At 40.9% G+C, this 57,671-nt stretch carries 29 protein-coding genes and 1 pseudogene (1 of these 30 running past the window's edge); 9 read left to right on the top strand and 21 right to left on the bottom strand.

Features of this window, described 5'->3' with window-relative positions:
* The 5 genes from H5180_RS01920 to H5180_RS01900 form a co-directional block, all read right to left on the bottom strand.
* Positions 1-230: the beginning of a serine hydrolase gene (locus H5180_RS01920; protein ID WP_182757581.1), read on the bottom strand. The gene continues 1,138 nt to the left of window position 1, outside the view; 230 of the gene's 1,368 nt are visible here — the first part of the coding sequence; it begins with the start codon at positions 228-230; its stop codon lies beyond the left edge, outside the window.
* A gap of 96 nt (positions 231-326) precedes the next feature.
* Entirely contained in the window at positions 327-1,280 is a 954-nt protein-coding gene (locus H5180_RS01915) for a TauD/TfdA family dioxygenase (protein ID WP_182757580.1), read from the bottom strand.
* A 57-nt stretch (positions 1,281-1,337) separates the two neighbouring features.
* Positions 1,338-13,499, bottom strand: coding sequence for a non-ribosomal peptide synthetase (locus H5180_RS01910; protein WP_182757579.1), 12,162 nt, complete (start codon positions 13,497-13,499; stop codon positions 1,338-1,340).
* Complete coding sequence (locus tag H5180_RS01905; RefSeq protein WP_182757578.1) at positions 13,499-23,476, bottom strand: non-ribosomal peptide synthetase; 9,978 nt, start codon at positions 23,474-23,476, stop codon at positions 13,499-13,501. The genes H5180_RS01910 and H5180_RS01905 overlap by 1 nt, the downstream gene beginning before the upstream one ends.
* 1 nt (position 23,477) lies before the next feature.
* The gene (locus H5180_RS01900; RefSeq protein ID WP_182757577.1) at positions 23,478-33,536 is read right to left on the bottom strand and encodes a non-ribosomal peptide synthetase/type I polyketide synthase; all 10,059 of its coding nucleotides are present in this window, start codon (positions 33,534-33,536) and stop codon (positions 23,478-23,480) included.
* Between the two features lie 1,038 nt (positions 33,537-34,574).
* Between H5180_RS01900 and H5180_RS23420 the strand changes: the two genes are divergently transcribed.
* Positions 34,575-35,369 carry a hypothetical protein gene (locus tag H5180_RS23420; RefSeq protein WP_220493019.1) on the top strand — a complete coding sequence of 265 codons (795 nt, stop codon included), beginning with the start codon at positions 34,575-34,577 and terminating at the stop codon, positions 35,367-35,369.
* A gap of 12 nt (positions 35,370-35,381) precedes the next feature.
* Positions 35,382-35,804 (top strand): GGDEF domain-containing protein, encoded by a 423-nt coding sequence (locus tag H5180_RS23415; RefSeq protein WP_261375504.1) that lies wholly within the window; start codon positions 35,382-35,384, stop codon positions 35,802-35,804.
* 82 nt (positions 35,805-35,886) lie between these two features.
* On the opposite strand, the gene H5180_RS01890 is transcribed toward H5180_RS23415, so the two are convergent.
* Together H5180_RS01890 and H5180_RS01885 are read right to left on the bottom strand one after the other, a co-directional pair.
* Positions 35,887-36,714, bottom strand: a complete 828-nt coding sequence (locus tag H5180_RS01890; RefSeq protein WP_182757576.1) for a phytanoyl-CoA dioxygenase family protein — start codon at positions 36,712-36,714, stop codon at positions 35,887-35,889.
* Positions 36,715-36,829: 115 nt separating this feature from the next.
* The gene (locus H5180_RS01885) at positions 36,830-37,723 is read right to left on the bottom strand and encodes a LysR family transcriptional regulator (RefSeq protein WP_145233038.1); all 894 of its coding nucleotides are present in this window, start codon (positions 37,721-37,723) and stop codon (positions 36,830-36,832) included.
* Between the two features lie 91 nt (positions 37,724-37,814).
* Here H5180_RS01885 and H5180_RS01880 point away from each other — a divergent pair, with 91 nt between their 5' ends.
* The 3 genes from H5180_RS01880 (at position 37,815) to H5180_RS01870 (ending at position 40,236) form a co-directional block, all read left to right on the top strand.
* Positions 37,815-38,738 carry a DMT family transporter gene (locus tag H5180_RS01880; RefSeq protein ID WP_145233037.1) on the top strand — a complete coding sequence of 308 codons (924 nt, stop codon included), beginning with the start codon at positions 37,815-37,817 and terminating at the stop codon, positions 38,736-38,738.
* Positions 38,739-38,906: 168 nt separating this feature from the next.
* Positions 38,907-39,152, top strand: coding sequence for a hypothetical protein (locus tag H5180_RS01875; protein WP_145233036.1), 246 nt, complete (start codon positions 38,907-38,909; stop codon positions 39,150-39,152).
* A gap of 538 nt (positions 39,153-39,690) precedes the next feature.
* Positions 39,691-40,236 carry a PPC domain-containing protein gene (locus H5180_RS01870; protein ID WP_182757575.1) on the top strand — a complete coding sequence of 182 codons (546 nt, stop codon included), beginning with the start codon at positions 39,691-39,693 and terminating at the stop codon, positions 40,234-40,236.
* 251 nt (positions 40,237-40,487) lie between these two features.
* Here H5180_RS01870 and H5180_RS01865 read toward each other — a convergent pair whose 3' ends face one another.
* Positions 40,488-40,895 (bottom strand): hypothetical protein, encoded by a 408-nt coding sequence (locus H5180_RS01865; protein WP_145233033.1) that lies wholly within the window; start codon positions 40,893-40,895, stop codon positions 40,488-40,490.
* Between the two features lie 846 nt (positions 40,896-41,741).
* Between H5180_RS01865 and sbcB the strand changes: the two genes are divergently transcribed.
* A complete protein-coding gene (gene sbcB / locus H5180_RS01860) occupies positions 41,742-43,187 on the top strand; it encodes an exodeoxyribonuclease I (protein WP_182757574.1) in 1,446 nt (481 codons plus the stop codon).
* A gap of 47 nt (positions 43,188-43,234) precedes the next feature.
* Here sbcB and H5180_RS01855 read toward each other — a convergent pair whose 3' ends face one another.
* The 11 genes from H5180_RS01855 to H5180_RS01805 all read right to left on the bottom strand — a co-directional run bounded on the left by H5180_RS01855 (position 43,235) and on the right by H5180_RS01805 (position 52,329).
* Complete coding sequence (locus H5180_RS01855; RefSeq protein ID WP_246175522.1) at positions 43,235-43,897, bottom strand: hypothetical protein; 663 nt, start codon at positions 43,895-43,897, stop codon at positions 43,235-43,237.
* A gap of 38 nt (positions 43,898-43,935) precedes the next feature.
* The gene (locus tag H5180_RS01850; protein ID WP_182757573.1) at positions 43,936-44,676 is read right to left on the bottom strand and encodes an iron transporter; all 741 of its coding nucleotides are present in this window, start codon (positions 44,674-44,676) and stop codon (positions 43,936-43,938) included.
* Complete coding sequence (locus H5180_RS01845) at positions 44,663-44,989, bottom strand: cupredoxin domain-containing protein (protein ID WP_246175520.1); 327 nt, start codon at positions 44,987-44,989, stop codon at positions 44,663-44,665. Before H5180_RS01845 ends, H5180_RS01850 begins: the two co-directional genes overlap by 14 nt.
* A gap of 13 nt (positions 44,990-45,002) precedes the next feature.
* Positions 45,003-46,307, bottom strand: coding sequence for an ATP-binding protein (locus H5180_RS01840; RefSeq protein WP_182757572.1), 1,305 nt, complete (start codon positions 46,305-46,307; stop codon positions 45,003-45,005).
* Complete coding sequence (locus H5180_RS01835) at positions 46,307-46,966, bottom strand: response regulator transcription factor (protein ID WP_182719149.1); 660 nt, start codon at positions 46,964-46,966, stop codon at positions 46,307-46,309. Before H5180_RS01835 ends, H5180_RS01840 begins: the two co-directional genes overlap by 1 nt.
* Position 46,967: 1 nt before the next feature.
* The gene (locus H5180_RS01830; protein WP_404936324.1) at positions 46,968-47,621 is read right to left on the bottom strand and encodes a hypothetical protein; all 654 of its coding nucleotides are present in this window, start codon (positions 47,619-47,621) and stop codon (positions 46,968-46,970) included.
* A complete protein-coding gene (locus tag H5180_RS01825) occupies positions 47,618-48,412 on the bottom strand; it encodes an SDR family oxidoreductase (RefSeq protein ID WP_182757570.1) in 795 nt (264 codons plus the stop codon). Before H5180_RS01825 ends, H5180_RS01830 begins: the two co-directional genes overlap by 4 nt.
* Positions 48,409-49,098, bottom strand: a complete 690-nt coding sequence (locus H5180_RS01820) for a TenA family transcriptional regulator (RefSeq protein WP_145233019.1) — start codon at positions 49,096-49,098, stop codon at positions 48,409-48,411. Before H5180_RS01820 ends, H5180_RS01825 begins: the two co-directional genes overlap by 4 nt.
* Positions 49,095-50,567, bottom strand: coding sequence for an AMP-binding protein (locus H5180_RS01815; protein ID WP_182757569.1), 1,473 nt, complete (start codon positions 50,565-50,567; stop codon positions 49,095-49,097). Before H5180_RS01815 ends, H5180_RS01820 begins: the two co-directional genes overlap by 4 nt.
* Positions 50,567-51,205: a thermostable hemolysin gene (locus H5180_RS01810; RefSeq protein ID WP_149980952.1), complete on the bottom strand. Its 639-nt coding sequence runs from the start codon at positions 51,203-51,205 to the stop codon at positions 50,567-50,569. Before H5180_RS01810 ends, H5180_RS01815 begins: the two co-directional genes overlap by 1 nt.
* A 242-nt stretch (positions 51,206-51,447) precedes the next feature.
* Complete coding sequence (locus H5180_RS01805; RefSeq protein WP_182731253.1) at positions 51,448-52,329, bottom strand: NAD(P)-dependent oxidoreductase; 882 nt, start codon at positions 52,327-52,329, stop codon at positions 51,448-51,450.
* Positions 52,330-52,451: 122 nt separating this feature from the next.
* Here H5180_RS01805 and H5180_RS01800 point away from each other — a divergent pair, with 122 nt between their 5' ends.
* Complete coding sequence (locus H5180_RS01800) at positions 52,452-52,973, top strand: glutathione peroxidase (protein WP_145233015.1); 522 nt, start codon at positions 52,452-52,454, stop codon at positions 52,971-52,973.
* On the top strand, positions 52,933-53,919 hold the full coding sequence (locus H5180_RS01795) for a 2-hydroxyacid dehydrogenase (protein ID WP_182757640.1): 987 nt from the start codon (positions 52,933-52,935) through the stop codon (positions 53,917-53,919). Before H5180_RS01800 ends, H5180_RS01795 begins: the two co-directional genes overlap by 41 nt.
* A gap of 40 nt (positions 53,920-53,959) precedes the next feature.
* On the opposite strand, the pseudogene H5180_RS01790 reads toward H5180_RS01795, so the two are convergent.
* Positions 53,960-54,685, bottom strand: a pseudogene (locus tag H5180_RS01790) (transposase); the annotation flags it as partial.
* 285 nt (positions 54,686-54,970) lie between these two features.
* The gene (locus H5180_RS01785; protein ID WP_182757567.1) at positions 54,971-55,945 is read right to left on the bottom strand and encodes a transposase; all 975 of its coding nucleotides are present in this window, start codon (positions 55,943-55,945) and stop codon (positions 54,971-54,973) included.
* A gap of 585 nt (positions 55,946-56,530) precedes the next feature.
* Here H5180_RS01785 and H5180_RS01780 point away from each other — a divergent pair.
* The gene (locus tag H5180_RS01780) at positions 56,531-57,367 is read left to right on the top strand and encodes a DUF2971 domain-containing protein (RefSeq protein ID WP_182757566.1); all 837 of its coding nucleotides are present in this window, start codon (positions 56,531-56,533) and stop codon (positions 57,365-57,367) included.
* Positions 57,368-57,671: the final 304 nt, after the last annotated feature.

The raw sequence follows: 57,671 nt of genomic DNA, 5'->3' as shown, positions 1-57,671 counted from the left end.
GGTCCACAATTAGCCTCGTATACAACCGCATCAGCAGAAGTAATATACACAGTGCCAAAAAAGACTAAAGTGTCACAATATTCTTGCACTGTTGCAGCAATCATTTCTATCTGAGCCGCTGTGATAGTGACATTTTTTGCTACACTCTTTTTTTGCAAACAAGACGCTAAAATCAAACTTAATAAGCAGACAATCATGATTTTAAACTTTACATGCATAAGCCATTTCATTATTCTTCTCCTGTAAATAGCCACATCTCTTTGCCAAAATCATCACTGCTAACAAAGTGAAAATAGTCTTAGTAAACTTATTGTAATAACAACCAGTTAAGCCATGCCAACCAGTACTTTTCGAGGACCGCTATATGCTTCTCGTCCATGGGTGTACAGCATGTTATCAAGCAACAAAATATCATTACGCTGCCATTGATAAGAGAATGTAAGCCCACGATACACATCATTGATTGCTGCTATGTCTTGTGGGTCAATGTCCGTGCCGTCACCGTAGTACGCATTACGGGGCAAATTTGCTTCACCGATACTACTTCGCATTGATTGCACCACGGCACTGTCCATACTTGAACAATGAAAAAGATGGGCTTGATTAAACCAGACTTTTTCACCACTTGAAGGGTGAGTTACAACAGCAGGGCGGCATTGGCGTGTTTGCAATTTATCGCCATCGACCCATTCGAACTGTATGTCGTTTGCATGGCAATAATGTTCAACATCACTTTTACTCTGTGTTTGAAACACTTCTTGCCAAGGTAAATCAATATCGCCGTAGTTTCGCACGTACATGACTCCTAACCGCTCAAACTTTTCTCTGATCCGCATGGGTATGTGGTTATACACCGCACGACTATCGGCCAAGGGAGTATTGCCCCCAGTCGTCGCTGGCACCACACAGAAAAACCCCATTCTCTTAGGCCAACTATTCGAATACGCATTTTCGTTGTGTTGTAAAATCACCTGATCAGCATGGTATTCTGTGGTGGTATAAATATTGTTCTTCAACGCAGTGCGTGGCGATGAACGATAAACATACTGCTTTAGAGGCTCACCAAAAATAGTTTCTAAAATAGTACTAAATTGGTGAGTACTCACAATATTTAGCCCTCTCAGTAGCGCTAAACCATCTTGATTTACCCAATCATTTATTAAGTCAGTATTGGCTTTAACCCATGCCAAACCACTTTGCTTTTGAGCGCTCATATCATGCACACGGCAATCGCTATTGTCAGTGCAAAAATCCATATCTATTGCTAATAACTGATCCATTTCATTCCCGTCCTTTTATAGGTAGAGGTTTACTGTAGAACATTTTTCACCCACTTGTTAATAAAGTGTATATTTACTTGCAATTTGTTCAACGATTGCAGCAACAAACTGATGCTGTAAGATTGACAGATGATTACCTGTGATCTCTATTGCCGAAAGTTCAGGGTTAACTACTCGCCAGCCCATATCATCAGCAAGCAATTGGCCTGCAAACTCTTTGGTATCGTGTGCTTTTATAACCATAAGCGGCACCTCAAGTAACTCTCTATTTATTTCTACCTTTGCTTGTAACTGCGCTTTATATACGCATTGCAGTGTTAGCAATTGACGAGCACTGAACTGGTAGCCCGCAGCAGCTAAATGCTTACTTAACCACTTTGTTTGTTGTTCATCAGCAAGCGTGCAATATAACTGCTGCTCATCGTCAGTTAAGTTCAATTGAAAAAATTCACTCAGGTTCGCTATTAGTAACGCTGCTATTTGCCTGTCTTGCAGTTCTAGCATAGCTGAATTAGGCATAGGCGTATCAATTACTAGCATTGAGGCTGGAGCTTTATTGCGCAGTACTAATTGCTGCGCCATTTGATGAATAACAAAGCTTCCAAATGAATGACCAACCAAGTGAATATTAGCGTCTATCCCCTGCTCAATTAATGCGTTGCAGTAATGGTGTGCGGTCAGTGACAATGAATTAATAATATCTGGCTCTAAAGCGATCAGATCTGGCTGCAAACCATAAACAGGAATACGTTGATCTAGTTGATTAACCAATGCTTGATAGATCATCAGTAACCCTCCCGCACCGGCGACTAAAATCACCGGCTGAAACCCTTGTTCACCGGCCTGTAAACAGACTAAAGTTGTAGGCTGAAAATCAGCAGCGTGGCTTTTTTGTAATTGCTCTATTGCCTCAGCTAAAGCGTTTACAGTACGGTGGCGAAATAACATATCAATAGATACCGTTAACTGCATCTGATAGCTCAATTGTGATACCAAGCGCATTGCCAGTAATGAATGACCACCCAGCATAAAGAAATCATCGTTGATTCCCACTTGCTCTATGTTTAACAACTGACTAAATTGTTCAACCAATAATTTATGCAATGGCGTGATCGGCGCACTATATGAAAAGTCATTATGACTACTCAATTGTTGCGCTGTTTTACTAAGCTGTTTTCGATCAATTTTGCCATTATTTGTACAGGGTAAGCTGTCAACAAATTGAACATTTTGTGGCACCATATACTCGGGCAACACACCAACTAAAGCACGAATTAGTTGCTCACTGGCTCGCTCTAGCTCACCCACATCAACAAATGCAACTAGCTGCTCATTGCCACTTTTATCTTTACGAACCACTACAGCACAGGCGTTTATTTGTGGCAACGCAAGTAAATGACGTTCTATTTCGGGTAACTCAACACGATAGCCGCGAATTTTAACTTGTTCATCTAAACGCCCTAAGAACATTACTTCTTGGGTATTTGTACAACGCACTTTATCACCCGTTTTATATAACCTAACGCCGCTTTTTGGTTCAATAATAAATGCAGCAGCCGTTTTCTCTACATCGTTAAGGTAACCCCTTGCTAACCCTTTTCCACTGAGGTACAGCTGCCCACTAACATAATATGGAACCGCTCTTAAATATTTATCTAGAATGTGTAATTGTAGCCCTGCCACTGGTTGGCCAATCGGTACTTCAGAACCTGTATAATCAGTTACCTCAATTAATGTTGCAGAAATAGTTGCTTCTGTTGGTCCATAAGCATTGATCAAAATAATATTATCACTGTAATAAGCTTGCCATTGCTGCAACATTGCGGCTTGCATTTGCTCTCCACCAATTGTGATAATGCGTAACTGATCGGCAAGTGTTACTGGTGCTGCAGCTAATTGATGCCAATAGGCTGTAGGTAAACTCATTAAGGTCAATTGACTATATTGCGATAGTTTAGCTAAATACTGGGTATCGAGTAATTTTTGTTGATCGGCCATCACTAAAGTTGCACCGCTTAGCAAAGTACAAAAAACCTCCTCTGCAAATACATCAAAGCTGCAACTTGCAAACTGTAAGTAATTATCTTGCGAAGTGATCGCATAATTTTTTTGTAAGCACTGCACATAGTTAATAACACTGTGTTGCTCAACCATAACTCCTTTTGGCACCCCTGTTGTACCTGAGGTATAGATCACATAGCATAAATCATGCGGTGTGTAAGTTACTGTTGGGCTGTAATTAGGTTGTAAAGCAAGTGCCGCAGCACAAGTATGAAGATCGATGTTAAGTGTTGGCGGTAATGCGCCCTGCCAGTCTTGTTCGCACGTTAGCAATACTGCAAGCTCTGCATCAGCGGCCATAAACTGCCGCCTTTTTAATGGTAAACTAGGTGCAATCGGTACATAAGCCGCACCGATCTTTAAACTCGCTAAAATAGCGACAATCAAATCACAACCTGGGCTCAAACAGATCCCTATGGTCAAAGCTCTGTCAGAGCCTAGCGTATGTGTGAGTAAGTAATTAGCCAGTCTGTTAGCGGCTGCATCCAACTCATTATAACTCATTGTTTTAACTGGTAGGTTATTGTCATCATTATAATATTTCAACGCTGTTGACTCACCATAACTTGCTACAATTTGTGTAAATCGTTGTTGTAATGTTGTTGCTATATCCCAGCTTACATCTGCCACTTGATTAGCTGATAAACTAAACTCAGCTACCTTATCTATACCTGTTGTAAATCGATGATCTACTAAATCAATTGCTAAGCTAGACAATGGTTGCTCAGGTGCCATTACAAACGCTTGTAATAACTGCTGCAACATAGCCAAACAATGACTGGCAAGCGGATCATTAAATAGTGCGCTTTGATAACTCAAGGTCAATGAGAGTTGCTCAGCTTGGCCAACAACTAAAGTCATTGGATAATGAGTGAGATCTTTACTGTCATTCGCTAACACCTTAAATGGCATATTTGCAATTTCAGCCAATGGATCTGTCGGGAAATTTTCAAATACATACAAAGCATCAAACAATGGACTGCCATTAGCAATATTACTGTAGTTATGTACTTGGGTTAATGGAGTATGTGCATAATCAGATACAGCTAATAAGCTTTGCTTAACTGACTTTAAATACGCTAACACCGACTGCTCACCCGATGTGGTTAACAACATAGCTTGGGTATTAATGTATAAACCAACCCGTTGCTCAACGTTAGTAAGTTGGCTAGGTCGCCCAGATACTGTTTGCCCAAATAAGGCGTAATCTGAATTGCAACAAACACTCAGCCAGTAACCCCAGGCACCTTGCAGTAAATGATTAACTGTTAAACCCTGTTGACGAGCAAACTCAACCAATTGTGAACCCAATTCAGGCTCAAGCACTAAGGTTTGCTCAGACACCGTGTTGATATCATCGCCTTGCTTGCGCTGCGCAATATGTTCAACCAATAATGTTGCCTGATCTATATTGGCTAGATAACCTTGCCAAAATTGTTGCTCGGTTGTTTTATCTTGTTGCTGTAGATACTTAATATAGTCGCTATAGTTATCTTTTTTTAGAGATAAACCATGCCCTGCAAGGCGAGCCTGATAATGCTGTAATAACTCTGAAAACAAAACAGGTAATGACCAGCCATCCATGATCAAATGATGGTATGTCCAAATAAATGCCATTTTTGTATCACTCAGAGCAAGCAAACGTAATCGCATACAAGGCGCCGCAGCTAGATCAATACCTTGTTGATATTCCTGATCTGCAATAGCAGTAATATAGGCTTGCTCATCAAGTATTGATTGTTGTTGCTGCTGCATAATTGCTTCAGTTACCAAGTCAACCTGCAATGGTACATGGTATTTATCAACCACGATTTGCACTGGTCCCACTGGGCTTGCTACGAACGCAGTACGTAATATGCTATGTGTATCAAGTAGCTGGTGCCATGCATACTCGAAAGCTTCGATGTCAAATGCCCCCTCAAGTAACAGTGTCGTTTGTTCATAATAAGCACTATGTTGTGATACTTCACCAGTTCGTTGACTGTGAAACCACATACCTTCTTGCAGTGCACTTAGCGGGTAAATATCAACAATGGCTGATTGCTTAAAAGGGGCTAATAAATGCTGTAACTGATGATTTGCCATCGTTGGCAAGAGTGGAAAATCACTTACCGTATGGCGCTTAATGTCGTCTTGTATGCAATGTTCAAGCACCGTCATAATACTTGCTTGATAATGCGTCATAAATGAAGCGACATCGGCTTCAGCTATACGGGCACCATCATACTCCACATGCATCGACAATTGCTCATTGACTATTGCTGCTGTTAATTGCAGACCATAGTAGGCGTGATTATGTTGGCTATGCAAACTGCCCGCGGATTCTGGCGCATCATCTAATAAACCATTATGTTGCAGCGCACTATCTAGCTGGCCTAAATAATTAAAAAATAGATGATTCTCCGTCGTAATAGTCAACGATTGGCGGGTCTTCTCATCTGGATGATAATAACGTAAGGCTCCATATCGACTAGCTTTAGTCGATAAATTGGCTAATTGCTCTTTCATATCACAGATCAAATCGGCAATATTTTGCGTATTGCTAAATAATCGAAATGGATACATAGCAGTAAGCCAGCCAAGCGTTCGAGTACTATCAAGTTGATTATTAAGTAACTCTCGGCCATGTCCTTCAAGGACAATAAGATGATCGTCCAAGTCATAATGCCTAACTGCAGACCATTGTAACGCGGCCAACAGTAGCGTTTGGATACTGGTATTATAAGGTCTATTTGCTGTCGTCAAGAGCTGCTGCGTAGCTGCACATGGGAGTGTTAATGTATGTTGTTGCAGTTGTTTTTTGATTGGCTCTTGCTGCCTTACAAAACGAAAAAAGCTGGGCTTAGTCGCCACAGCAACCAATGCTTGCCAGTGTTTTAAATCATATTCATCTTTACCTTGCGCAATTAAAAATTGACTAATGTCATATAAATTAGCAGTACGAGAAGCAAAACAAATATTCTGCTGTAATTTTGCAGCTGACAACGCTTGGTTAATATCTTCAAGCAAAATGCGCCAAGATACACCATCAATTAATAAGTGATGGGCGATGATCAGCAAGCGGTTATCACTTTGCTGAGCTGGGGTTTTTATATGGCAGATTTGCAACAATGCAGTGCCATCAAAGCGAAAAGCTCCTTGTTGCACTTCACACACTTTCTCTAATGCTTGAGACCAATCATCATTGTGCTCAGCTAGATCAATAAAATGGCAAACGTGATCTGCACTAAGATGCTGTTTTATAAAAAATTGCTTTTGTAGGCCTTTATCATCAACGACTAACCGCAAACTATCATGGTGCGCTAATAAAGCGCATGTTAACTCTTTAATATGTTGCACAGTCACTGTTTTATCAACACTGAGTAAGAGTGACTGGTTCCAATGATCAGCTGCTACAAATTGTTGTTCAAAAAACCAATGTTGAATGGGAAGTAATGGCAATGCGCCTGAAAAGCTTTGCTGTGGCTCAACCTGTTTCCGTTGTGGCTGTTTGTGTACCAATTGCTCAGCTAGCACTGCAACGGTACTAAAGTTAAAAATATCAGCTACTGACAAACTAATATTTTGCACTCTTGCCCGACTGGCAATTTGAATACTGAGAATTGAGTCCCCTCCCGCCGCAAAAAAATCATCATCAACTTGCAGCATCGGCTGATTTAATACTTGTCGATACAAAGTGAGTAGTAAGCTGCTTAATCCGCTTGCTTGTTGTGCTGCAGGTCCTTGATTTAATTGCTGTGTAACAATTTGTTCGCTTGGTGTGCGTAGGTGTTTATGTAATTGCAGATGATCTATTTTGCCATGTGCCGTCAGGGGAATTTCATCTACGTGAATAAGCTCACTCGGTATCATGTGATCCGGTAACTTAACTTTAAGACTTGCTATACTTTGGCGCTTAAATTGCGCTTGGAGCGAATCACTTATCTGTGGCGTGACAATAAAAGCCAACAGCTGCTTATGGCCTTCAGCCAATTCACTCACGCTAACAACACAATCCGTTACGCCAGCAATAGCACGTAAGTGATACTCAATTTCAGACAGTTCAATACGGTAACCGCGTAATTTAACTTGTGCATCATTGCGGCCAATGTAGGCAATACGACCGTTATTTAATTGCCTAACTAAATCACCAGTTTTATAGGCTCGCAGTTGTTGCTCTGCAACTGTCGTTAAGTAAATAAAACGCTGTGCTGTAAGCTCTGGACGGTTCAAATAGCCTCGCGCTAATCCTGCACCAGCTATATATAATTCACCAATCATGCCAGACACAACCGGCTGCCCCTGCTGATCAACAATTAATAACTCTACATTATCAATCGCATAGCCTATATCTGGAGCCATGCCCAGCTCTTCCGTTGTTTTATCAACCTCAGCCGAGGTGGCAACAACTGAGGTCTCTGTAGGGCCATAATTATTAATAATACAATACGGTTTTGCAGCTGAGGGGCATGTTTTTAACTTGTCGCCGCCAACCAGTAAATAACGCAAAGTAACAGGCGTAAAAGCGTGATCTGCCAACATTATTTCAGCGATTGGGGTGGCTAAAAAGCAATGACTCACATGATGTTCATCAAGTAGTTGCGCTAATTTTTGCGGGTTATCTAAACTTTCTCGCGGCACAATTACCAGCTTTGCTCCGGCGCTTAAATAAGGCCAGATCTCCCAGCTTGCAGCGTCAAACGCGATATTTGCTGTTTGACTGGCAATACTTGATTTATCAACAGCAAATGCGCGTTGATGCCAACGGCATAAATTGCTCAGCCCTTGGTGGGGGATCATTACCCCTTTAGGGTTACCCGTTGTGCCTGATGTATAAATGACATACGCTAATTGCGCCGCCTCTATTTTGGGTAATTGCACTTGACTTAGTGTATTATATGCAAGGTTTAAAGTGTACTTAAATTGCTCATTATCAAGGTAAATAAGCTGGCTGTTCGCACCACAATTATCTTCTAACAGCGCTGCAAATGCAGTGTGAGTGATAAGCCACTGCGCACCACAATCATTAATAATATAAGCAATTCTAGATGCTGGATAATTCGGATCAACAGGAACATAACAGCCACCCGCTCTCATAATCGCTAGCAATGAAACTATTAAGTCAATGCCGCTTTGCATGCTTACAACAACAGGCTGTTCAGCTTGTAAGCCTTGCTGTATCAAGTATTTTGCCAATAATTCACTACGCTGATGAATTTGCTGATAACTCGCAAATTGCCCTGAGGCTGCCTCAATAATGCCAGTGTCAGTTTTAGCATGCTGTTCGGCTACAGCAGTAAATGCATCTATGACGGTTGCAACTGGCTTATTTAGCCGTTGCTCACCTTTGAGCACGCAGTTATGCAGCTGTTTATCTGTCAACATTGTAGCTGACTGTATAGCAACCTGCGGATCGGCTGTGAATGACCTAATTAAAGTGCATAATGCCGTAGCCATGGTTTGAATTGTTTGTGGGGTAAATAACGCCGTGTTATAAGCCCAGCTAAAGCGTAACTCATCGTCATCTTCACTGCATGCCAGCTCAATATCAAATTTTACTTGCGGTGGCTGCTCATCAATCGCTGTAACCTGTATATTAGGTAATTTAAACTGTGTATTTAACCTTGGGTTTAACGAAAATGTAAGCTGAAAAACACTCTGTTGACTCATGCCACGCGGTAACTGCAAAGCATCAACAATTTTTTCAAATGGCATGGCTTGATGCTGACCAACGGCAACAATTAATTGTTTTTGCTGTGCGAGTAGCCCTTCAAAACACATATCTTCGCGCAATTGACAACGGATCGGCAGTGTATTAATAAAGAATCCAATTAAGGGAGTTAGTTGCGTTTGTGAACGCCCTGAAAATGGCGCACCAATCACAACATCATCACACTGACTATACCTAGCTACAAATGCGGCATAAGCACTATGCAGCCACATAAATAAGCTCACATCAAACTGCTGGCATTGCCTGTGGATCGCCGAAACCGTGGTTTTATCTAGCTGTATTTGATAGCTCGCACCAGCGGACGTAAGCTGTTTAGGACGTATTTTATCCAGCGGTATTTGATGTATCGGTGGGGCATCTTGTAACTGTTGTAACCAAAATGCTTGGTGTTTATCTAACTGCTGCTGGTGTAACTGACTACGCTGCCAATGAGCATAATCCCCGTATTGAATTGATAAAGGTTGCGCAAGCTGTTCAGGCAACCGAGTATCACTCGTAAAGCTTTGATAAAACGCTTCAAATTCACTCGCTAATATTGCTAAAGAATGTGCATCAGAGGCAATATGATGAATATTTACCCGTAACTTCCAATGCTTTGCATGCAGCTTAACTAAAATAATACGCAGCGGTAACTGGCACCTTAAATCAAAGGCTGCTTGGCTGTCATCGCGCAGCGTTTTTAACCACAGTCGTTGCTGTTGCTCATCGTTAAGTTCACTGGTATCTATGATCTTTAACACCGATGGAAATGTGTCTTGGACCACTTGCTGAGGTAAGTTTGCTTTACCGACTGTGATAAACGTACGCAACACTTCATGACGCTGCACGATAGCGTCACACACGCGTTGAAATGTATCAACATCAAGCAAACCATGCAGTTCAAAATTAGCTGGCATATGATATTGCACGTTTCCCGGCTGCAATTGATCTATGGTCCATAATCGTTGTTGAGCAAAAGATACCGGTAATTGCGTTACTGATTGCACTTTCGGTATAACTGCTGATGCTACAGTGTAATTGGCAGCTTTATTGCGCGCAGCCGCTAACGCGAGTGTGTGGACCTGCGGCGCGTAAAACAGATCAGCTAAAGTAATCGACAACTGAGCGTGTTGCGCTAAGTGACTGACTAATTGGCTAGCTAATAATGAATGCCCACCCAATTCAAAAAAGTGCCCTTGCCTACCCACGTTTGAAACCTTTAATATCGCCTCAAATGCCGCAGCGATTGCTTGTTCGTCATCCGATCCTGGAGGCTCATCTGCAGTTGCTTTAAGCTGTAATTGATCCAGCGCTAAGAGTGCTTTTTTATCAATTTTACCGTTCACCGTTAATGGCATCTGCAGCACGGCAATAACATTCGTTGGCAGCATAAATTCGGGTAATGTGGTGCGTAAAAACTGTTGTACTTCGCTTGTGAGTGCAGCAAATACGGCATCACTTTTGACGATAACAAATGCTGTGATCCGTGGATTAGTCGGCTGTTGAGTATTCAGTAACACTGTTGCGCTACTCAGCTTAGGGTGGCCACGTAACTGGTTTTCTATTTCACCCAGTTCAATACGGTAACCGCGTACTTTAACTTGGTCGTCAATACGGCCCATATAACTCAATTCGCCAGTTGCTAACTGACGTACTAAATCACCCGTTTTATATAGTTTTTTAGCTGCGTTAGCTGAAGAAAATGTATCTGCCACAAAGCGCTCAACGTTGAGCTCATCACGGCGCCAATACCCCCTGCAAACCCCATCCCCACCTACATATAACTCACCAACTGCGCCAACAGGTAGTAACTGACGAAACTTATCCAAAACGTAGCAACTGGTCGTTGGTATTGGCCGACCAATATTGTTTGCACCAGATACCAGATCTGCGTCATGTAAACGCTTGAAAGTCACATGAACCGTTGTTTCAGTAATGCCATACATATTGATCAGTTGGCAGTCGCTAAAGCGTTTTGCCCAAGGTGTCAACTTAACGGGCTGTAATGCTTCGCCACCAAAAATGACGTATCTAATTTTGCTCTGCTGTATACGCTGCGAAGGCTTGGTTAACATTACTGTTTGTAGCGCATAAAAAGCACTGGGGGTTTGATTTAGCACGCTGACGTGTTGATCTAGTAATAAATTTGCAAATGCATCACTGTCTTTTGCGGTATCTGCATCCACAATAACTAAGCGGCCACCAAAAAGTAACGCGCCGTACATTTCCCACACCGAAAAATCAAAACAAAATGAATGAAACAGAGTCCATACATCATGCTCATTAAAATCAAATAAACTCGGCTGTACACACAATAATCGGATCACTTGGCGGTGTTCAATTTGCACGCCTTTAGGCCGTCCAGTAGTGCCAGAGGTGTAAATCATATACGCTAAGTGGGATGGACAAATAGCTAACTCGAGGTTTTGTGTATCACTAATCTGATTAATAGCTGTGTAGATCGCGCAATCATCAATATTTATGCACGTTAAGTTATGCTGCGAAAACAACCCGAGACTACTGTTATCACACAACACTAAGTTACTCTGGACATCGTCTACAATATAACTGATCCGATCGCGAGGATAATTGGGATCAATAGGCACATAAGCAGCGCCAGCTTTTAGCACCGCTAATAACGTCACCACTAAATTAACATTGCGGGTTACGCTCACTGGCAGCATATCTTGCGCTTCAACACCCTGACTTAATAATACTCTGGCGAGTAGATTTGCCCGTTCATTAAGCTGTTTATAAGTGAGTGCTTCGTGCTCATCGACTAGCGCCAACTGGTCAGCAAACCTGATTGCTTGTTGTTCAAATACACTCACTATACTGGCGCTTTGATCCCAACTTGTACTATCCGCTTGCTGCGATGTGGCAGCGTCAGTTAATGCCTGTAGCTGCTGTTCATCAAGCAATGCCAATTTTGATATTTGGGTATCCGGTGCAGCAACAATGTTTGCTAATAATACGGCAAAACTATCAGCCCAGTGAGTAATTGTCGCAAGCTCATAAAGTGCTTCATCAAACTTCCAAGTAACTGTTAAACCTTGGTTGTCGATAACTGCATTAAGCTCCAAATCACATTTTACTGCACTGTGGTGCTCTCGCGCTTCACTGCGAGCCTCAGCTATTTCAACACTCGGTAACTGAAAGGTTGGTTGCTCATCAACAGTTAAAGTGAAGAAAATTTGTACTAAAGGATGATGACTTAAATCGCGTTGACAATTGAGCCCTTCAACCAGTTTATCAAATGGCATATTGCGATATTCAAACGACTGTAAAATACGTTCTTTTTGTTGCTGCAACCATGCATTAAAAGTTAATTCATCCGGCAATACGGCATGCATAACTAAGGTATTAACAAACAAACCGATTAAATCGTTTAGCTGTGGATGCTCACGGCCCTGAGTTGGCGTGCCGATCAGTACCTGTTCCGTTTGTTTAATACGGCCAATAAATAACATAAAACTACTTAACAACCACATAAATGGTGTGACTGATTGACTCGCCGCATGTTGTTGTATTTTTTCAACAAACGAGCGACTTAACCGTTGCCGATAAACTAAACCAGACTGCTTTTGAACGCTCGATCTAACTTTATCCGTTGGTAGTGATTGCAACGGTTCAAGATCGCCAAGTGTTGTACGCCAATAATTAATTGCTGCTGTAAAGTACTCTGCTGTTAAGGTATTTCGTTGCCACGCAGCGTAATCAGCATATTGAATTGGTAACGAGTCTAATTCGACATTACCTTGCAGTAGTTGCGTATAAATGGTTTGTAATTCTTGAGCAAATATTTGCATTGACGCGCCATCACTAACAATATGATGCATATTAAATGCTAAATAATGTTGCTCATTATCGGATACCAATAGCACTCGTATTAATACATCTCGACTCAAATCAAATGGCTGAGCTTGATGTTGTATCAGCGCCGCTTTTATTTGGCTTTGTCGCTGTGTAACTGGGAATGTTGACGCATCCAGCCACTGAAAAGGCGTCACAAAGGTGTCTGTTACTTGCACATACGGTATACCTTGCGGATCAGTTATAAACTGACTGCGTAATATTTCATGGCGACCAACAATGTGTTTGATTGCCGCGCGTAACAACGGCACATCTATATGGCCTTTTAGAGTAAACTCAGCAGGCATATAATATTGTTGGCTGCCTTGTAACTGCTCAATAAACCATAAGCCTTGTTGAGCAAAGCTCAAAGGCAAACATCTATCTCGCTCAGCGATGGCAATTGCGTCCATATTACTTTGCAACGTAACCACTGACTGTTGTTGCTGAAAATAGCGGATAATCGCCGCTTTATGCTCAATGATCCGAGCTTTAAGTTCACTTGGAAAACCGTTACTTTGTTTAAATGCTAAAGCACCTTGTTTTTCATACAAAGTAACACCTGCTCGTAAAGCATCTGCGATTAACTCTTCAATTTCTAGCAGTTGATTTTCCATCACAAAAACATCTCTTCTGAGTTATCATTTTCACTCATGGCGTTATTAGCGGCTTGATGAATGGCGTACCAGCTAGCAATAGCCGCAATTGTCGGCCTTTCAAACAGAACTCTCACTGGAATATCAGCCTGTAACCGCGCCTTGAGCAACGCCATACATTGTGTTGCCAATAATGAATGCCCCCCGAGCGCAAAAAAGTTATCGGTGATGCCAACAGAGTCAACTTGTAACTGCTCTGCAAAGATATCGACCAAGGCTGCCTCAAAGTCATTACGCGGCGGCACATTTTCAGTTGCTACTGCGACTGATTGTCCCCATTGAAGCAGTTGTTTACTGTCAACTTTTGCGTTAGATGTCAGGGGAATAGCACTTATCGCATGCCATTTTGTTGGCATCATATAAGCAGGTAAATAGTTCGTAAGGTAGTTGCTAAGCATAGCCTGTTGCTGTGCGCCTAAGAGTGTTATTTGCTGCTCTTGCCCAAACGCTTTAATCAATGAGTTATTTGGCGTAAGCACTAAGTAAGCCTCAAGGTTTTCAGTGTCTTTATTTAATATTACAAATGCCTCACTAATCTCTTTATGCTGGACTAACTGTGCTGTAATTTCGCCCGGCTCAATGCGATAACCGCGCAACTTAATTTGTTCATCGACTCGTGCACAAAATAGCAGGTGTTCTGGTTGGCCATGTTTATCAAGCAACCAACGCACTTTATCCCCAGTACGATAAAATCGCTGCACAGTTTGCTGATGCCCAAAAGGTAACCACACAAAACTTTGCGCCGTTAAACTCGCTTGATTTAAATACCCTTGAGCAACATTGTCACCGGCAATATAAAGCTCGCCAATGGCACCCATTGCGGTTAATTGCTGATGTTCATCTAATATCACCAACTGACTATCTGCAATCGCCCGACCAATTGGCACTTGGGCCATTTTACGCCGTTCAAGCTCGCTAATTTGCTTAAGCTCGCAATGATAAACACTGCAACCTACCGTCGCTTCAGTTGGGCCGTACTCATTCACCCACTGGCAATTAGGCAAATACTGAGTTAACGATTTGAGCAACTGAGTGGGTAATGCTTCACCACCAATGACAACCACATGTGCAGTTGCTACTGCAGCAGCTGGAGCAAACGCAAGTAAGCCTTGTAAATGTGCAGGAGTAACTTTAAATAAGCAGGCTTGAGAGCTGAATATCTGCTTTGCAAGCTGCTCAAGCATCTGCTCATCATCAGCAAGTAGTGTAATATTGATACCCATTAGTAATGGTGCCCACAACGAAGTGACCGTAGCATCAAATGCCAATGGCGTACTCACCACACTGGTTGTTAACGCAGCTGATAGATACTCACACTGCGCATGTGCTAAGTAACAAGCTAAATTACCATGGCTGATCATCACCCCTTTTGGGGTGCCTGTAGTTCCTGATGTATAAATAATATATGCAAGATCATCCGCCGAATATGACGCAGGCAGTGCACTTTGCGAACCATTGAGTGAGCCATACTGCCAACTGTTTGGCTCATCAAGCAATACACATAATGGCGCAATAAGACTCCCGAGCTCATCCGTTAGATGCTGTTTAGCAAACGCTGACTGTGTGATCAAACACTGTGCTTTACTGTCATCGATAATAAATTGCACTCTGGATACTGGTAATTTTGGATCAATCGGCACATAGGCACTGCCGGTTTTTAAAATCGCTAACATGGCGACCAGTATTTGTGCCGTTGCGCTAACACATAAAGCAACTTTACTTCCGGCGGTTATCCCTTGTTCTTGTAAATAATTGGCTAACAGCTGTGACTGAGTCTGTAATTCAACATAACTCAACACTTCACCATCAGGGCCAACGACCGCATTACGTGTTGGATATTGTTCAGCTTGACGTGCGATTTGCGTGACAAGGTTAAGTGGCTGAGTGTGCCTTGCATAGGGTGGCGAAGATAAGTTAAGCAGCACATTTTCTTTGGTTGCTGACACTACAGGTAATAGCTGCAACTTCATAAGAGGGTCACTTAGTATCGCATCAATCAAGACCTCGAATGCTGCTGCATATTCAGTAATACTACTGGCATTAAATAATGTCTCACTAAAATTCCACTGCAGCTCAATGCCATCGCCTTGCTCAATTGCATTGACCTCTAAATCAAATTTCATTTTTGGTGCTGCGTGTGGCTGCATTTCAATATGTAAACCTGGCAGTGAAAAATCACTCGTTTCATTGTTTTGCAGTGCAAATAAAATTTGAAATAAAGGATGATGTGCTAAGTTTCGCTCAGGCTGCAGTACTTCAACTAATTGTTCAAATGGCACTTGTTGATGTTTAAAAGCATCTAAAATCACCTGTTTTTGCTGCATTAATAACTGCGTGAAGTTTTGCTGTCCTTCACTGCGGGTGCGGATCACTAAGGTATTAACAAAAAAACCAATTAGATTAGCTATTTGTGGCTGTTCACGACCAGCAACTGGAGAGCCAACTAAAATATCCGTCGCTTCACTCAATCGCATCATTAACAAGGAAAAGGTTGTGTGTAACCACATATATAAAGTAACACCGTGTGTGGCACATTGTTGGTGGATAGCTTTAGTCGTTGCAGCGGACAAATACTGGTTAGAACATTGCCCTTGCAACTGCTGTTGGATTGCTCGAGGCTGCTCTATTGGTAATTGATGAACAAAAGGGGCACCTGTTAACTGAGTACGCCAATAAGAAAGTGATTCATGCAAGGCACTTTCACTGCATACTAAACGCTGCCAATAAGCGAAATCGGCATATTGGATAGCTAATGGTTGCTGTAATAATGCAGGTAAAACAAATCGCGGTTCAGCACTTGCAGCTCGGTAAAAAGCAATAAACTCGCGAACTAAAATTGCCATTGACCAGCCATCGCTTGCAATATGATGCATATTAAAATGTACAAAACTTTGCTCATTGCTAATTTTAGCAACCACCACACGCAGTAAAACGTCGCTTGCCAAATCAAACGCTTTACTACTTGCATGTGACGACAGTGATTGCCATTGGTGATCTTGCTGTTCACGATTAAGCATACTTAAATCGTGCAGCTCAAGTGGGATCTCAAAGTGTTCATTAATACATTGCTCAGGCGCTGAGCCTTGGTCGCGTGTAATAATAACGGTACGCAGCACTTCATGGCGTTCAATAAGTGCATATAACGCGCCCGACAATGCAGTCAGCTCCAACTTCCCCGTAAACACAAAGCTAGCTGGCATATGATATTGCACACTTTCATTATGTACTTGATCAATAAGCCATAATCGTTGCTGTGCATAGGAAAGAGGTAGCGCTTGCTGGCGAGATATTTTCACAATCTCTTGGTGTGGCTGAATTTTTTCACAGTTTTGTAATGCTTGCGCTAACGTTGCAATCGTTGGAGTTTTAAATAATTGCGGTAATGTTATGTCGAGCTGCTTACCTTCACGAATCTTACCAATCAAGCGGATTGCTAATAACGAGTGCCCCCCTAAATCAAAAAAGTTATCGTCTAAACCAATATGTGTAGTGAGTAAAATCTCACTAAACAGCTGTAACAAATATTGCTGTAATGGTGTTTGCGCGTGCTTGCTGTGTGTTGTGCTAGTTGGCTGTAAACAATTAAGTGCGTCAGCTATCAATGTGGCTTTATCAATCTTGCCGTTTTTCGTCAGTGGCATCACAGTAATAGCATAACAGTGTGCGGGGATCATATACGGCGCTAAGTAATGCGATAAATGCGATTTAATGGTGTTAACGGCTAATGGCTTTTCATGTTGATGGTAAACAATATGTGCCGCTAACGTTTGCTGCTTGCTATCAACCGTCACCGCACAATCAGCCACTTCAGGGAGTTCCAGGATCAGCTGCTCAATCGCGGCTAAATCAACTCGAAAACCGCGCAGCTTGATCTGTTGATCCTTACGTCCACAGTATCTTAAATAACAAGCAGCACCTGTTTCATCAGCTTGCCATAACGCTATGTCGCCTGTTCTATAAAAACGCTTGGTCACTTTTCCACCCTGTTGGCTAGGCAGCTGCAAAGTAATAAAGCTGGTATTATTAAGCTCAGTCTGATTAATGTAACCTGGGCTGACAACAGGTCCTGCAATAAGTAATTCACCACGCATATTCACTGCTGCTGGCTGATCAAATTGGTCAACCACTAACAGCGTTACATTATCGTTAGCTAAACCAATTGGGACATCATTATGACGCAGTAAAACCTCATCACTGGTACTGTGATCAATTACAAAAGTACTTGAACCGACTGTAGTTTCTGTTGGTCCATATTCGTTAATCCAACGACACAGTGGTAACTTTGCACGGATCGCCAACAACAATTCTGTTGTGAGTGCTTCACCACCGATCACCAATGTATGGGTAACATTGCTTACACAATAGTGCTGCGATAATGCCAAAATGGCACGTAAATGAGCTGGCGTGAGCTTAAACAGTTTAGCGTCTGTTGCTGTAAAGAGTAGTTCCGTCAGCTGGGTTAACTGTTCACCCCCTTGCGCAATAATTTCCACCACGCCACCTTGCATCAAGGCTGGATATAACGACGTGATCGTTGCATCAAACGCCAAAGGCGTACTCAATACGCTGCTACAAAGGGCTGAATTATCGGGCATATAATGCGCAACCGCATGCTGTAAATAAGCCGCTAAATTGGCATGGTTTATCATCACCCCTTTCGGCCGTCCGGTCGAACCAGAAGTATAAATAATGTAACTCAAATCATCATCTTTGACATTGAGGCTGAGTTGTTCATCTGGCTGCTCCACCGGGTAGCCGTCGAAGTTAGAATCGTCATCAAGAAGATCATCAACGAGCAAAAAATCTGCGCCACTGTTGATCAGCGTGTCGGCATTCTCACTCAATGCTAAAATCATCATCAACTCAGCATCTTCAACAATATAACTTAACGTTTTTATTGGTGTATCTTGGTGTATCGGCACGTATACATGACGTGCCTTTAAAATAGCGAGTATCGCCACCACCATAGCGGCACCTGATGGCAGCAAAATGGCAATTCGACTTTGCGCAGCAAAATCCATTTCGAGTAAACAATGCGCAAGCTGATTAGCACGTTGTTCAAGGGCGAGGTAACTATAGGTTTGGCCATTACATCTTACTGCGGGGTGTTGCGGGTGCTGCTTTGCAAAATGCGAAAAACACACATGTAAAGGCGATGGTTGGGTATTTTGTATATCAATTGAGTCACTATGAGATAATGCCGCTGCGTGCTGGCTCGGGCTCCACAGTATTAACTCTGCGAGCTTGACGCTTTGATCAGCCAAGCATTGCTGCAACACATAACTAAATTGAGCAAAGAATGTCTCTATATTCGCTTGATGCCATAGTGCAGTATCGTATAACCACTCAATTTCTAGCACGTCACCGGTATCTATAACTGAGACTTCTAAGTCAAGTTTAGCGCTACGCACCTTGCTCTGTGAGGCTTTAATTGATAGCCCTGCTAGCTGTAAATTTTCATTTATCGTATTGTTTACTCTAAAGATGACTTGTACTAACGGCGGAATTGCTAAACTGCGTTCGGTGGCTAATTCATCCACTAAGAGATCAAATGGGACCTGTTGATGAAGCAGTGCTTCACTCAACGTTGCTTTTACATCAGCTAATGCTTGGTTAAAGCATGTATCCGCTGACACCGTATTACGTAACACCAGTGTGTTAACAAAGTTGCCAATAATAGGTTCAAGCTCTGCGGCAACTCGCCCTGCAACTGGCGTACCTAGCACACAATCTGATTGCCCAGAAACTCGACTAAACCACAAAGTAAATACAGTTTGTAAGGTTACAAACAAAGTGTCACCTTGGTTTGCAATAAATAATCTTAATTGTTCAGTTAATGCAGGCGACAACACGGTTTTATATAAACCGCCGCCGCTGAGCACATCGTTACCTCGCTCGTACTGTGTAGGTAACTCATGCACTGTAGGTAATTGCGCTAACTGTTGACGCCAGTAGTCAATACTTATTTGCCACTGAGGATCAGCTTGCATACTATGCTGCCAATGTACAAAATCAATATAATTATGCTCTAGAGTTTGCAAATCAGTGGCGTTTGTCATACCAATATGCTGATTATAATTGCTAGCGAGTTCACGGCATATCAAGCCAATAGACCAGCCATCGGCAACAATATGATGAACAGTAACAAGTAACTGATAATGGTGATCGGCTATTTTAATCAAGCTTGCCCGTAACATCAGCTGTGAGGTTAAATCAAATGACTGATTATAATCTTCCACTATCATCTTCTGTAACAGCTGCTGTTGATCTGCTTGTGTGCAAAGGTCTATCTGTTGCAATGAAAAAGCTAAATGGCCGTTAAAATATTGGCATGGCTGCGCATCAGCTGTACTTTTATAGTTATAACTTAGGATCGTATGGCGCTTAATGATATCTTTAAATGCCTGCTGCAATGCCGCCACATCAACATCACCGCGCAGCGTAAACACGCCCTGTAAATTATATTGACGGCTGTGTCCTTGCAGCTGATCAACAAACCAAATACGCCGCTGAGAAAATGACAACGGGTGTTCCCCAGCTAAATCAATATGTGTTAATTGCACCTTTGAGCTAGCTTGTTCACTACAGGTTAAATACTGGGCTAACTCCTCAACGGTTGCATGATTGAAGATGTCTTTAAGTGACAATGAAACGCCAAACTGCTGACGAATTTGGTTAAGTAATCTAATTGCTACTAAGGAATGCCCACCGATTGCAAAAAAGTCATCTTCTAGACCAACCCTAGCAAAGCCTGTTAACTGTGCAAATAACGCCGCTACTTGCTGCTGCATTAGCGTTTTTGGCGCTACAAAAGTATCGCTGCTGCGTACCATTTGTTGTTGTAAGAATTTACGATCAACTTTGCCATTTTCAAGATAAGGTAATTGCTCTTTCAGCACAAAGAAACTGGGGATCATAGGCTCTGGTAATACACACTTTAAGTCCGTTTTGATCCGTTGTTGTAAGGCCTCAGCAGTTAATTGCTGGCCTTCATTAGATGCCACATAGTACGCAACTAAAGTATCTGCAGAAGCAATTTCGCGACAAATCACAGCACTATTTTTAACCACTGATAAAGCCGTTAACTTTGCCTCGATATCAAGTAAGTCAACTCTAAAGCCTCTGATCTTAGGTTGCTTATCTAAACGCCCTAAATATTCCAGCGCACCGTCTTTGCGCAAACGAACATTATCACCAGAGCAATAATAGCGTTGTTGTCCCTTGGTCGTGTTAATCACAACAAAACTTTTCGCAGTCTGATCCGTTGCACGAATATAGCCTGTTGCTAAACTCTCACCACCAATATAAAGCTGTCCAGGCATGCCCATGGCAACGGGTTCGTGGTGTGCATCTAGTATGGCAAGTTCAACATGCGCAAGCGCGCTACCAATAGGATAACTCATCTGCTCAGCAGTTTGATGATCCTCAATTTCATAGGTAGCCACCCCAATGCAGGTTTCTGTCGGCCCATAATGATTGATTAATTTAGCGCTTGGATAGAGCGCCCGAATTTGCGCTACTAATTGCGCTGTTAATGATTCCCCCCCTAACACCCACTGTTGAAGAGGTGCGCGAGGTACTTGACTCGCAGCAATAGTGGCTAATAGTTCAGCAGCAAAGCTGGGAGTGATCTTTAAAAAGTTAATTGCTTGCTCACTGAACGTATCGACAATCGCAACAGGATCACTTTTTACATGTGGTGAAATTAATACCACAGTGCCGCCACTCGCCCATACCGGATATATCCCAGTTAAACAAAGATCGGTCGCAAGCCCTGTAACCACAGCTGACTTGGTATCATTATTCAATTCAAGTCGCTTAGTAATACTTTGAACATAGTGCGCTAATGCCGCATGATTAATTTCAACCCCTTTTGGCGCGCCTGTTGAACCGGAGGTAAATATCACGTACGCGCTGTCATTAAGGTTTAAATTGGGTAAGCCAGTTAAATTAACCGCCGCTTTTGACAGCTGCGCAAAAGGCCATAATGTAATGTGTTGCTCATTTAATACCGTAACTGCTTGCTTTTCGAGCGCTGTATCATCAAATGTTACTAAATATTCACAGCCTGCCTGCTGTAAAATTTCCGCAATACGCGCCACTGGAGTGCCTTGCTCAATCGGTAAGTAAGCACGGCCTGTTTGCAATAGTGCAAACATCGTTAATAAGGCATCGATTGAGCGAGATACCAATAATGCAATGGGTGCTGCAGTTGTTTGTTGATGATGAGTTTGCAAAGCTAAAATATGGCTGGCGAGTGCTGCGCTTTGTTGCACTAATTGTTGATAACTCAAACTTCGTGCGGTTTTTCCATGTTGGTCAGCTTCAATACACGCTGTTTTTTCAGCACTAAGCTCAGCCTGCTTTATCACCTGTACAGGTAATGCAATCACATCACTGCTGACTTTTTCATGATCTTTTTTACGCCCTAACAACTGGCTGGCATAACACGCAGAGGGTAACTCAACGGTTGCAATAGTTTGTGCTGCGTTATTGCCAAGAGATATAACTAATTCATTAAAATCATTGCTCATTTGCTGAATAACATGGTCATCAAATAGCGCACTGCAATAATCAAAACTAATATCTAAGCCCTGCTCTGATTCACTTACATTCAAGGTTAAATCAAATTTTGCAGTACCGTTATCTAATGGCAATAATTTAGCCGACAATGTTGCGGTTTCCACAGTACCGGTATCTACACCGTTATAATTAAACAGTATTTGAAACAATGCTGAATGTGCTGACGATTTAGCTAAGCCAAGTGTTTCGATAATATCTTCAACTGCCACACTTTGATTTGCTAGCCCTTGCGCCACTAACACTTTAGTTTGCGCTATTAATTGTGCAAAAGAGCTCTGCGGTGACACCATTTGTCGCATAGGTAAGGTATTGATAAAACACCCTATAACATTCTCAAATTCGGGCTGTTCACGATTCAATACAGGCACCGCCACCGTAATATCCTGTTTTTGGCTATAGCGCTGTAATAGTACATAAAACACACTTAACAACCCGACAAACCGAGTAGCACTTAATTGCTGACAGCAACTGTCAAATTCGGTAACCAGCCGTGTCTCGATAACACTGTGCTGGCTCTTGCCTTGATAGGTTTTTTGTTTATCACGAGGATAACTCGTTGGCAGCTCAAATAACTCCATCCCTGTTAGCGCTTGTTGCCAATAACTTAGCTGCTGTTGATATATAGGTGATTGTTTAAACTGACCTTGCCAATGTACATAATCTAAATACTGTAAAGGTTTACATGCAGCCGCATTATTAACGGTATTATTATTATTTGTCAGTATCGCCAATAATTCTTGCACCAAAAGCCGTACAGACCAACCATCGGCAATAATATGATGCATCGCAATGTATAACCATTTACCCTCACCTGAGTGGCCAATTAACGTTGCACGTATCAGTAAATCATTTTCCAGATCAAAGCGGTAACTTAATTCATCGTGTAATTTTTCAACTATTTGTGTGGGTGTTTCATGCCGTGCTATCTCAAGTGTATTCAATGCTAAGCGCAACTGGCTATTAACTCGCTGCACAACACCTTGATCAGTGTTAAAAAATTGCGTTGTTAATATTTGATGGCGAGCCAACAATTTGTCAAATGCCCGCTGTAGTTCATTTATTGTCAATGAATCTGACAGCTGCAACAGACCACACATATTGTATGCAGTTGACTGCTGTTCATATTGATCAATAAACCAAATACGTTGTTGCGCACTTGATAAATCCCCTTGTTGCTGATGATGACGTTGCATATAGGCAATCAGCTCATCCTTACATGCTTTGATCTTTGCCAGTTCTGGTGCTGGGACTGTCGTTAACTTACTTCGTAACTTTAACCGCCCATCTTGCAAATAAACGAAGATACCTTGTGCGTCCAATTCGGCCAGTAAAGTTTTAATTGCTACATTATCCATGTTACAAGTCCATTTCAGTCATGCTGCTATCATCAAGGGCTTTACTAATATCACGGCCGCTCACTATATCGCTCACAACAGTAACCTGAGGCTGACTTTGCTCGGTACTTGCTGCTCGCGCTGATAATAAATCGTCAATTCGTAGCGCTAATTGCGCCACGCTAGGGTAGTCAAAAATATCGCCGACCGTCACCCGTACTTTAAATTGCAGATTAATTCGTGACACAAGCTGCATAGCGAGTACAGAGTTACCACCACAATCAAAGAAACTTTCTTGGGTACCTAACACTGCAACCTTAAGTAATGCTAAATAATGTTGCAGTAAGCTCGTTTCAGTCGCGCAGCTGGGGGCAATACGTACTATTGCCGATTGCATAGCCGCAGTCGGAAGCGGTAATGCTTTCGTGTCTAATTTTCCATTTGGTGTGGTTGGCCACTGCGTTAACCAACAGATTGATTCTGGCACCATATAACTTGGCAATGATTGTGATAGCACACGACGTAATTCACTCACACTCCAAACACTTTCCAAACTGTCGTCCTCAAGGCTATAAGCACATAAACTCGGCTGGTCGTGATTGTTTGGTTTGATAAAAACACGTACATCTTGGTGCGCAAATAACAAGCGCAGGTGGTGTTCAATTTCACTTAATTCAATACGATGCCCGTTTAGTTTAACTTGTTGATCTAACCGCCCTTGTAGTTCAATACGGCCATCGAGTAAACGCCTTGCACGGTCGCCAGTTTTATACAAACGCTGATGCGATTGACCATTAAAAACATGACTAACAAAACGTTCAGCTGTGAGTGCTGGTTGCTGTAAGTAGCCAGTCGCTAATCCTAAACCACCGATCCATAACTCCCCCCACACGCCAATAGGTAGAGGTAAACATGGACTTTGTGCATCCTCAGCCATAACATACAAGCTCGTATTAGCAATTGCTGAACCTATCGTAATATCATCACTGTGCTGAATATGGCTAATTGCAGACCAAATGGTGGTTTCGGTTGGACCATACATATTCCATAAATCCCCCTGCTGCGACAGCACCGCCTGAGCAAGTGCTGGATCAAGCGGTTCGCCACCACACAAGACCTTGATACCAGCTAAACAATCAGGTGCTGCATTTATTATTAATCGCCATAACGTCGGAGTCGCTTGCATAATAGACACTGGGAAATGTGCTATTAGATCGGTAATTGCATATGGGTCACTGCATGTTTGCTCACTCGCAAGCAGTACATTAGCCCCAACAATTAAGGGCGAAAACAGCTCTAACATCGCGATATCAAATGCAATAGTGGTAACTGCCAACAAGCAATCGGTTGGCTCTATTCCAGGCTGTACCGTCATAGCGAGCAACAGGTTTTGCAGCCCTTGGTGATTAATTTCCACACCTTTAGGTTGCCCCGTTGAGCCCGATGTATATATAACATAAGCGCTTGATAAAGGAGCAATAACGCGATCTGGATTACTGCTTTGCAAGCCTGTAAGTACCACAGTATCAATATCTAATACGGGCAATTTGTTGCTCGCAATAATTGGGCTACTATCACTAAAACTGTCACACAACAGTAAATCAGCTTGTGCATCAGCCAGAATATATTCAATGCGTGCTTGCGGAAAAGTAATATCGAGTGGCAAAAATGCAGCCCCCGTTTTTAATACCGCTAATAAGCTAATAATCAGCTCCGCACGCCTTGGTAGTGCAATTGCGACTAAGCTGCCGACCCCAATACCTTGCTCAATAAGATAATGAGCAAAGGTATTTACTCGTTGATTTAACTGTGAATAGTTAAGGCTTTGGCCATCACAGGTAATAGCAATATTGTCAGGGTATTGAGTCGCAGCATATTCAAATGAAACGATACAAGAATCGACAAAAAGTTGTTTATCAACACGCTCACATTGTTCAGTAACCAGTGTCGCTATTTGTAAATCATCTAACAATGAACAGTTCGCACTGTTTAGTTCGTCTGTCCCAACAGCGTTGCTAAACAACCCTATCAACCCAGATAACCAATGATTTACCTGTTCATATGTAAATTTATCTTGTTGATATTCAAGGGTGAGTGACCAACTGTTAGCAAACTGAGTTAAGTTACAACTTAATTGGAATTGGCTATAACAGGTGTTGCTTGGCATGGTATTTAATTGCAATTCAGTAAATGCCGGTAAGGCAGTAACTTTATCTAAATTAAATAAAGTATTAGGTAAATTAAGCGATTCATTTGCTAACGCTGAATAAGGGAAATGTTGATGTTCAAATGCAGTTAATAATTCAGATTGCACTGTTTTGATTAACTCTCGAACACTGCTGATGTTTGTAACATCAATGCAAATTGGTAAAATATTCGTGCAATACCCGACTAATTCGCTATCGGAAGATTCTGCGCTATCAGCTTGAGGGAGTAATTGTCGATCAGAGCAAGGGATCCCAACGGTGATCATTGACTGCTGGCTAAGCTTACTTAACCACGCTATATATAACCCCAATAAAGTGGCAAATTGACCGCAGCCCTGCTGTTTAGCCAGATCAGCAATATTTCCTTTGGTGTGCTCATTAAGTTCAACAGTCAATACCGATACTGCATAGTTCGTTGTCGTTGCAATCGCAGTGTTTGTTGGTAGTTGCAACGGCATACTTGGCGCTAGTTGTGCCAACCAAAATGCCTTATCTTGCTGGTAATTAGCAGACTCTTTATAGTGGTCAAGTGCTTTAACATATGCACTAAAGTCTACCGGTGCTGCCAACGTCTCTGTTGTGGTGTTGTTATAGTGTTGGGCAACTTTACTCAAAATAATCTGCAACGATACGCCATCACAGAGTAAATGATGCGTAACCACACTTAAGTAAGCAGTATTATCATTTTCTCTTAGTAGCGCAAAGCGACATGCAACTTCATTATTAAAATCAAAAGCATGGTAACGTAACTCCTGCAACTGAGTTGCTACAGCGATATTATTATCTGAGTGTTGTAGATTAATAACTAACAATTGAGGACGATGCTCAGCCACTAACCTATGGCAAAGCGTATCGCTATCAATTGCATACTGTAAAATAGTGCACTCGCGTACTGTTTTATCAACTGCGGTAACTAAGCGACTTATATCTAACTGACCTGTTAATTTAAGTACGGCTTGTAAGTGATACGCAAAAGCCCCCTCAGGTGACTTTGATGCTAAGGCAAGTAATTGCTGCTGCGCCTCGGTCAATGGAAATGTCGCCGCTAAGGTGGCCAAGCTCATCTTATCATCACGCTCACTACCAAAATAACCTGCCGCCTTTAAGCTCAAGGCACTGTCTTTAACTGCGGTAATAATGATCTCTATATCTGCATCTGTATGTGCTGCTGATAAAAAGCAGTTACGTCCTTCCCAAATAAAGATGCCACGATTAAGCATTTCATAAAAAAACATATCTAGATTTTGGCTAAATCTAAAACGAAATAAAGAGCTAAAAGCTTCAATTTGAATTGGGATCATTGCATCAGCAAAAAAGCGATTAAGGGTTGTTTTCAGATAATTGGTTTTATCACTTAGCCTTTGTTGTAACTGTGGTCCTTGGCGTTTAATTTCGCTTAAAACCGCTTTTGCACTGGCCATTGCCATTGGGTGTTTACAAAATGTTCCAGCAAAAAAAGTCGTATCTGCCTGTGGATAAGACTGATCACCATATTGCCATACACCACCATCAATACCGTCTAAGTAATCGGCACTGCCGGCAACAACTCCGATTGGCAACCCTCCACCAACAATTTTGCCATAGGTTGCCATATCAGCTTGGATCCCCACTAATCCCTGTACGCCGCCTGGATGAGCGCGAAACCCGGTGATCATCTCATCAAAAATCAGTGCTATTCCATGCTCTGTGGTTATTGCTCTGAGCTCTTTTAAAAATTCCCACGGTTGTATTGCTGGGTATCTGCTTTGAACCGGTTCAACCAATACCGCAGCAATTGTATGTGCATTTACACGAATAATTTCCAGCGCTTGCGCGCTACCGTAATCTAATACTAAGTTGTCATTAACTGCGCCTTGGCGAACACCTGCGCACATAGGCTCGATGTCTCCTTGGCCCACAGAGTGCGCCAAAGTACCATCATAATGACCATGGTATGCCCCACTAAACTGCACAATTTTGTCACGTTTTGTATAATTGCGTGCTAAGCGCAGTGCGGTCATGACCGCCTCGGTGCCTGAATTACAAAACGTCACACGCGCCAAACCAGTTAATTCGCTGATCAAAGCAGCCACTTCACACGCTAAAGGACTGGCTAAGCCTAATTGAATACCTTGATCTACTTGTTGCGCTAAAGCATCAGTCACAAATTCGGCTTTATGGCCAAATAAATTAACTCCAAAATCCATTGTAATATCAATGTATTCATTGCCGTCTATATCCCATAATCTGGCTTGCTCGCAGTGGTCTGCATAAATCGGATAAAGCATTTCCTTGCTTGATAACCTAAACCCCGCTGAGGCTCTGCAATCAGCTAAGTTGCCACGATGTTGAGCAACCAGCTTTTTCGATGCGCTGGTTTTTGCGCAATAATCAGCTTTTAGTTGTTCAAAATGCTGCTGCATAGCGGGTGACTGATGCTGCATGTGTAATTGTCTACTTTGCGATGCAGGAAGTTCTGTGGCGCGCTTATTTACGGGCATTGCAACTGTTTTTACTTGCTGCTGAGGCATATTGTCTGGCGTTACACTTGCCGAGGAGGTTATAGCACTGCCCTGTAGAAAACGTAATTGTTGCGCTGTCACCGCGGCAATGCTTTGACGGCCAAAATCATTAGTTACACTCGCGGCAGCTTGCAGCTGCTGCTGGCAAATTGCCATGATAGTCTGTTGATCAAACCCCATATTGGCTGAAGAAGTTGTTGTATCAGAGTACGAAGGGTTATTCTGCTCTATAATTGCAATATCCGAGGTTAACTGGGCATCTTCAGTGTGTGGGTAAAAGTCACTATGTTGCGCAATATAATCCAATAAACTATCCACTGTGCTTAGTTCTTCGTAAAACTGGCGTACGCTAAACTCTAAGCCAAATTCTCTTTCATAGGTGCGTACGGCTTGCATTATCATTAATGAATCAACCCCCATTTCAAGTAAGGGAACATTCGTTTTTATAGCATCAACTGGTAATGATAATAAATTTGCAAGATTAGAGAGTACGATGTCACGAATAAGCTCAGTTCGTGCAACAACTTGGTTTATGTTTGTTACCGATTTATTGGCCTGCATATTTTCCTGCATTGCAGTACTTTTTAGCGCTGGTTGCTTTGCTGTTGGCACTATCCAATGTGCATTTTTTGCAAACGGATAAGCGGGTAATGGCTGTTTTTGAATATTTATTTGTGGATAAATATGCGCCCAATTTAGCTCAATGCCTAGTTCAAAAATACGCCCTAAACTGGTTACTAAACGTGTTTTATCAGCACCTTGACTGTGCAATATAGGTAAATATTCAGCATCTAAATGGGGCAAGTTTTCTTGCAATAACACCATCAAAACAGGTTTTGGTCCAACTTCTACCGCGCACAAATGCTCACGTTTATCTAACTCGCTCACGCATAAATCAATGCGAACAGGTTTAGTGATCTGCTCGATCCAGTATTGAGGTGTTGCTAAGGCGTCAGTTTCTAGCTGGCCAGTCACCGACGACAACAAGGGATAACAAGGTTTTCTATAGTTTACTTGCGCTGCTATAGCAGCAAAATCATCAAGCATCGGATCCATAAGTGGTGAATGAAAAGCACGTGCTGTGTTGAGCTGTTTAATCGTCAGATTTTGTTCTTTTAATAACTCAATGGCAATCTCAAGCGCTGAGTTTTCGCCTGAGAACACCACGCCAGAAGCACCATGATAGGCTGAAATTGCAATTTGAGTCTTGCCATTATCATGGCATTTTGTAATGACTTGCTGGGCAACTTGCTCACTACAACGCACTGCAAACATGCCCCCATTATCAGCAAGTTCATGCATGAGTTGGCCACGCGCAGCTATCAATAAAATAGCATCAGCTAACGAAAACACCTGAGCAATGCATGCCGCTGCATACTCCCCAACACTGTGACCTAATAACAGCTTAGGAGTGGCGCCAAAGTGGATCATTAATTTGGCCGTAGCATACTCAACCGCAAATAAGCCGACTTGAGTCCAGTTAGTTTGTTCTAAAAACTGTTTATGGCTTTGCTGATACAGAACCGTTAGCAATGACTCGCCGAGTCTATCGCCAAGTAAATGAGCACATTCATCAATCGCGTTTTTAAATACAATTTGCGTATCATACAATTGTTTTGCCATTGCAGGATATTGCGAGCCCTGACCAGTAAATAGCATTACTAACTCATAATTTGTCGCAGCTTTATCATTTTCAGCCGCACTTAAATGCGAGGTTGTATTTAAGCCACGCATCGCACGTAATAAACCTGCACGATCTTCGCCGCATACGGCACGTTTTGCTTCTTTAAACTTAGTCAGATGTGCTGCTGTGTAGATCAGCGCATCAAATTCATTATCAGATAAACTCTTTAATCTCGTTTCATAACGCGTCAGTAAATTGGCTAACGCATCTGGAGTTTTAGCTGATAACGGTAACAGATAAAATCCCGTTTGCGAGGCTAAATCAATGGTATCGACCGCACGTTGAGGTGCACTCGCACAGATAATATGTGCATTGGTGCCACCAAAACCAAACGAGCTAACACCAGCAATACAACCATTGTCTGAACCAACAGGCCACGGCTGTAAATCACGATTAATTTTTAACGCAATTTTATGCCAAGCAATGTGTTTGTTAAGCTCTTTAGCATGAGCTTGGCCGGGTATTTTTTTATGCTGCATGCATAACATGGTTTTGATCACACCAGCAATGCCTGCACCCGATTCCAAATGGCCAATATTCGCTTTCACAGCGCCCACAGTAAGTGGCTCAGCTAAGCTTGTTTGTGGCCTATATACTTTACTCAGCGCCGATACTTCTATTGGATCACCAAGCTCTGTACCAGTGCCATGGGCTTCAACATATTGCACGTCATCTGCTGCAATTTGTGCATTAGCTAACGCCGACTTAATAACACTTTGCTGTGACAAGCCATTAGGTGCTGTAATGCCATTACTGCGGCCATCTTGATTGACTGCACTGCCTTTTAGTACCCCGTAAATAGGGTCGTTATCCTGTACTGCCTGCGCTAACGACTTTAATAATAAACATCCCACCCCTTCACTTCGTACATAGCCATCTGCAGAGTCTGAAAACGTTTTACAACGGCCATCTTTTGCAAGCATTTGCGCGTTTTCACAGGCGTTCGTTACCTCATCACTGAGGATCAAATTCACCCCGCCCACCAGAGCTTGGGCTATTTCACCACTGTGAATACTTTGCATGGCTAAATGCAATGCAACTAACGAAGATGAGCATGCTGTATCAACTGCAACACTTGGCCCGCTGAAGTTGTAATAATACGATAACCGATTAGCCGCAATACTCAGCGCAGTACCAGTACCTAAATAAGCATTTTGCTTTTCATATTGCTGAGAAAGTAAGAAGTAATCATTTTGCGAGATACCAATATAAACCCCTACTTTTGCACCCGATAATTGCATCGGCGCATAACCTGCGGCTTCAATGGCATGGTAACTGGTTTCTAGCAACAATCGATGCTGAGGATCTATATGCTTAGCTTCGGTTGGAGAAATACCAAATAAATTTGCATCAAATTGTTCAATGCCACTGATGTAACCACCTAAACGGGTATTATCCAAATGTGGGCATAACATGCCGCGACTTTCGTTTGGCAGTCCAATTGCATCTTGTTGGTTACATAATAGCTGCCAAAACGCCTCTATACTTTCAGCTTCAGGGTAACGACATGCCATCCCTATGATGGCAATGTCTTTGTCCGTGGAGTCCCTTAGAGACGGAGCAGCTTCATTTAGTGTGGGTATAGCCGCGGGCATAGTGACTGTATTTGATGATATAGCAGCGGTTCGGATCGCAGCAAATTGCCATAAATAATTAGCAAGCTTTGAAATAGATGGATAGTCATATAAAACTGTCGGCTCTAACTCAATATCATGCAATTCCATTAACTCACCCGAAATACGCACCGCCTTCATTGAATCAACCCCTAAAGATTGAAATGAAGCATCAACAGCAAGTGATTGCGGGTCCACATCAACTTCCTGTGCAACGACGCTTTGCAACAAGCTAAGTAAATTTGCATGTTGTTCATCTTCAAGTGCACAGTGGCTACTGAATATATCTGCTGATTGTGGCTCAAACGTTTCGCTCTCAAAAGAACCACGCAATTGATAAAGTGGCGTTAGCTGCTGCGCTAAGTAATGACGTTTGTTTTCTTGACGTTGAATTTTTCCGCTAGATGTTTTTAATACTCGCCCAGGTTTTATCAGTACAACATCATAGGGCGTAATACCATGCTGCTCTGTAATCGCTTGGATCACATCTTTACATATCGCTTCAGGATCAAGTTTACGAACCGCAGTACGTTTTACTTGTTGCACAATGACAAGTCGCTCTTGCTGTTCGCACATTATTGAAAATGCCGCACCACCGTTATTATCAAGTGCAGCATTTGCGTTACTTACCGTCAATTCAATATCTTGTGGGTAATAATTTTTACCGCGAAAAATTAATACATCTTTAGAGCGCCCAGTGACGAACAACTCATCGCGATATACAAAGCCTAAGTCGCCAGTGCGTAAGTATGGGCCATCGTTATTATCAACATAGGCCTGAAATATTTCTTTTGTTAATGCGGCTTTTCCCCAATAACCTTGTGCAACACTTGCACCTTTGATCCAAATTTCGCCGGTTTCGCCATCAGCACAGCGTTTATTAGTGTCAGTATTAACAATGGCCATTGTATGGTTGTGCCACGTAATGCCACACGACACCGCATAATAAGGCGAGTTATCGGATGATGTGTGTAAATCACAAAATGAATCATCATCGCCATGTGTTACGTTTGTTACTTTACCTGTTTGTAATTCTGCAGTGATAAGACATAACACAGTTGGCGAGTGTGATAATTTACCACCGCTTGCAAATAAAGTTGTTTCCGCCATACCATAACAAGGAGAAATACTGTCACGGCGAAAACCACACCCTTTAAATTTCTCTACAAAGCGCTCCAACGTCGTCGCTCGAACGGGCTCCGCACCATTTAATGCAGAGCGCCAATGTGATAAATCGAGGTTTTTTAAATCAGTATCTTTAACCGTATCAACACATAAATCATAAGCAAAGTTAGGCGCACTAGAGGTTACAGCTTTAGTATCACTTAACAGTTTGAGCCAGCGATACGGCTTTTGTAAAAAGTAAGTCGGATTCATCAAAGCCGCTGGTGCACCAATATAGATCGGATGCAAAATACCAAAAATAAGACCCATATCATGAAAGTGCGGTAACCAGCTGACAATACCGGTGCTGTGATCATGACCAAAGGCTTGCTTCATCATTTCTTGATTATCGAGAATATTGGCTTGGCTAACCATTACCCCTTTTGGCTCACCCGTTGAGCCAGATGTATATTGTAGAAAGGCTAATTCGTCAGCTGCTACTTCGCAGTGCTGAAAATCTAAAGTATCAATTTGATAAGTGGGTTCAGCGTCAGTGGTAAAAATAGCTAAATCAGCCAATAAAGGCTCAGCTTCAAATAATGGACGTGCTATTTCATTAATTTTTTCTGTGGTCAGTGCACCTTTCGCACCAGCATCAACAACAATAGTTCTTAAACGGTCAATATTTTGATTCTTTTTTGGAGGATAGACAGGAACAGCAACAATGCCAGCGTACAGACACGCAAAAAATGCCTCCACAAATTCAAAACCAGAATTAAATAGCAATAGCGCCCTATCCCCTTGCGAAAAATGCTCCTGCAAGTGCCGAGCAATTTGCTTAGCACGTTCATCTAACTGTGCATAAGTGAGTGTTTTACAAGGTTGCTGATCGTCATAAAAATATTGATATGCAGTATCACTACCACGCGTGTTAGCTAATTTAACTAACCTAGCCGCTAAATTTATATTCATTCCATGACCTATTTTGGTTTGCGGCTCACTGCAACACCAAAGCCAAAATAAAGCTCTGCACTTCTACAGCTTGGTTGCCTCAGTGTATAAACCACTAAAATTGAAATATAATCAATTACATAGACTCATAACATTATTTAACGATTGCACATATTGTAATCCGCACAATATAAATAACGTATTGAAACTTAAAGGTAAACTAACCGCTAAAACCACCAGCTGCGCTAATCAACTGCACCTTAATTTTGCAATAACTTTCATTTAAAATTTGGTATATAAATACCAATAAATAAACTTACTGTGATAAAAATAATTAATATTGCGACCATGAGAGTAGTACAAAAAAACTAGACCAACATTAATAAAGCTAATAATTTACAAGTTAATACCAAAAACCATCCTAAAGGCGTGTTTATTAATTAACCTCTATGCTAAGGCTCATGTTACCTGATCAAACCCTATAGAAATATTACAAAACATTACGTTTTGTTAAAAAATAATTAACCAAAAAGTGATGATTGATTTAAGGCAATAATTAGCTTTATTAGTAAATTCACTTTACCTACTTAAGCTATTTTCAGCATTTCCTGTATGAGTCTTATCGGGGTCTTCAAGTTACGTGACTAAATACACAAAAGCTAAATGTGATGCAAAGATGACCGACTTTAGCTACTGACAAACGTTCTACTCATTTAGTGCTAGTATTCCCTCACAAGGCACGCCTGCAATATTACGAACTCAATCGTCAAGTAAGTACACGGTTGATCAACTGCACATCATCTCTATTAAATAAAGTATCTAATAACTTTGATTAATCTGTCCTAAGGTTAGTCAATTAATGCTTGCTGTGGTCAGACTTAATAAGCTAGATTACGCGCTTTTTAAACTATACTTGAGGGACTATTAAGCAGTGAGAAACTTTATGTCGGTATTCAACTGGTACAATGCGTCAATAAAGCAAAAAATTGGTGGATTATTTGTTTTTTTATTAACGTTTTTGTTTTTTCGGCCTATAAAGTAAATCAAATAGAACGTGAAATGCGCGTAGTGGCTTTTCTGGATATTCCGTTAAGTCAGTTAATGCAACAAGTGGAGTTCATAGAGCTTGAACAACACCTGCAATTTGAGCAATTTCAACTAAAAAACCAAATGGGTGATAAGCCGCTCAACCCACATCAACAATTTGCTTTTGAAAAACAAAAAATAAAACAATTGCTCGATAAAGCGGTAGCAATGATTAATCACTCATTAGCATTAAAAGAAGTCATATTACAGCCTGAAGCACATCAAAAAGTGGCCACCACAATTGAAAACTATACGCAAAAAAGTGACGAGTTCGAAAACTATTTAGAAAATGTTTACCAACAGAATCAACTTACTGAGCAAGCGCGGTTGCAAGTCGAAACAATGGCAACTGAGCTAGAAAGTGCAGAAAAACAAATAATAGCGCAATTAAATAAATTAACCTCTGATGATGCGTATTACACAGATCAGCACGAAAAAGACTTTCTATTTGTCAGCAGCTTACTCGGTATATGCGCCATCATCCTCGGCTTGCTGTTAACGACCTTTATTATTCAAATTATTTTACGTCGTATTCAACGCATCCAATCTAATATCGAAACATTAAACTCTTCTGTTGAACACCATGAGTTACCTTTGGAACTTCAGAAAAAGATCAAAACTAAAGATGAGCTTGCAGCATTAGAACACGATATAAAAATTGTTATATCTCGTTTGAATCAGGAAATGACTAGCCGTGAGGAAATTGAAAAACAATTAATAATATTAGCAACCCAAGATCGCTTAACAGGTGTATTTAACCGACACTAGTGGGAAGAACAAATAGAAAACCAGATCAATATGGCAGCACGAAGCGAATATCTATTTGCTTTAATAATATTGGATATTGATCACTTTAAACAAGTTAATGACCAATATGGCCACCAAATAGGTGATAAGTTATTAAAACATCTAGCTACACAATTACAGCAACAAATACATGCCATGGATATGCTGTTTCGTATCGGTGGCGAAGAGTTTGCTATTATCTCTCCTATTCAAGATAAGCAACACGCCCACCAACTTGCAGAGCGATTACGAGTGTATATTAGCGAATTAGATGAAGTGAGCTTACCTAAAGTGACCGCAAGCTTTGGGGTAACATGTTATCAGGCAGATGACTCGAGTTCAGTTATTTTTAATCGCGCAGATAAAGCACTCTATGAGGCAAAAGCACAAGGTCGTAATTGTATCGTAGTCGCTTAACTTGTATTGGCTGTATTAGTTCAGAGCAAATTTATATATTTAGGGTGGATTTACACACATGTAAATATCTATGTTGATACTGTTAACTGGCAAACTCAATACAATATTCCGCCGGCTCTATTCGTACTTGAGTTACATACAAATCATTGGGTAGCTGCACATTATTAGGCATATCAGCTGAATTAAGCGCGTTGAGGTTAGCCATTAACGCTTGCCGCTTTTCGATCCACTCACTAGGAAAGCACGGATTATCAATAAAATGTGATACTGCTCTGAACTCAAAATAGATCGTTCTACGTATAGCTGAACCTTTCTGTCTTCCTGATGCATGAACCGTGTTTACATGGTGAATTACCACATCACCTGCATTGGCCGTAATATCCACACTTTGTAATTGTGCAATGGATAGCTGGCGCTTTAAATCACACACACTTGCTTGGCTACAATGAGACTGCGGGATCACTGTTAACGCCCCTTGCTGCGCTATTGCATCATCTAAATACACCCCCACGGTAAAAATAGGCTCTTGAGTTCTCACCGCCATATCGCGGTGCCAATCAAATCCGCGTGCATCTAATGAATTTTTTATCACAAGTGACTCATAGCTAGGTAAAACAGCTTCGCCGATAATCGCTTCAACGTAACTCATTAGTTCGGTTTGCGCTAGCAGTTGAGCAAATTGTGGCTGAAATTGAAAAAGCTCATTAACGCGATAAACAAAAGGCTCATCTGCAGTTTGCATAACAGCAATATTATCAAATGGTAAAACGGCTACATAGCGTGACTGTGCTTGAGCAACCAACTCATCACAAAGGTGCTGCAGTTTTGAGATTACACTTGGTTTAAGTACTTGTTTAATTTGTACAAAACCCTGCTGCTTAAACCGTTCAACCACTAGATTGGTTTGCATATTTAATATCTCCTTTTAATATACAGGCACTAAAATTTGTAGTCCGGCGCTATTAATAACTAAACAGGCTGTATTTCACTTGCCCAACAGTTCAGAAAAATAATAAAAAAGCATACTAACCTTGCTCAAATCTAGCTAGCACATATTCGATGAATAATCTGACGCGCAATGGTAAATGGTCACGATCCCGATATAACATAAATAAAGTGCGTGCCTTGCTTTGCCAATCAGGCAAAACATGCTGAAGCTCACCTTGAGCTATCATTGGTAATGCATAATAGTCAGGAATATAACCAATCCCCAAGCCTTTTTTAACCGCGTGTGTGAGCATTTGAATTTCATCAAGCTCTAAACGAATGCCCTTACTGGGTTGAAAATCATAAGCGTCATCATTTTGTTTATTTACTAATTGCCAAATAGACATCGGCTGGCAAATCACAGCGCTTTTTGCACATAAATCAGTGGGATGCTTAACACTGTCGGCCACCGTCTGCGAATTACTGCACAAAATAAAGTGAATATCTTTAAGTGGCCTCGCAATCCAATTATCAACCACCGTATTACCCACCCTAAACACCACATCCATTGCTTGCGCTTCAATATCAATTAAAGTATTCGAGAGCCTAATATCTAGTTGGATCTCAGGATATTGCAGTAAAAAATCATAAAAAATATCCCTTAAAAATTGCGAGCCGGCATTAATAGGTGCACTGATTATGATCTTACCTTTCGGTTGATTCTTCTCGATATGAAGATCATCATTAATTCCATCTAACTCAGCAAACAATGCACTCGAACGTTGGTAATACAGCTCCCCCATATGGGTCAGCGATACGCGATGAGCATCACGGTTTAACAATCTAAGCTGTAAATCATCTTCAAGTTGTCGAATACGACGGCTCAATGTTGATAAAGGCACTGATAAAGCCAGTGCAGCATCTTTAAAACTTTTTAAATGAGCAACAATACAAAAATAGCGTAAATCGTCTAGTGAATATCTATATTTCATTTTTGGAATCTACTCTCTTATTTTTGCTTGTTTATCCACATTATGGAAAGTAATACACTTGCCGCAACTTTTCAACATCTCTGGATTGCTGATGAACTTCTCAGCCAACACAAAAGCTATTTTACTCCTGTTATTATGTGCATTTTTTTGGGGAAGTTGTTTTCCTATTGGTAAACATGCATTAAATCAAGTACACGCACTGACTTTAGTATTTTGGCGCTTTAGTATTGCCGCAATCTGCTTGGCTATCTACTTAAAAATAATTAACAGTACAAAACCAAGTTTAACGTTCAACCAATGGGCTTGGGTGATTATTGTTAGTGCTGTTGGCGTAGGTGGCTTAAACCTCGGTTTATTTACCGGGCTGGAACATACCAGTGCCGCAAACGGCTCGTTAATAATGGCGCTGAGCCCACTTGCAACCTCATTAATAAGCTCAGTTGCAAAGCGCTCAATGCCTACTGCAGCACAATGTTTTAGCTTAATCGTTAGCCTATCAGGTGTATTATTAGTTATCACCAATGGCGACTTAGCCGTGCTTTTGAATATGCAAATCAATGCCGGCGACAAAATGATCTTTTTAGGTATGTTAGCTTGGAGTTCATACACTTACTTTAGCCAAGGTATCAATCAGTACATGCCTGTATTGCCTTATACTTTTGTTAGTATGCTAAGTGGTGCAACAATCATTGGCTTAATGTGTTTAGTGACCGCCAATGTACACCCGCTTAGCGAACTCAGTAATAGCTCAATGGTAGGTATTATCGATGTTATTTATATTGGCTTATTTGGAACTGTTGCCGGCTATCTTCTGTGGCTTAATGGCATACGCCAACTTGGCTCAGCGAATGCGTCGTTATTTTTTAACTTCGTTCCGGTATTTGCCATGTTAACAGCATTTTTGATGGGCCAACCAATTACAGAACTACAATTAATTGGCATTATTGTTGTGATCATCGGCTTATTAATGCCACGAATTGTTACCCCAAAACGCATTCCTGAACCTTGTAAATAACAAGTAATACAGCACCAGCTCATGATATAGCGATGGGTTAACTGCAACTCTATCGCTATTTAACCGCGTATTATTTTAGGATCAACAGGTAGTGTGGCAGTTACTCTTTAAATAGAAAGAGTTACAATAATGCATTAGCAGCACACATAAACACCAAGGAGCAAAAAAATGAAAAATAACGACACCTTTAAAACTATCGCCACCTTAATTTTTAAGCAGCTTTATCAGCAGTTTCCAACACCAGTCAATTTAGATCCGAAAGCTATTATAGAAAGTGCATCAGCAGAGCAAATCGAATCAGTTAAAGGCACAATTGCGTTTCTTAACTACGAAGGCTATATTTTTGCTACCCCAAGCGCGACTTTTTTATTAACTGAAAAAGGCTTTGATCACGCTTTATGTCCAAAGTTTTAAATATTAAATCAATACATTAGCCTATGTTAATTAAGATTAATCACAACCAACACTATATAAATAGTACTCACTAAAAATATCATTACGACGACCAAATAGACTTCTAATAACTTTTATTACCTTGAGGTGAAACTCTTTGGCTGGACTATTAATAGTTAAAAAACCTTCAGTAAAAAACACGTTTAGTTATATTTAGCTCACTAAACGTGTTTAAAAACATAAAAACGCACACTTACATTTACACTAAATTTACAAAGTAAAAACATTAAACACACATGCGTAACCAGCTCATTTATTGTTAACCATCACATTTTTGTTTTCAACTGGATAACAAACAAGTTTTTTTATTGACTTTATTGCACTTATTGGGGGTTCTAAATATTTCACGCAATTTATTGGCATTGATTAAAATTCACTCTAGATTTTGCTTTAGCAATTGGGTACTGATTATTTGCCAAGATTTTTATGAATCAAACATGTAATTAATCATTAGTTTTACATCAAACAGTCGGTAAATTAACTATGGTAGGAAATAAAGATGAAAAAATGTAAATATGCAGCATTAATTGCAATTGCCATCTATGGCCAACACAGTATTGCTGAAGTCGATGAACTGACTATTATGCAACATACCAATCAAGCAGCAAAAAAAACGACAATCGGTGCACAAGCCGATACTCATTTAAAACTCTCTAAGCAATTTGTAAATATTCAAAGCCAAGTAATCAGCCATACAATCAGTCATCCCGGTGCTGATTATAAAAACAGTACACCACCGACGGGAGATAGCACAATTATTACCTCTCGCGCCTATGGATTTCCCGGTTTTTGGCAACGATACAGCTATCTGGTTCCTACAGGAAAAACATCTGTAACAATAAGTACAGCAGGCAGCCAAGGAGATATAAGCCTATATGTAAATGCAGATGGTGCAGTCACGCAAACAAAGTATGATTGCCAGTCAAAAAATCCCGGCAGCAACGAAAGCTGTACTTTAGCTGTTAACGCTGGTCAATCGTTACAAATCGGGTTACTAGGGATAGTCAGTTATGACTGGGTTAAACTAGTCGCTACTGCACAGTAAAATAACATTACTCCCCTTGTACAAAGCACTTCAGCGCCCTCTGAAGTGTTTTTATTTTTTACTAGTTTAGATAAAGCCCCACTCTACAACTTAAAATTTAATATATTTAGTACAGCTAAACTGAGGCCAGTAAATACGTAAATAAATAAGTGAATTTTACGGTTGGCTCAGAAGATAAACACTTTAAAAAAACAAAAAACCACGTTGGCTTAGCCTAACGTGGTTTTGTCTTTAATCGTTTATAAAAACTATTATAGAGAAAGGTACTCTTTAGCGCGCGTCAGGTTATGAGAAACCATTTCGCTATCAGCGATTTGTGCCGCTTCGTATAAATCAGAAAGACCAGCCGTATCATTGTTTGCCATCATACGTGACACACCACGGTTGCTTAATGCAAATGACGTTAGCTCGCGAACTTTCATACGTGGACCATTACTTTGCTTTAGTAATGCAATTGCTTTGGTACAAATTTCATCTGCTTGTGCATAATTTTTTGATTTCACATTTAATGCGCAGTTATTAAATGATTGTTCAACTGGCTGAGACGCTGCCGCATTATCAATAATCATTAATTTGTAATCACTTTGATCAGCCATAACAGCCGCTGAGCAAGTAAATAATGAGCCAAGTGCGATGGTTTTGATTAGTGTAAGTTTCATGATTATATTCCTATTTGGTTACGTCGTATCTGTTGCCGACAACTGAACTTTAGAGTGTTGGCTCAATTTCGACAAACGATAAAACTAAATCCGATAGGTGAAGAAAATTAACTTATAGACTTTAGTCTAATAAACGAACTGATATTCTATTTATTAACGGCATTAAATTGTTCATATACGCCTGACAATGAAATATTACTGGATTTGTACGTAATCGCTATTAGTATTGAATACAATACTAGTTGTGAACTTTATAATTAGTTTCAGCAACTTAATTATATAAATTAGCTGCAAATATGCTTTTAAGCTCTTTCTCGTCGTAACAACCTGAAAATAAGCAATTGATGATGAATTCCATCTGAGCAATAGGAAAGCTTTAAAGTGTAGAACATGATGAAAAGGTAAAAAACATTCGTGGCTAAAGCGCACTCCTACTTATAGGGCCAAAAAGCTCAACAACAATTTAAATATTGCTTTTAATTTAGATCACTGATTTATAAAAACTTTAACGCTGATACTCGCCCTTGTTTTCTCGACCAAAAAATGCGCCAGCAAGCTTAACGCCTACGATAATGCTCTTGTAGCTCGCAGTAAAATTTTTTCGGGCTAAAACTCAACCTACAATTGAATGCATTCATAGTTATGAGTTTTTAAGCAGGCTTTTCTTTTAATGAATGATTAAGTTTCGCAACACTCTAGCTAAGCTACCTGCGAAAGTATGATTACCATCATTTCATCATCCAAACCTATAAACTCCCTCGCCTGTATGCCATAATCTAAATAATTCATGAATTTAGTAACTTGGCGGTATTGCAACCGCTTCAAGCTAACTTAAAGGGTTTTTAAATGGCTTATCAAGAGCAAAATCAAGCAACAATCTACTGGCACGATTATGAGACCTGGGGGGCGAGTCCGCAAAAGGATAAGCCGAGCCAGTTTGCGGGTGTTCGTACTGATCTTGATTTAAACATTATTGGTGAGCCGCTGATTGAATATTGCAAACCTGTGGCTGATTATTTACCGCATCCTGAGGCATGTTTGATCACCGGTATTACTCCGCAAGTGGCGATGCAAAAAGGTTTAGTTGAAGCTGACTTTATTGCCAAGATCCATGCTGAATTTAGTGTGCCTAATACCTGCGTGGCCGGTTATAACAGCATTCGTTTTGATGATGAAGTAAGTCGTTACAGCTTTTATCGTAACTTTTACGACCCTTACGAACGCGAATACAAAAACAATAACAGCCGCTGGGATATTATAGATTTAGTGCGTGCTTGTTATGCACTGCGCCCTGAAGGTATTGAATGGCCGTTAAAAGAAGATGGCAGCCCAAGCTTTAAGTTGGAGCATTTAACGGTTGCCAATGGCATTGAACACGCTGCGGCGCATGATGCGTTATCTGATGTAACCGCGACGATTGCTTTGGCTAAACTAATAAAAGAAAAACAGCCAAAACTGTATAACTTCTTTTTTAGTTTGCGCGGTAAAAAAGCCTTAGCTGAGTTAGTTGATGTATTTAATATGACGCCGCTGGTGCATACTTCATCACGTATTCCTGCTACCCAAGGCTGTACCAGTTGGATTGCCCCGATGAGCTTTCATCCGACTAATAAAAATGCAGTAGTGTGTTTTAACTTAACCGAAGATCCAAAGGTATTACTCGATTTATCAATTGAAGAGTTGCGCACCCGCCTTTATACCAAGCGCAGTGAGCTTGCCGATGATGAACTGCCTGTTGGTTTAAAATTGGTACATTTAAATAAATGCCCTATTTTAGCGCCTGCTAAAACTTTATTACCTGAAAACGCCGCCCGTTTAGGCATTGACCGCGAGCAGTGTTTAAAAAATCTTGCGATTTTAAAAGCCAACCCTAGTCTTCGCGATAAAGTCACTGAAGTATTTAACGATAAGCCCGATTACGGTAAAACCACCAATACTGATTACATGTTATACGACGGCTTCACCAGTCATGCTGATAAAGCTAAATTTGCCATTATCCGTGATGCCAGCCCTGAGCAATTAGCGGGTATGAAGTTGGATTTTGAAGATAAAAAGTTTGATAACTTATTGTTTAAATACCGTGCCCGTAACTGGCCGCAATCACTTAATCAAGATGAACTTGATCAGTGGCGTCAATATTGCCAAAACAAATTAATGCATGGTGAAGATCAACCATCGATCAGCGCACAAGATTTTATGGTTACGCTAGAAAATCTTGCCCATGAACATGACGATAATGAAAAAAATCTAACTATTCTAAAAGCGCTTTATAACTACGCGCAAAGTATGTAGTTTGCAGAGATTTAAAGCCGCGAGCAGAGTTTTCGCGGCTTTTTGCTTTAAAATTCAAACTCTAGGGCAAGGCGAAAACTGTGATCTTTACCTTGTTGGCTCAGCTCTGTCACAAATCCTGCTTCCCACTTTAGTTGTCGCTTCGCTGAAAATCGATGCAGCCCAATAAAACCAGGGCCAATACCAAAGAAGTCTTCTCCGGCGTATAGCTCTAATGCAGGCTGAAACTCAGAGCGAAAACGATAGCGATACTGCGCGCGAAACTCAGTTTCCCATTCGTTTTTAATATCACCGCCCCACTCGTAGACTAAAAATGCATTCATGGTGAGGCTAGTCCGACCAAATTCTTTTTCCCATAAAAAGCCAGTTGTGGCTTCATAACTATCTTTGCCTTCTTGCTTTTCAAGTTCAAATAAGGCGCCCCAATCAGCCCACAGCCGCCCTTGCTCCACCAACTGCCAACGCAGTTCTAGTTCGTAGGCTGAGAAGCCAAAGTTACCGTCGTCATCACGTTCTCCAACCGCATAACCTTCCAAACTCATAGTGTCGTTAAACGAGCCACCTAAGCCAATTCGTTGGGCTAAAATATTGCCCTTATCTGTTTGATGAGAGATCAAACGCCATTCAAATTCGCGCTCAAATGGTAATACGTAAGGGTGGTAAACTTTATCTACGACTATTCCATCGGCTCGCACATTAAACGATGCCATGAACAAAAGCGAAGTTAAGCACCACGCGAGAATAAATCTCATGATGGCTCCTTTTGAGAAAATTGCCGAGTAAATACTATACTGGTGCCAATAAAGGCTATAACCGCCACTAGATAAAGCCATAATGCAGTTTTGCTTGGCGTTGCCTCATAGCCGACTAAGGCTTTGAGTACACGGCCTAACTCTGAGTTTTCGACTAGCACTGCACGCCAATCAAAGTAGTTGGACGTAATATTGATCAAGTCAATTTGGCTGGCCAGATCTAATACTATCAGTAATTTTGCCGAGGCATTAAAAGCCAAAAACAGCATCAGTGGATACACACCAAATCGTGCTCTAACACTGTGCAGTAAAAATAATAGCAACACACCAAAACTACCACAGATCCCTATTCCCAAAGATGTACCTATAAGCAAAGGTTTTGCTGTATCGGTGTTATGCCAAAAACCAACCAGATAAATAAAATAGTGACTCAAATACAGCGCCATAACCGCAACTATTGCAAGCAATGCGAATAAACGCTGCTGTTTACAACTTATTAGTGATGCAACATACACGATGACACATAACAGCATTTGACTAAACTCAAGGCCGCGATGATCAAATAACTGGCTCAACCAAGCGGCACTTTGTACATAAATAATACTACAAAGCAGCCCAACAAAAGCGGTCACTATCAGCACGCGCTGGTTTAGCTTTAGCAATGACTGTAACAGCACAAGTAAAATCACGACTGGTAACAGCTGATTTATACTCATCAATAAACTAGTTATCAGCATCAGTCTTTCCTTCTACTAATACTGCACCACGGGCTGTGTTAGGTGAAAACTCGCCAAAAAACTCATAACGCCCAGGGCTCAGTGGCCCGATATAAATCACACTACTACGATTAGGATACAGCACTTTTTCTCGATTTAAATCAAAACTGTCAAACTCTTCTGGCGTACTATCTTGATTTTCAATTAAAAGTTTTAGTTTAGTATTGGCCGGAACGATGATCTCCGCTGGATAAAAAAGGTGATCTTTTAAAATTAATTTATATTCTTTAGCAAAACACGAAAACGGTAATACGCTAAATAGCAGCAGGCTGATAAACCCTAACCAGTTATTCACTCTCTGCTCCTTGCATAAATTCTACTCGTACTTGTAAGCCGCCTAATTCACTGTCGGCTAAAGAAATACTTGCATCATAAATTGTTACTATATGTTCAACTATCGCCATACCTAATCCGGCACCTTGCTCTCCAGAGGGGTGTTTATCACCTCCAACACGGTAAAAACGGTTAAAAATTCGTGCTTTATGGGCATCATCAATGCCAGGACCTGAGTCATCAATCTGCCAACCATACTCACCTTGTTGATTATTTAAGCGGATCACTATATTGCCACCACTGGGCGTATATTTTATGGCGTTACTTAATAAATTACTAAATAAGGTTGCCAAGGTAAATTGGTCACCATTAATAACATAATCATCGCCTTCAATACTGATCATATGTTGTTTTTCATCAAGTCGTTCGTATAGCTGTGCAACCACTTGTTGACTGACCTCTAGCACTGAAATTGGGCTAAATTGTGCCTGCCATTGCTCTGGATAGGTGCGTCCCAAAATCAACATTTGCTCAACAATATTACTAAGTTTATCGATACCTTGCGCCATTGCATCAAGTTCCAAGCAACCGTCACCTTGTGCGCATAGATTATGAACATTTATTTTTAAACTACTCAACGGGGTGCGTAATTCGTGGGCAGCATCTGAGGCAAAAAAGCGTTCTCTTAAGTAGGCACTTTCTACACGTTTAAACAGATCATTTAACCGTGAGATCACCGGTTTAATTTCGTATTCGCTCACTTGCCAATTAATGGCAGTAAAGTCATTGGCTTGTCGCGTTTTTAATAATGTTGAAAGGCGTGTTAAGGGCCTTAATCCTTGTTTGACAAATAGACTGATCAACACCGCAAGCAGTGGCACACTCCAAAGCAAAGGTGTCATTGCTGACAAAATCATAGTCTCGCTAAGGGCATAGCGTTTACTCAGCGGCTCTGCCACCAGCACTTGTTTTGTCTGCATGGTTAATCTGAATACTCGCATCCGCTGTCCGGCTAAGTTTTCAACACTAAATCCATTCAGGCTTGGTTTTTGCGCCAGTTCAGCTAATGATTTAGACGCGCTAAGCAAATTGTTATCTTGCCAAATTTGAAACAGTAATCGAGTTAGATCACTTCTTAACACTGGCTTGTCGCTGTGTATAGGTTGCTCGATCAGTACATGAGCAATGGTTTGCAATTCGTTATCAAGTAGCAGCTCGGCCTGGCTCATACTTTCGCGGTAGCCTTTGCTGAATGCCAAAAAGCAAGTCAGGATCACCGTTGATAAAATAATCAGCGTTAATCTGCGTTTAATTGACACTAACGTTTACCTACCACATAACCTATGCCACGTAAGGTTTTAATTAGATCTTTAGGGAGCTTTTTACGTAGATGATGAATATGCACCTCAATAGTATTTGAACCTACTTCTTCGCCCCACTCATATAGTTTGCTTTCTAATTGTTGTTTGGACAATACGCGCCCTTGATTTTCAAAAAGTGCTTTTAGTAACATAAACTCTTTACGCGGCAGGTTTACCGGTTGCTGATCAAGTGTGACTGTAAAAGCGGAGGTATCCATTTCTACATTTGCTACATTAATAGTACTTGATTGCGCATGAGTTACGCGCCGACTAGCGACTCTTAAACGGGCAAATAATTCAGCAGGATCGAATGGCTTAGCTAAATAATCATCAGCACCTAAATCTAGCCCTTGTACTTTGTCGTCAATACTACCGCGTGCCGTTAAGATTACTACTGGTAAGTTAGGGCGATGCTTTTTGACGTGTTTTAATACATCAATACCATCGCCATCAGGTAGCCCTAAATCAAGTACAAGTAGTTCGATCTCGTCATTTTCGAGCCATTGCATGGCTGATTTTATACTAGCACAGTGCTCGACACTGTAACCTTGTTGACGAAGTGAACGACATAACCCTTCAGCCACTAACTTATCATCTTCAACCAGTAGTAAATGCATATTATCTCTTAAGTTTTTTCTCGACTTTTGCCAACAATTGGGTGATCTCTTGCTGGCGGTATAAATCCGCTTTTGGCCTATCAGGACGTGCAGGAGCCTGTTGAGCGGCAAGTAAATGTGTTTTTGCCTTTTTGTATTCTCTTTCGTCATACAAAAATGCCGCGTATAAGTAATTACTATCGATACCATTTGGATTAATAGCAAGCGCTTGGTTAAATAATTTATTCGCTTTGTCATCATCACCAAATCCAATTGGCCAACCAGGTACTTTACTATAAAGGGTCGCTAAACTGGTGTAAGCAGAGCCTGATAACGCATTGGCATCAATTTCTATGGCTTGCTCTAACTGTGCTTTAGCATCTTTTGCTAATCCTAATGCACCTAAGCCGCCTTTTGCCCCAGCATAACTAGATAGCACAATACCATACCAAATATGGCTTTGTGCCTGATCATCATAGGTCTTTGCAAACTCAGCGGCCTGCTCTGATAACTTTTCAAATGCATTGAGCTGCGCTTTATCTACTAATTCATAATTCACAGTTGCCCAACTTGTTTGCACCTGAGTTAATTCGCTAGCAACATCAGCATGCGCTGCACTGGTTAAAAATATCCCAGTTAACAAGCAGCTAGTATAAAGTAGTTTAATCATAGTCATTCACCTTTATCAATTTTATCTGCAAAAAAACTTTTAATTTTAGGAAGTTGTTTTGCAATTGCGTTATCTACTAAGGATGGAAAAGCACCATTTAGTTTGACAAATAAGCGTTCTGGGAAGCCAATGTAACTGCGTGAATTTCCAGATTTCAATAATGAAATAAGCGCATCTGCCACTTTATCAGGTGGATCCATTGTATTGCCTAAAGCTTTATTCATCGCGCGTACTTGCACTGAATTGATATTTGTATCAGTTGCTCTAGGTGCTAAATATAATATTTTTACATCACAGTGACTAAGTTCGCGGGCCAGCGCTTCGGTCATTCCTCGTAAACCAAATTTACTTGCGCAATATAAGGTTTGATAAGGGTAACCAATACTACCAAACGATGATCCCACATTAACAATTGAGCCTTTTTTAGCTAAAATTTGTGGTAAAAATAGTTGGCATAACTTAATTGGCACCGACAGATTAACGATCAGTAAGTCATCTATTTGCTGCTCCGTCATTTCACTAAAACCTTGCATCACATTAATGCCAGCGTTATTGATAAGCATTGTTGCACCGCCAAGTGATTTAGCATGTGCAAGTAATTTTTGGCGAGTCTGTGCTGATGTTAAATCACCAATAAATATCTCACAGTCTTGGCCACACTTAACCTGTAATGCCTCTAGTTGTGCTTGTTGGCGACCAACTAGCAGTAAACGCCAACCATGCTGAATCAACTTTAATGCCACGGCTTGACCAATTCCGCCTGTCGCACCTGTTAACACGCAAAGTGGACGGTTCATGCAGTTTGCTCCAAGTCGCTACTTGCAAACTGTGGATCTGTATCTAATTCACGAAAAATATTGCCATATAACTTATAAAAACATTTAGCGGCATGCACAATCGCTTGTTGATCTGCAGGAGACTCTATTTTATTCATCAGATCTTCAAAAAACTTCACATGCTCAATATCCAAAGCTCCATGAGATGTTAAATAGCTAAATGCCTTTTTAGGTAATCCGGTCATATTGGCTATATTACTTGCCGCATTATCGGCTAACGCAATTGAAGTACCTTCGAGTACATGCACCATGCCAAAAAATGCCAATGGATTACCACGATTAATTGTATCGTAGGCATAAGCAACCATTAACTCGGTGGCAAATTTGGGAGCACTTTGACGTACTTGTTGTTTATCAAAACCACAGGCTGCAATATCATTGAGCACCCACTCTTGATGACCTATTTCTTCTTCTATATATTCCGCAACAGCCTCGCGGATCCACTCTTGTTCAGTCGATAATTTCGCGCCCACGGCCATCATTAATGGCACCGTATGTTTAACGTGATGATAGGCTTGAGCTAAAAATGAAGCATACTCAGTTGTGCTTACTTGCCCCTTGAATACTCGAGCAATGATCGGTGCAGCCAGTAAATACTCGCGTTCTGCTTGGGTTTGTGATTTTAATGTCTCGAAAAAATTGCTCATAATATTGCCTCACTGTACAGTGCTGTTAGTTGTGCATGATAATAGTTTGCTATTGCTTGGCGTTTAGGGCGGTTATTACTGGTTAATAATCCCCACTCTGCAGTAAGTGGTTCAGCTAAGCGATGAAATGTTTTAATTTGGGCATATTCAGGTAATTGTGCGTTAATACCTCTACAATGCTCGGCTAATACCTTATCAGTCATATTTACTGATGCATAAATAAGTGCTACTAAATGCGCTTTACCTTCACCAAAGACAACAGCTTGTTGTACTTCACTGTTACTGAGTAGCAAAGATTCAGGCCACTCAGCGCTGATGTTGCGCCCAAAACTAGTAATAATTTGGTTTTTTAAACGCCCCTTAATAGTTAACCGACCTTGTTGTTGATCAACCAAATCACCGGTTGCATACCAACTCGTTTGATCATGGGGTTGTTGACCTAAATAGCCTAAAAATAAGGGTCCTTTAATAAATAGCTGCCCGTCTACCAGTTTGCTTTGCAAGTGATTTAACACCCGCCCTGCACACTCTATGTCATCATCATTTGGCGTGTTTAAGCTCACCACTGATGAAGCTTCAGATAAGCCATAACCTTGATAAACTGGTAACCCTAAACTACGCGCCACAGTGATCAATTCACTGCTGACCACAGCGCCACCAACGGCAATAAATTTCAGGCTCTTTGGTACTGTCCATCCCTGCTTGGCAAACCAGACTAAACAGGTCAATAATTCCGGCACCAAAATAAGCGTATTCGGTTGCACACGATCAATGGCATTGATCAGTTGACTGGCATCATTTAATTTTGCCCCAGAGAAGCCTAATTCTGGCAGTGTCATAACATGCACTTCACCTGCGGCTAATAACGGTGCAAAAACCCCTGCAATGTTTTCAAGTAATACTGGCAAAGGTAATAAACACAGATGTTTTGGCTGTTTTATCGCTATTTTTTTATGCAATGAGGTCGCCACTTGTAATTGACTTTGTAAAGATAAGCACACTCCCTTTGGCTCACCGGTAGAGCCTGAAGTAAACGTCACTTTTTGGGTATCTGTAAAAAATGTTGTAGGGCTCGAAGCGCTTACTTTATAGATATAAAGCGGGTAGCGGGTTAACACGCTCAAGGTCGCAATACATTCTAACCCGTCAAGTTCACAGGGAGTGTCGCTGATAAAATGCGAAACGCCGCTTTTATTCACGCTATTAGTTAGCTGTTGTGGACTAAAAAAGGTCGGCAGCGGAATGCTTACTTGTTGTAACTCAATCAATGCAAAGTCAACAATTAACCAAGCAGGCGTATTGTCCATTACAAACGCAACGGCTGACATATCAAGCGCTTTAAAGTCGATAATTAACTCGGCCACTTCTTGCATCAGCGTCTGTTTACTGATCGGCTGCATTTGTTGGTCATGATGATCAACAATCACAGTATCAAGCGCTGCGTGTGGTAATTTCGATAAAAACCCCATTATGCCTCCAATTGCGATGCTAATTGGCAACTCGCTTGATGATAGTGCTGTTTAATATTAAACAAATGAGGTGTGTTTATTACGCAATCATGAGCAGCCGCTAAATCAACCACACACAGTGTTGGTTTATTTTCATAATAAGTCCCCCAATCTGCTGGGTTATCAAGTGCCTGACTATTGGCTAATGCTATTTCAGTGCAATTAACTGAGAGCATTTTTAATAATGCTCTAACCTTTGCAGTGGCACAAAATACCAAACGTTTTGCGCCAATTTGATAAAGTGCTTCATTCATTAGTACAAAATGAGCGAGAGTAGCTTTGCGATTTGTTGAGCATAAATTACCAAGCTCGTAAATATCTTCCCTCGGTACATCAACAAAGTATTCAATCGGCTCTGGTAAGTATTGCTCGATAAAAAGTGATTGAGTAGCAGCTCTAAGTCCCAGCGTGCAAGAATCAGCGGCAATACTTAATTGGCATAACACCGGCATAAACTGCTTAATATTGGCGCCGTAAGCTCTGGCAAAACTCGCTTTAACGACTTGCTCTAATTGCACACGAAATGGCATGTTTGCATTTGCACACACATAATCATGTGTGTTGGTAACAGGCAAGTTAGTAACTTGAAGTGATTGCATAGTGTTCGCTCTTTTTAGACTATGGGTAAAATCTAACGAGCAAAACTTAAATAAACCTTAAGAAAAATTAATTTTTATAAAAAAACCCAAACAATGTTTGGGTCAGTGATTACGTAACTGGAGATTTCAGGAATAATAAGCCACATCTACCCGCTAATTGCGGGCTTATGCAAGTAAATTTAAGACAGTTAGCGTTTAATTTACTTGCTGGAGATAGACTTATTATCCGACGCTCTGATTATCTATTTTTTATGTAACGCTTCGATGCGCGCCAATAAGCTTGAAGTGTCAAAACGCCCACCACCAAGTGCTTGTACGTCAGCGTAGTACTGATCGACCGTCGCGGTCATTGGTAAAGTGGCACCATTATTTTTTGCTTCATCTAACGCAATACCTAAATCTTTACGCATCCAATCAACAGCAAAACCAAATTCGTACTCACCTGCCCACATGGTTTTGTAACGGTTTTCCATTTGCCATGAACCAGCCGCACCTTTTGCAATCGTCTCAATGACTTTTTCGCCATCAAGGCCTGCTTGTTTTGCAAAATGTAAGCCCTCGGCCAAGCCTTGCACTACGCCAGCGATACAAATTTGATTAACCATCTTACACAACTGCCCAGAGCCAACCTCGCCAAGTAACTGGCTAAAACGGCTAAATGCCGCCATAACTGGTTGTACTTTTGCAAACACTGCTGCGTCGCCACCAGCCATGACTGTTAATACACCATTTTCAGCACCAGCTTGACCACCCGATACTGGCGCATCAATAAACGCAATATCTTTTAGTGCCGCATTAGCGGATACTTCGCGCGCAACTTCGGCTGAAGTCGTAGTGTGATCGACTAAAATAGTGCCTGCTTGCATACCTTTAATCACCCCGTCAGCACCATAAACGACTGAGCGTAAATCATCATCGTTACCTACACACATAAATACGATATCTGCATGTTCTGCGGCTTTTGCTGGCGTTAATGCCACCTGACCTGCGTATTTTTCTGCCCATTGCTGTGCTTTTGCTGTGGTACGGTTATACACGGTTACTTGATGACCGGCAGTTGCTAAATGACCCGCCATTGGATAACCCATTACACCTAAACCGATAAATGCGACTTTCATTGACATAAAATTGACCTATTTCAGTGGTAACTTAAAAAGATAATTTGATTATCTCAACCGAACAGTAAAAAAGCGAATGAAAAAGTCTTCATTAAATTTCTTCATGGACGAGACAAAATAGGTAACCTATGGATAGCATATATCAATTCAGTGCCCCGCTTTATAACGGCGAAAATTTTGCCTTAAGTCAGTTAAAAGGCAAAACGATTTTAATCGTCAATACCGCCAGTAAGTGTAACTTTTCGGTGCAGTTAAGCGCACTCGAGAAACTATATCAGCAATATAAAGCGAATGGTTTTACTGTGCTGGCATTTCCGTGCAATCAATTTGACTACAATGAGCCAATAGACAACATTGATATTAAAGACTTTTATCAACAACAGTTTAATGTTAGTTTTCCTGTGTTTAGTAAAGTAATGGTCAACGGCCCTGATGCTCACCCGTTATTTAACTATTTAAAAGCACATACCCGAGGAATTGCACAAAATCGTGCTATAAAATGGAATTTCACCAAGTTTCTAATAAACTCTGAGGGACAATTGGCGGTACGTTATGCACCGCGCACTAAACCCGACACCTTGAAACAGGTCATAGAGAGTAATATTAATGATGCAACTAACGGTAGCGCTTTTCAGTTCGCAAAAATATGAACATGCATCTTTTGATGCCTGTTTAAACAATCAAACACGCATCAAATTAACCCGTTTTGAACAATCTCTTGATGCGAAAAGTGCCATACTTAGCCAAGGCTTTGATGCTGTATGCGTATTTGTAAACGATATCGTTGATAAAACGGTTATTGATCAGCTTGCTCAATTCGGCGTGAAATGTATTTTATTACGCTGTGCTGGCTTTAATAACGTTGACCTAGCTGCGGCACATGCCCATAACATCAAAGTATGCCGAGTACCCGCTTACAGTCCAGAGGCAGTTGCAGAGCACTGTGTGGCATTAATGCTTACCCTCAATCGCAAAACTCACAAAGCCTATAACCGTATCCGTGAAGATAATTTTGATTTAAATGGCTTGCTTGGCTTTAACTTATTCAAGAAAACCATTGGTATCATTGGCTGTGGAAAAATTGGCTTGGCTTTAGTAAATATACTCAATGGCTTTGGTGCAAATGTATTGGTTTGCGACCCTTATGCAGTACCAGGCAATTATACAATTTGTAATCTAGACACTTTATTAAGTCAAAGCGATGTGATCTCTTTGCACTGCCCGTTAACCGAGCAAACTCATCATATGATCAACGAACACGCTTTTGCCAAAATGAAGCAAGGGGTGATGCTTATAAACACTTCCCGCGGCGCATTAGTTGATAGCAAAGCCTGTATTGGTGCACTTAAAACTAAAAAATTGGGTTATTTAGGGCTAGATGTGTACGAACAAGAGTCAGAACTATTCTTTAAGGACCGCAGTGATGAAATTATGCAAGACGATGTGTTTTCACGTTTGGTAAGTTTTCCAAACGTACTGGTCACAGGCCACCAAGGCTTTTTTACCAAAGAAGCATTGAGTGAAATTGCGCAAATAACCGTAAATAATGCACTTGAGTTCGCCAATAACCAACCACTAAGTAATGAAGTTCAATAAGAGGTTGATTTAGGTGCTAGAGCAGCATATAGTTTAAAAATCAGGCAGCCAAGTTCATGCTAATATGTAAATTAGTGATCATAGCTGTCCTATTTAAATCAAACTCATTTAACCTTAACCCTCTATACCTAGCTCTATACCTAGCTCTATGCCCTTTTCTGTTGCATATTGATGCTAATGAATGCTCAACTTTTACTCGCTCTCTCGCTGCAGCTCGTCCATTCACCGTTCCAGTGTATTTCTTTAAATCTTGCATTAAGTCTTCGTGCTTATGAATTGAAATAACACGTCCAGCCGTACTTCGGGTACATTGTGTTTTCTTATCGCAATTTTGACACTCACTCGCTTTAAACTTCGCCTTTTGCTCTTTACCTTGCTGTATTCTGGCAATGTTCCCTGCTGGATATTCTACATCTTTGTTTATTAAATCTATTTTAAATTCCTTCTTGGTAAATAAACCTTTATCTGGAAATGTCCACGGTTTCGCTATTACCTTATACCCTTGCTGATGCAAATCTAGCGTCCATGTGGCTGCTAGATAACCTCTATCGATGCTTAATTCGTTTACATGCCCATATTCTTCAACTTTTGGTTTTAAATATATACTTGCGTGCTGCTCTGGCTCGTTCGCTGGCCTGACACTCGTTGCTAAAATGAGCTTATGATCCATATCTATTGCAATATGTTGTTTAAAACCGTTTATTGTTCGCGAACTCGATTTTCTTCCATGCTTCATTGCCTGATCTGTTATTGAGATAAGTCTATTTTGGCCGCAGAAACTAACGCAGAACTAACGCAGAACTAACGCAGAACTAACGCAGAACTAACGCAGACAGCCACTCTTATCGCAGAACTAACGCAGACAGCCACTCTTATTGAACAAGCAAAACTGTACCACTAAATTTACTCTTTTAGGCTAAAATATATCTTTTGCTACTTGGTTACTTTCACCTCATCCATTAAATGGGTCATTGTCACTATTAAACCTAAATTACATGCATGACAATAACTGCATGATGCAGTTTTAAATTTTTACTGAGTAGTTTGATTCTCATGCAAGTAACTTTTCACAGTTACTCATATTCGCTCTTCGTTTCCTTCCTAAATTATCACAATAGCTTTCATGTGACGAAGGTCTTCCAACAGCGCCATGGAACACGCGGGTAAATTGCGTTGTGAGTTTTAACCAGTTCTCTGGGCTAATATTGACTCGCTCTAATAAAGGAAGGGATGTGTTTTCAATGTATCCTCGCTTATCTTCTCGCATTACACGGCCCGTTAATTCAACAAGTTCAAGATACGATTTAAGCTCAAACGGGAGTCCTTTTGGCATTCTTTGCCGTGGCATCCCTGCAAAACGTAATAGCTTTTTAGGTTGCTTACCCGTGGTTGCACTTTCAATTCGTTTTTGCACACTGGTATGGATTGATTCTTCTGGCGTGTTGGCTATTTTTGCTCTTATTGGGTTTAAATCAACATAGGCCATACAGGCTGCAAGTGCTGCTTCATCTAGTAGAGCTTGTGATTTAAAGCGACCTTCCCAGAATCGGCCTGTGCAGTTATCTTCTTTATTGGCTCTGCGGGCAATATCTTCATTTAACAACCGCATAAACCAGCTAATACTGGATAACCGCTCTCGATATTGCTCAACCGTTTGATTAAAAAAGATGAGCTCTGATTTACTTAATTTTTCACCTTGAAAATATTTTTTCGTCAATAACGTGCCTTTACACAGCTTATGCCAGCGTAGAATAATGGCTTTGTCATTAAGGCGTTTGGCTTTTTTATCATCAACATACAACACTAAATGTGTGTGATTGCTCATCACTGCATACGCACACACATCAATGCAAAACACCTTAGCCAATGCGAGTAGTTTATCTTCTACCCAGCCTCTGCGGTGCTCATAGGACTGACCTGTAAAACGGTCTTCACCGCATAAAAAAGCACGGCGTACACAGCGTGAAATACAATGATAGTACCTTGTATCAATCAAACTTACTTGACGCTTTCTTGCAATTGCCATGGAACACCCTATTTGTTTTTCATACTAATTTAAAGTTAGTAAAAAATAGGGGAAATACAAACTTTAGAATGGGTGTCATCTTTGTTCTTTTTAGGATGGGTGTCATCTTTGTTCTATGGAACACCCTATTTGTTTTTCATACTAATTTAAAGTTAGTAAAAAATAGGGGAAATACAAACTTTAGGATGGGTGTCATCTTTGTTCTCATCTTTGTTCTTTTTTCATCTTTGTTCTATTTTGGATGAGTATGAAGCAACAGGTAACACTTTCTCATTATTTGAGATAATGGAAGACGGAAATTTTTACCTAAAATCAATATGTAATGCTTGGCCTGAGTTCTCTGCTAATTGGACAATTCTAAAAGAAAATATGCTTGAATCATCAGACTTGTTAGAGTTTAGGTGTTGGGGTTGTGTCAGAAATATATGAATTAGAGCTTGCGACGGCATATGAAAATGGATCTTTAGATATAAAATATGAATACCCTAATTTCGGCTTATGGTTTGTTGAAAATAAGCTTATTAATGTGTAGTTTGTTGTTATAACAAGGCAATAAGCGGTCTTATAACTCCAGGAGAGAGTATTTTGCTTTTCAAATACCTAGAGCCCGATAGAATTGATGTTTTAGCCTTTGGTCATATACGTTTTACTCAGCCAGCCGATTTTAATGATCCTTTTGAATTTCGGCCTGTAATTTCGTCAGTGACCTCAAAGGAAGAGTTCGATAAGGCTATGGATGAAGATCTTAAAACAATCGTCCAAGAAGAACTTCAAAAATTACCCTCAGAAATACGCACACAAATTTCACCTGCACAGCTAGAAGCAGTTACACGTAAATTATATGAACAGCATTGGCCTTCTTTGAAAACTAAATTGAAAGAAATGGGCAGTGAAACAACTAGAGTTTTTATTGATAAAGCAAACACATTAATTGGTGTTCTTTCTCTAACGGAAAAAAACGACAATCTTCTGATGTGGTCACATTATGCGTATTCGCATAAAGGGTTCTGTATCGGGTTTGATAATACTTCACCCTTTTTCAACAGAAAGAGAAGCGAGGTTGATGAGTTTTATCATTTGCGTAAAGTTTCATACAGTAAAATGAGACCGTCCAAACTTGTAAGTCAATTGAATGGTGTAGAGCTATTTTTAATAAAGTCACAGGCTTGGGAATATGAGCAAGAATGGAGAATGTGTGCTGTACTGGAAGATAGCGAAAAAACTATCAGTACAACACCCTTACCGGTACACCTATTTCAATTTCCAAATTCAGCGGTCAAAGAGATAATTTTAGGTGCTTGTATAGAAAAAAATGTGAAAGAAAACATTTTATCGGTGGTAAGAAAAAATTATCCTCACATAACGATTAAACAAGCACAAATATCAAATGAAGAGTTTGGCCTTGAGTTCATTGAGTTATAACAAGTGAATAAGGTTACGACCCGTCTGCTCATGGCACATCTGTGACAGTCAGACTTGATTGAGTCCTATTTATCGGATCTGACAAATCAAGTTAAGACTTAATCACTTAGGTCTGTTAACACCAAGCGACTTTGTCGTATCTTAATTACCAAGCGATTCTGTCGTAATCGCTAATTACTAAGGGAATTTGTCGGTCACTTTTTTACGTGTCTGTTAGTGTTTTGTTTTTGGAATACTAGAAGGCATGTTGAGGATGATTGTGATGGATTCTAAAGCTCAACTCACCGTTGACATCATAGCTAAA

It is taken from the genome of Pseudoalteromonas sp. SR41-4 (assembly GCF_014163985.1).
Classification (GTDB): Bacteria; Pseudomonadota; Gammaproteobacteria; order Enterobacterales; family Alteromonadaceae; genus Pseudoalteromonas; species Pseudoalteromonas rhizosphaerae.
This window is presented reverse-complemented; position numbering and strand designations above follow the sequence as displayed.

Coding starts and splice junctions, on each gene's coding strand:
- H5180_RS01915 (WP_182757580.1), bottom strand. CDS start 1,280: ATGGATCAGTTATTAGCAATAGATATGGATTTTTGCACTGACAATAGC.
- H5180_RS01910 (WP_182757579.1), bottom strand. CDS start 13,499: ATGGAAAATCAACTGCTAGAAATTGAAGAGTTAATCGCAGATGCTTTA.
- H5180_RS01905 (WP_182757578.1), bottom strand. CDS start 23,476: ATGGATAATGTAGCAATTAAAACTTTACTGGCCGAATTGGACGCACAA.
- H5180_RS01900 (WP_182757577.1), bottom strand. CDS start 33,536: ATGAATATAAATTTAGCGGCTAGGTTAGTTAAATTAGCTAACACGCGT.
- H5180_RS23420 (WP_220493019.1), top strand. CDS start 34,575: ATGCGCGTAGTGGCTTTTCTGGATATTCCGTTAAGTCAGTTAATGCAA.
- H5180_RS01890 (WP_182757576.1), bottom strand. CDS start 36,714: ATGCAAACCAATCTAGTGGTTGAACGGTTTAAGCAGCAGGGTTTTGTA.
- H5180_RS01885 (WP_145233038.1), bottom strand. CDS start 37,723: ATGAAATATAGATATTCACTAGACGATTTACGCTATTTTTGTATTGTT.
- H5180_RS01880 (WP_145233037.1), top strand. CDS start 37,815: ATGAACTTCTCAGCCAACACAAAAGCTATTTTACTCCTGTTATTATGT.
- H5180_RS01875 (WP_145233036.1), top strand. CDS start 38,907: ATGAAAAATAACGACACCTTTAAAACTATCGCCACCTTAATTTTTAAG.
- H5180_RS01870 (WP_182757575.1), top strand. CDS start 39,691: ATGAAAAAATGTAAATATGCAGCATTAATTGCAATTGCCATCTATGGC.
- H5180_RS01865 (WP_145233033.1), bottom strand. CDS start 40,895: ATGAAACTTACACTAATCAAAACCATCGCACTTGGCTCATTATTTACT.
- sbcB (WP_182757574.1), top strand. CDS start 41,742: ATGGCTTATCAAGAGCAAAATCAAGCAACAATCTACTGGCACGATTAT.
- H5180_RS01855 (WP_246175522.1), bottom strand. CDS start 43,897: ATGGCATCGTTTAATGTGCGAGCCGATGGAATAGTCGTAGATAAAGTT.
- H5180_RS01850 (WP_182757573.1), bottom strand. CDS start 44,676: ATGCTGATAACTAGTTTATTGATGAGTATAAATCAGCTGTTACCAGTC.
- H5180_RS01835 (WP_182719149.1), bottom strand. CDS start 46,966: ATGCATTTACTACTGGTTGAAGATGATAAGTTAGTGGCTGAAGGGTTA.
- H5180_RS01830 (WP_404936324.1), bottom strand. CDS start 47,621: ATGACTATGATTAAACTACTTTATACTAGCTGCTTGTTAACTGGGATA.
- H5180_RS01825 (WP_182757570.1), bottom strand. CDS start 48,412: ATGAACCGTCCACTTTGCGTGTTAACAGGTGCGACAGGCGGAATTGGT.
- H5180_RS01820 (WP_145233019.1), bottom strand. CDS start 49,098: ATGAGCAATTTTTTCGAGACATTAAAATCACAAACCCAAGCAGAACGC.
- H5180_RS01815 (WP_182757569.1), bottom strand. CDS start 50,567: ATGGGGTTTTTATCGAAATTACCACACGCAGCGCTTGATACTGTGATT.
- H5180_RS01810 (WP_149980952.1), bottom strand. CDS start 51,205: ATGCAATCACTTCAAGTTACTAACTTGCCTGTTACCAACACACATGAT.
- H5180_RS01805 (WP_182731253.1), bottom strand. CDS start 52,329: ATGTCAATGAAAGTCGCATTTATCGGTTTAGGTGTAATGGGTTATCCA.
- H5180_RS01800 (WP_145233015.1), top strand. CDS start 52,452: ATGGATAGCATATATCAATTCAGTGCCCCGCTTTATAACGGCGAAAAT.
- H5180_RS01795 (WP_182757640.1), top strand. CDS start 52,933: ATGCAACTAACGGTAGCGCTTTTCAGTTCGCAAAAATATGAACATGCA.
- H5180_RS01785 (WP_182757567.1), bottom strand. CDS start 55,945: ATGGCAATTGCAAGAAAGCGTCAAGTAAGTTTGATTGATACAAGGTAC.